43 protein-coding genes, 1 tRNA gene, 1 pseudogene and 2 riboswitches (1 of these 47 only partly in view) are annotated in these 49,529 nt (G+C 68.3%); of the genes and pseudogenes, 11 read left to right on the top strand and 34 right to left on the bottom strand.

Annotated elements, in window-relative coordinates:
- Together AC3FMM_RS29425 and aptA are read right to left on the bottom strand one after the other, a co-directional pair.
- The coding region (locus AC3FMM_RS29425; protein ID WP_488687907.1) for a CoA-acylating methylmalonate-semialdehyde dehydrogenase at positions 1–1,451 on the bottom strand (1,451 nt) is incomplete at its 3' end.
- 120 nt (positions 1,452–1,571) lie between these two features.
- Positions 1,572–2,903 (bottom strand): omega-aminotransferase AptA, encoded by a 1,332-nt coding sequence (gene aptA, locus AC3FMM_RS29420; RefSeq protein WP_115707911.1) that lies wholly within the window; start codon positions 2,901–2,903, stop codon positions 1,572–1,574.
- A gap of 324 nt (positions 2,904–3,227) precedes the next feature.
- Between aptA and AC3FMM_RS29415 the strand changes: the two genes are divergently transcribed.
- Entirely contained in the window at positions 3,228–4,688 is a 1,461-nt protein-coding gene (locus tag AC3FMM_RS29415) for an aminotransferase-like domain-containing protein (RefSeq protein WP_116313217.1), read from the top strand.
- Positions 4,689–4,715: 27 nt separating this feature from the next.
- On the opposite strand, the gene AC3FMM_RS29410 is transcribed toward AC3FMM_RS29415, so the two are convergent.
- Entirely contained in the window at positions 4,716–4,928 is a 213-nt protein-coding gene (locus tag AC3FMM_RS29410; RefSeq protein ID WP_488687904.1) for a hypothetical protein, read from the bottom strand.
- 167 nt (positions 4,929–5,095) lie between these two features.
- Here AC3FMM_RS29410 and dmeF point away from each other — a divergent pair, with 167 nt between their 5' ends.
- The gene (gene dmeF / locus AC3FMM_RS29405) at positions 5,096–6,055 is read left to right on the top strand and encodes a CDF family Co(II)/Ni(II) efflux transporter DmeF (RefSeq protein WP_488687902.1); all 960 of its coding nucleotides are present in this window, start codon (positions 5,096–5,098) and stop codon (positions 6,053–6,055) included.
- Positions 6,056–6,103: 48 nt separating this feature from the next.
- On the opposite strand, the gene AC3FMM_RS29400 is transcribed toward dmeF, so the two are convergent.
- The 4 genes from AC3FMM_RS29400 to AC3FMM_RS29385 form a co-directional block, all read right to left on the bottom strand.
- Positions 6,104–6,547, bottom strand: a complete 444-nt coding sequence (locus AC3FMM_RS29400) for a GNAT family N-acetyltransferase (RefSeq protein WP_115707905.1) — start codon at positions 6,545–6,547, stop codon at positions 6,104–6,106.
- A gap of 316 nt (positions 6,548–6,863) precedes the next feature.
- A tRNA-Cys gene (locus tag AC3FMM_RS29395) sits at positions 6,864–6,938 on the bottom strand.
- A 96-nt stretch (positions 6,939–7,034) separates the two neighbouring features.
- Positions 7,035–7,514, bottom strand: a complete 480-nt coding sequence (gene bfr, locus AC3FMM_RS29390; protein WP_115707903.1) for a bacterioferritin — start codon at positions 7,512–7,514, stop codon at positions 7,035–7,037.
- 305 nt (positions 7,515–7,819) lie between these two features.
- A complete protein-coding gene (locus tag AC3FMM_RS29385) occupies positions 7,820–8,812 on the bottom strand; it encodes a Bug family tripartite tricarboxylate transporter substrate binding protein (protein WP_115707901.1) in 993 nt (330 codons plus the stop codon).
- Between the two features lie 104 nt (positions 8,813–8,916).
- Here AC3FMM_RS29385 and AC3FMM_RS29380 point away from each other — a divergent pair, with 104 nt between their 5' ends.
- The gene (locus AC3FMM_RS29380) at positions 8,917–9,864 is read left to right on the top strand and encodes a LysR family transcriptional regulator (RefSeq protein ID WP_115707899.1); all 948 of its coding nucleotides are present in this window, start codon (positions 8,917–8,919) and stop codon (positions 9,862–9,864) included.
- Positions 9,865–9,885: 21 nt separating this feature from the next.
- Here AC3FMM_RS29380 and AC3FMM_RS29375 read toward each other — a convergent pair whose 3' ends face one another.
- The 4 genes from AC3FMM_RS29375 to AC3FMM_RS29360 are packed head-to-tail and all read right to left on the bottom strand — an operon-like array spanning position 9,886 to position 13,991.
- Positions 9,886–11,196: an MFS transporter gene (locus AC3FMM_RS29375; RefSeq protein WP_116312071.1), complete on the bottom strand. Its 1,311-nt coding sequence runs from the start codon at positions 11,194–11,196 to the stop codon at positions 9,886–9,888.
- A 52-nt stretch (positions 11,197–11,248) separates the two neighbouring features.
- Positions 11,249–12,541 (bottom strand): acyl-CoA dehydrogenase family protein, encoded by a 1,293-nt coding sequence (locus AC3FMM_RS29370; protein ID WP_115707895.1) that lies wholly within the window; start codon positions 12,539–12,541, stop codon positions 11,249–11,251.
- Entirely contained in the window at positions 12,538–12,924 is a 387-nt protein-coding gene (locus AC3FMM_RS29365; RefSeq protein ID WP_488687898.1) for a DUF6285 domain-containing protein, read from the bottom strand. Before AC3FMM_RS29365 ends, AC3FMM_RS29370 begins: the two co-directional genes overlap by 4 nt.
- A 2-nt stretch (positions 12,925–12,926) precedes the next feature.
- Positions 12,927–13,991, bottom strand: coding sequence for a phosphotransferase family protein (locus tag AC3FMM_RS29360; protein WP_488687896.1), 1,065 nt, complete (start codon positions 13,989–13,991; stop codon positions 12,927–12,929).
- Between the two features lie 158 nt (positions 13,992–14,149).
- Here AC3FMM_RS29360 and AC3FMM_RS29355 point away from each other — a divergent pair, with 158 nt between their 5' ends.
- Positions 14,150–14,785 carry a TetR/AcrR family transcriptional regulator gene (locus AC3FMM_RS29355; RefSeq protein WP_115679206.1) on the top strand — a complete coding sequence of 212 codons (636 nt, stop codon included), beginning with the start codon at positions 14,150–14,152 and terminating at the stop codon, positions 14,783–14,785.
- An 85-nt stretch (positions 14,786–14,870) separates the two neighbouring features.
- Here AC3FMM_RS29355 and glmS read toward each other — a convergent pair whose 3' ends face one another.
- Entirely contained in the window at positions 14,871–16,709 is a 1,839-nt protein-coding gene (gene glmS / locus AC3FMM_RS29350; protein ID WP_115705562.1) for a glutamine--fructose-6-phosphate transaminase (isomerizing), read from the bottom strand.
- 89 nt (positions 16,710–16,798) lie between these two features.
- Complete coding sequence (gene glmU / locus AC3FMM_RS29345) at positions 16,799–18,163, bottom strand: bifunctional UDP-N-acetylglucosamine diphosphorylase/glucosamine-1-phosphate N-acetyltransferase GlmU (RefSeq protein ID WP_488687893.1); 1,365 nt, start codon at positions 18,161–18,163, stop codon at positions 16,799–16,801.
- 302 nt (positions 18,164–18,465) lie between these two features.
- Here glmU and AC3FMM_RS29340 point away from each other — a divergent pair, with 302 nt between their 5' ends.
- Positions 18,466–19,293, top strand: a complete 828-nt coding sequence (locus AC3FMM_RS29340) for a DUF6279 family lipoprotein (protein ID WP_172581711.1) — start codon at positions 18,466–18,468, stop codon at positions 19,291–19,293.
- A 69-nt stretch (positions 19,294–19,362) separates the two neighbouring features.
- Here the strand turns inward: AC3FMM_RS29340 and ttcA are convergent, their stop codons facing one another.
- The 3 genes from ttcA to AC3FMM_RS29325 form a co-directional block, all read right to left on the bottom strand.
- On the bottom strand, positions 19,363–20,301 hold the full coding sequence (ttcA, locus tag AC3FMM_RS29335) for a tRNA 2-thiocytidine(32) synthetase TtcA (protein ID WP_116312066.1): 939 nt from the start codon (positions 20,299–20,301) through the stop codon (positions 19,363–19,365).
- Between the two features lie 109 nt (positions 20,302–20,410).
- Positions 20,411–20,812, bottom strand: a complete 402-nt coding sequence (locus AC3FMM_RS29330; RefSeq protein WP_115707883.1) for a dihydroneopterin aldolase — start codon at positions 20,810–20,812, stop codon at positions 20,411–20,413.
- A 69-nt stretch (positions 20,813–20,881) separates the two neighbouring features.
- Positions 20,882–21,727: an SDR family oxidoreductase gene (locus tag AC3FMM_RS29325; protein WP_116312065.1), complete on the bottom strand. Its 846-nt coding sequence runs from the start codon at positions 21,725–21,727 to the stop codon at positions 20,882–20,884.
- Positions 21,728–21,742: 15 nt separating this feature from the next.
- On the opposite strand from AC3FMM_RS29325, the gene AC3FMM_RS29320 reads away from it, so the two are divergent.
- Positions 21,743–22,954 (top strand): class I SAM-dependent methyltransferase, encoded by a 1,212-nt coding sequence (locus tag AC3FMM_RS29320; protein ID WP_116312064.1) that lies wholly within the window; start codon positions 21,743–21,745, stop codon positions 22,952–22,954.
- Between the two features lie 16 nt (positions 22,955–22,970).
- Positions 22,971–23,165, top strand: coding sequence for a DUF2905 domain-containing protein (locus AC3FMM_RS29315; RefSeq protein ID WP_012351539.1), 195 nt, complete (start codon positions 22,971–22,973; stop codon positions 23,163–23,165).
- 27 nt (positions 23,166–23,192) lie between these two features.
- Here the strand turns inward: AC3FMM_RS29315 and AC3FMM_RS29310 are convergent, their stop codons facing one another.
- The 4 genes from AC3FMM_RS29310 to AC3FMM_RS29295 form a co-directional block, all read right to left on the bottom strand.
- Entirely contained in the window at positions 23,193–24,443 is a 1,251-nt protein-coding gene (locus tag AC3FMM_RS29310) for a multifunctional CCA addition/repair protein (protein ID WP_488687889.1), read from the bottom strand.
- Between the two features lie 62 nt (positions 24,444–24,505).
- Positions 24,506–25,204: a glutathione S-transferase family protein gene (locus tag AC3FMM_RS29305; protein ID WP_115707876.1), complete on the bottom strand. Its 699-nt coding sequence runs from the start codon at positions 25,202–25,204 to the stop codon at positions 24,506–24,508.
- A gap of 186 nt (positions 25,205–25,390) precedes the next feature.
- Entirely contained in the window at positions 25,391–26,413 is a 1,023-nt protein-coding gene (locus AC3FMM_RS29300) for a complex I NDUFA9 subunit family protein (RefSeq protein WP_115707874.1), read from the bottom strand.
- A gap of 133 nt (positions 26,414–26,546) precedes the next feature.
- On the bottom strand, positions 26,547–28,499 hold the full coding sequence (locus AC3FMM_RS29295) for a lytic transglycosylase domain-containing protein (RefSeq protein WP_115707872.1): 1,953 nt from the start codon (positions 28,497–28,499) through the stop codon (positions 26,547–26,549).
- 103 nt (positions 28,500–28,602) lie between these two features.
- Between AC3FMM_RS29295 and AC3FMM_RS29290 the strand changes: the two genes are divergently transcribed.
- The gene (locus AC3FMM_RS29290; protein WP_115707870.1) at positions 28,603–29,181 is read left to right on the top strand and encodes a 5-formyltetrahydrofolate cyclo-ligase; all 579 of its coding nucleotides are present in this window, start codon (positions 28,603–28,605) and stop codon (positions 29,179–29,181) included.
- On the opposite strand, the gene AC3FMM_RS29285 is transcribed toward AC3FMM_RS29290, so the two are convergent.
- The 5 genes from AC3FMM_RS29285 to ltrA form a co-directional block, all read right to left on the bottom strand.
- Entirely contained in the window at positions 29,178–29,936 is a 759-nt protein-coding gene (locus AC3FMM_RS29285; RefSeq protein ID WP_115707868.1) for a Mut7-C RNAse domain-containing protein, read from the bottom strand. The two genes, AC3FMM_RS29290 and AC3FMM_RS29285, sit on opposite strands and share 4 nt — an antisense overlap.
- Before the next feature lie 251 nt (positions 29,937–30,187).
- The gene (gene metF / locus AC3FMM_RS29280) at positions 30,188–31,018 is read right to left on the bottom strand and encodes a methylenetetrahydrofolate reductase [NAD(P)H] (RefSeq protein WP_115711511.1); all 831 of its coding nucleotides are present in this window, start codon (positions 31,016–31,018) and stop codon (positions 30,188–30,190) included.
- 39 nt (positions 31,019–31,057) lie between these two features.
- The gene (locus AC3FMM_RS29275; RefSeq protein WP_012351530.1) at positions 31,058–31,408 is read right to left on the bottom strand and encodes a phage holin family protein; all 351 of its coding nucleotides are present in this window, start codon (positions 31,406–31,408) and stop codon (positions 31,058–31,060) included.
- Positions 31,409–31,488: 80 nt separating this feature from the next.
- Positions 31,489–32,907, bottom strand: coding sequence for an adenosylhomocysteinase (gene ahcY, locus AC3FMM_RS29270; protein ID WP_018004682.1), 1,419 nt, complete (start codon positions 32,905–32,907; stop codon positions 31,489–31,491).
- Positions 32,908–33,027: 120 nt separating this feature from the next.
- Positions 33,028–33,142: riboswitch (S-adenosyl-L-homocysteine riboswitch) on the bottom strand.
- 76 nt (positions 33,143–33,218) lie between these two features.
- Complete coding sequence (gene ltrA, locus AC3FMM_RS29265; RefSeq protein WP_488687884.1) at positions 33,219–34,937, bottom strand: group II intron reverse transcriptase/maturase; 1,719 nt, start codon at positions 34,935–34,937, stop codon at positions 33,219–33,221.
- Positions 34,938–36,127: 1,190 nt separating this feature from the next.
- Between ltrA and thiD the strand changes: the two genes are divergently transcribed.
- The gene (gene thiD / locus AC3FMM_RS29260; protein ID WP_172581710.1) at positions 36,128–36,964 is read left to right on the top strand and encodes a bifunctional hydroxymethylpyrimidine kinase/phosphomethylpyrimidine kinase; all 837 of its coding nucleotides are present in this window, start codon (positions 36,128–36,130) and stop codon (positions 36,962–36,964) included.
- 19 nt (positions 36,965–36,983) lie between these two features.
- Here thiD and AC3FMM_RS29255 read toward each other — a convergent pair whose 3' ends face one another.
- The 7 genes and pseudogenes from AC3FMM_RS29255 to thiC all read right to left on the bottom strand — a co-directional run bounded on the left by AC3FMM_RS29255 (position 36,984) and on the right by thiC (position 43,525).
- The gene (locus AC3FMM_RS29255; RefSeq protein ID WP_115707864.1) at positions 36,984–37,433 is read right to left on the bottom strand and encodes a PaaI family thioesterase; all 450 of its coding nucleotides are present in this window, start codon (positions 37,431–37,433) and stop codon (positions 36,984–36,986) included.
- A gap of 174 nt (positions 37,434–37,607) precedes the next feature.
- Positions 37,608–38,114, bottom strand: coding sequence for a GNAT family N-acetyltransferase (locus tag AC3FMM_RS29250; protein WP_115707863.1), 507 nt, complete (start codon positions 38,112–38,114; stop codon positions 37,608–37,610).
- A 7-nt stretch (positions 38,115–38,121) separates the two neighbouring features.
- Positions 38,122–39,255, bottom strand: coding sequence for a thiamine phosphate synthase (locus AC3FMM_RS29245; RefSeq protein WP_488687881.1), 1,134 nt, complete (start codon positions 39,253–39,255; stop codon positions 38,122–38,124).
- On the bottom strand, positions 39,252–40,085 hold the full coding sequence (locus tag AC3FMM_RS29240) for a thiazole synthase (RefSeq protein WP_115679184.1): 834 nt from the start codon (positions 40,083–40,085) through the stop codon (positions 39,252–39,254). The genes AC3FMM_RS29245 and AC3FMM_RS29240 overlap by 4 nt, the downstream gene beginning before the upstream one ends.
- 3 nt (positions 40,086–40,088) lie before the next feature.
- Positions 40,089–40,286: a sulfur carrier protein ThiS gene (gene thiS / locus AC3FMM_RS29235; protein ID WP_012351522.1), complete on the bottom strand. Its 198-nt coding sequence runs from the start codon at positions 40,284–40,286 to the stop codon at positions 40,089–40,091.
- 12 nt (positions 40,287–40,298) lie between these two features.
- Positions 40,299–41,489 (bottom strand): annotated as a pseudogene (locus tag AC3FMM_RS29230) (FAD-dependent oxidoreductase).
- 155 nt (positions 41,490–41,644) lie between these two features.
- The gene (gene thiC, locus AC3FMM_RS29225; RefSeq protein WP_116312059.1) at positions 41,645–43,525 is read right to left on the bottom strand and encodes a phosphomethylpyrimidine synthase ThiC; all 1,881 of its coding nucleotides are present in this window, start codon (positions 43,523–43,525) and stop codon (positions 41,645–41,647) included.
- Between the two features lie 104 nt (positions 43,526–43,629).
- A riboswitch (TPP riboswitch) is annotated at positions 43,630–43,731 on the bottom strand.
- A gap of 211 nt (positions 43,732–43,942) precedes the next feature.
- Here thiC and AC3FMM_RS29220 point away from each other — a divergent pair.
- A complete protein-coding gene (locus tag AC3FMM_RS29220; RefSeq protein WP_326348675.1) occupies positions 43,943–45,613 on the top strand; it encodes an acyl-CoA dehydrogenase family protein in 1,671 nt (556 codons plus the stop codon).
- Here the strand turns inward: AC3FMM_RS29220 and AC3FMM_RS29215 are convergent.
- Positions 45,610–47,289, bottom strand: coding sequence for a GMC family oxidoreductase (locus tag AC3FMM_RS29215; protein ID WP_488687877.1), 1,680 nt, complete (start codon positions 47,287–47,289; stop codon positions 45,610–45,612). The genes AC3FMM_RS29220 and AC3FMM_RS29215 overlap by 4 nt on opposite strands.
- A 278-nt stretch (positions 47,290–47,567) precedes the next feature.
- Between AC3FMM_RS29215 and AC3FMM_RS29210 the strand changes: the two genes are divergently transcribed.
- Entirely contained in the window at positions 47,568–48,971 is a 1,404-nt protein-coding gene (locus AC3FMM_RS29210; RefSeq protein ID WP_115707851.1) for a coniferyl aldehyde dehydrogenase, read from the top strand.
- 19 nt (positions 48,972–48,990) lie between these two features.
- Here AC3FMM_RS29210 and kdoO read toward each other — a convergent pair whose 3' ends face one another.
- Positions 48,991–49,529, bottom strand: the 3' portion of a protein-coding gene (gene kdoO / locus AC3FMM_RS29205; protein WP_473703578.1) for a Kdo hydroxylase KdoO. 403 nt of this gene lie beyond the right edge of the window; the window shows 539 of its 942 coding nt (coding positions 404–942); the start codon falls outside the window, past its right edge; the stop codon is at positions 48,991–48,993.

The following is a 49,529-nucleotide window of genomic DNA, read 5'->3' as shown; positions in this document are numbered from 1 at the left end:
CTCTTGTAGCGCGTGTAGAAGCGCACGCCCTCTTCGCCATAGGCATGGTGGTCGCCGAACAGCGAGCGCTTCCAGCCGCCGAACGAATGCCACGCCATCGGCACCGGGATCGGCACGTTGATGCCGACCATGCCCACCTGGATCTGCCGCGCGAACGCGCGCGCGATGCCGCCGTCGCTGGTGTAGCACGACACGCCGTTGCCGTACTCGTGCGCGTTGATCAGCGCCACCGCCTCGGCAAAGTCATGCACCCGCACCACCGACAGCACCGGGCCGAAGATCTCTTCCTTGTAGATCGTCATCTCCGGCGTCACATGGTCGAACAGCGTGCCGCCGACATAGAAGCCGTTCTCGTGCCCGTCGACGCGGTGGCCGCGGCCATCGGTCACCAGGGTTGCGCCTTCCGCCACACCCTTGGCGATATAGCCTTCGACCTTGGCCTTGTGCGCGCCGGTCACCAGCGGTCCCATCTCGGCATCGGCCTCCATGCCGTTGCGGATCTTCAGCGCACGCGCGCGTTCGGCCAGGCGCGGCACCAGCTGGTCGGCCACCTCGCCGACCGCCACCGCCACCGAGATCGCCATGCAGCGCTCGCCGGCCGAGCCATAGGCCGCGCCGATCAGCGCGTCGACGGCCTGGTCCAGGTCCGCGTCGGGCATCACCACCAGGTGGTTCTTGGCGCCGCCCAGGGCCTGCACGCGCTTGCCGTGCCGGGTCCCTTCCGTATAGATGTACTCGGCGATCGGGGTCGAGCCGACGAACGACAGCGCCTGCACGTCCGGATGCGCAAGCAGCGCGTCGACCGCCTCCTTGTCGCCCTGCACCACGTTGAACACGCCGTCGGGCAGGCCGGCCTGGCGCAGCAAATCCGCAATCAGCAGGCTCGGCGACGGGTCGCGCTCGGACGGCTTGAGCACGAAGGTATTGCCGCACGCCAGCGCCACCGGGAACATCCACATCGGCACCATCACCGGGAAGTTGAACGGCGTGATGCCGGCCACCACGCCCAGCGGCTGGCGCAGGTTCCAGTTGTCGATGCCGCCGCCGATGTTGTCGGTGAAATCGGTCTTGAGCAGGTTGGGGATGCCGCAGGCGAACTCCACCACCTCGATGCCGCGCGTGACCTCGCCCTTGGCGTCCGAGAACACCTTGCCGTGCTCGCGCGTGATCAGCGCGGCGAGGTCGTCGTGGTGCTGGTCCAGCAGTTCCTTGAACTTGAACAGGATGCGCGCGCGGCGCAGCGGCGGAGTGTCGGCCCACGCCGGGAAGGCGGCCTGGGCGGCGGCGACGGCATCGGCCACGTCCTGGGCGGTGCCCAGCGCGACGCGTGCGGACACTTCGCCGGTGGCGGGGTTGAATACATCCGCCTGGCGCTGACCGCCGGCGCGGCGCACGGTGCCGCCGATGAAATGATGGACTTCGGCCAGTTGCCGGTTTTCTGCGATGCTCACTTGGGATTTCCTTCGAGGGCCGCGGCGCGCGCATGGCGCGCCCCGGCGTGCAATCGGGGAGGCCGGGCCCGCGGGCCCGGCGGCAATGGGAGGCGGCGCGGGCCGCTTGCTCGATGTCCCTTACTTGATGTCCTGCAGCGCCTGCTTCACGGTATCGAACATCTCGCCGATCTGCGCTTCCGAGATGATCAGCGGCGGCGAGAACGCCAGGATGTCGCCGGTGTAGCGCACCAGCACGCCCAGCTCCAGGCACTTGAGGAAGGCCTCGTAGGCACGCGCACCCGGCTGGCCCGGACGCGACTCCAGCTCGATGCCGGCTACCAGCCCGTAGTTGCGGATGTCCTTCACGTGCGGCGCGCCGCGCACGCCGTGCGCCGCGGCCTCGAATACCGGCGCCAGCTCGGCGGCGCGGCCGAACAGGTTTTCGCGCTGGTACAGGTCCAGCGTGGCGATCGCCGCCGCCGCGGCCACCGGGTGGCCGGAATAGGTATAGCCGTGCAGCAGTTCGATCGTGCCCGGCGCGGCCGAGTTGACCACCGCGTCATGCACCTCGCGGCGCACGGCGACGGCGCCCATCGGCACCGCGGCGTTGTTGATCGCCTTGGCCATGGTGATCAGGTCCGGCGTCACGTTGAAGCGCTCGGCCGCGGTGGCCGCGCCGAGGCGGCCGAAGGCGGTGATGACCTCGTCGAAGATCAGCAGGATGCCGTGGCGGCTGGTGATCTCGCGCAGCTTTTCCAGGTAGCCGACCGGCGGCACCAGCACGCCGGCGGAGCCCGCCAGCGGTTCGACGATCACCGCGGCGACGTTGGCCGGGTCATGCAGCGCGAGGATGCGCTCGAGGTCGTCGGCCAGATGCGCGCCCCATTGCGGCTGGCCCTTGGAAAAGGCGGCCTCGGCCAGGTTGAAGGTGGCCGGCAGGTGGTCGGTGCCCGGCATCAGGTTGGCCGAGAAGGCCTTGCGGTTCGGCCCGATGCCGCCCACTGCCATGCCGCCGAAGCCGACGCCGTGGTAGCCGCGCTCGCGGCCGATAAAGCGCGTGCGCTGGCCTTCGCCGCGCGCGCGGTGATACGCCAGGGCGATCTTCAGCGCGGTGTCGACCGCCTCCGAGCCCGAGTTGGTGAAGAAGATGCGGTCCAGCCCCTGCGGCATGATCGCCGCCAACTTGGTGGCGGCCTCGAACGACAGCGGATGGCCCATCTGGAACGGCGGCGCATAGTCCAGCGTGGCAGCCTGGCGTGCCACCGCCTCGGCGATTTCCTTGCGGCAGTGGCCGGCCGCGACGCACCACAGGCCGGCGCAACCGTCCAGGATCTGGCGGCCGTCGTGGGTGGTGTAGTACATGCCGCTGGCCGACGCCAGCAGGCGCGGCGCCGCCTTGTACTGGCGGTTGGCGGTGAAGGGCATCCACAGCGCATCGAGATCGGGAATCACGGTCTTGGCGGCGTCCATACGTCCTCCTAGGGGGAAATCGGGTCGGTTGGGGGCGGCGCGCCGGCTGGCGGCGCGGCAATGAGGGCCACTCTACCGGCGGCGACTGGCCGACAAAATATACAGTCCGGACAACCACGCCTTACCGTACAGTTTGATCACGCCCGACCGTACAGGCAAGTAGCACGCCGGCACCGCACCCGGACGATCTCGCCGCGCGCCGCCCATGCCGCGGCACGGCATCGCACGCTGCAGCGCGGCAATTTTCGCGTGACGGAATGCCTGGGTCCGCGCGTCGGCCGGCAGCCGCTAAACTGTACAGGTCCACGCCTGCCCGAGTGCCTGATGCTGACCCTGAACCTGACCCGCAGCCGCCGCGACGGCGACACCCTGACCGAGCAGATCGTCGCCGGCATCGCCGCGCTGGTGGAGCAGCGCGCGCTGCGTCCCGGCACGGCGCTGCCGTCGGTGCGGCGCTTTGCCCAGCACCACCACGTCAGCACCTTTACCGTGGCCGAGGCCTACGGACGGCTGACCGCGCTCGGCTACCTCGCCGCGCGCCCTGGCTCCGGCTACACCGTGGCGCACCGCCATGCGCCGGCCGGCCATGCGCGCGCGCCGCATTGGGAAGCGCCGGGGCTGAATGCCGCATGGCTGCTGTCGGACGTGTTTGCCGACCATTCGGTCCCGATCAAGGCCGGCGCGGGCTGGCTGCCAGGCGACTGGCTCAACGAGGAAGGCCTGCACCAGGCCATGCGCGCGTCGGCCCGCGTGCCGGCGGCGCAGCTGTCGGGCTACGGTCATCCGTACGGCTTTGCGCCGCTGCGCGAGCACATTGCCGCGGGGCTGGGCCAGTACGGCATCCCCCTGCAGGCGCAGCAGGTGGTGCTGACCCAGGGCGCGACGCAGGCGCTGGACCTGGTGGTGCGCACGCTGCTGCGTGCCGGCGATACCGTGCTGGTGGAATCGCCCTGCTACTGCAACCTGCTGCAGATCCTGCGGCTGGCCGGGCTGCGCGTGGTCGGCGTGCCGCGCACGGCGGCGGGGCTGGACACCGACGCGCTGGAGGACGCGCTGCGCGCCCACGCCCCGCGCGCGCTGTTCATCAACACCGTGCTGCAGAACCCGACCGGCGCCAGCCTCACCAGCATGAACGCCTTCCGCGTGCTGCAACTGGCCGAGCAGCACCGGCTGCTGGTGGTCGAGGACGACATCTACCGCGAACTGGCGCCGGCGGGCTCGCCGATGCTGGCGGCCATGGACGGTCTGTCGCAGGTGGTCTATGTCAACGGTTTTTCCAAGACCATCACACCGTCGCTGCGGGTCGGCTACCTGGCCGCCAGCCCGGACCTGGCCAAGGCCTTTGCGCGCACCAAGATGGCCGTCGGCCTGACCTCATCGGAGGTGACGGAGCGGCTGGTGTATTCGGTGCTGACCAGCGGCCACTATGGCCGCCATGTGGCGGCATTGTCCGAACGGCTGCGTGCGCAGCAGGACCGCGTCACGGAAAAGATGGAGGCCCACGGGCTGGAGGTGCTGCTGCGCCCGGAAGGCGGGATGTTCGCGTGGGCGCGCCTGAACGAGGCGGTGCAGGCGCGGTGGCTGGCCAGTCGCCGCGGCGGTCCGCTGCTCGGCAACCGCCTTGCCACGCTGGCACTGGAGCATGGCATCTGGCTGGCGCCCGGATCGTATTTCGAGCCGGACGAAACCGACTCGCCGTGGATCCGCTTCAACGTGGCCACCGGCGACGCGCCGCAGTTGTGGCAGTTCTTTGACAGCCTGGCGCAGACGCGGCAGGCGGCTTGAGGCCGAGGCAGGCGGCCTGGCCGGCGCTCAGCTCCAGAGACGCTCGACCAGCCAGCCGGCGGTGGCGCAAACGCCTACCCAGGCGGCAAGACAGGTGGCAATAAAGCGATAGCTCATCTCGGTACGGTCAACAAAGATATGACGGGGACGTGAATTTTTCGCTGGATCATACATCCATTCATGAATGTATGTAAGCGAAAGAAAAGATTCCTTACGTCTCTCGCGGGAATCTTGTTGCATATAAGGCACACGCAGCGATACCGCCCCCCGTTTCCTGACGCAACCCAAACCCACCCCTGATGCCGTCGGGGATGCCACGGCACGCGCACTGGTCTCTGCTACCCTTGGGCCTGCCTGGCCCTGCGCCAGACAATTCGCCGAGTTTTCAAGCGCAAAGCACGTTCCCCATGCATACCCAAGACCTGTCCGCCTGGACCCACAGCCACGCCTTCGACGCGGGCAACCGCGCCGCCGAACGCGGCACGCGCCTGGTGATGGTGATCACCGCCATCACCATGGTGGCGGAAATCGCCGCCGGGCTCTGGTTCAACTCGATGGCGCTGCTGGCCGATGGCTGGCACATGAGCTCGCACGCGCTGGCCATCGGGCTGTCAGCTTTCGCCTACGCCGCCGCGCGCCGCTACGCCGGCGACTGGCGCTTTGCCTTCGGCACCTGGAAGATAGAAGTGCTGGCGGGCTTCGCCAGCGCGGTGTTTTTGCTGGGCATTGCCGCGCTGATGGCGGCGGGCTCGGTCGAGCGCCTGTTCGTGCCGCAGGCGATCCACTATCGCGAAGCGATGGCCGTGACCGCGCTCGGGCTGCTGGTCAACCTCGGCTGCGCGCTGATCCTCGGCGGCCATGCGCATGGCCACGACCACGGCCATGACCACGGTCACCATCACAGCCACGACCATCACCATCATGACCTCAACCTGCGCGCTGCCTATGTGCACGTGCTGGCCGATGCCGCGACCTCAGTGCTGGCGATCGTCGCGCTCGCCGGCGGCTGGAGGCTGGGCTGGAACTGGCTCGATCCGGTGATGGGGCTGGTGGGCGCGGTACTGGTCGGCCGCTGGGCCATCGGCCTGATGCGCCAGAGCGGCACGGTGCTGCTGGACCGCGAGATGGACCACCCGGTGGTGGACGAGGTGCGCGAGGTGCTGGCCGGCCTCGATCACGGCGACGACAGTACCCGCGTGTCCGACCTGCATGTGTGGCGCGTGGGCCGTCAGCACTTTGCCTGCATCGTCTGCCTGGTCACGCATGATGCCGCGCTGACGCCGCAGCGCGTGCGCGAGGCGCTGTCGGTGCACGAGGAACTGGTGCACGTAACGGTGGAGATCAGCCGCTGCGACGGCGATCACTGATAGGACCACTGAGGCGAGCGCAGCGGCTCGCCATCGGCTTGCGGAGGATCAGCTCAGCTCGCACCACATGCACAACGGCGGCGTGTCCGCCGCGCGGTGGAATTCGCTCGACGACATGACCTCGGGCGGCAGCTTCGCGGCCGGCACCAGCGTAAAGCCGTAGCGCGCGAAATAGCTGGGGCAGCTGGACGCCAGCAGCACGGCGCGCCGTGCGCCGTTGGCGCGGGCGCGCATCAGCGCGGCACGCACCACGTGGGTGGCCACGCCCTGGTCGCGGTGTTCGGGCAGCACGCCCACGGAACGGATCACCACGGTCTCGCCGCAGCGCTCGCCGGCGGCGCAGCCGATGATCTGCGTGCCAAGGACGGCAACGTGGAAATGCTCGAGCAAGCGCGGTACACCGTCCACCGGCAGCCCGCATCGATCCAGCACCTCGCCCACGGCGGGAGCATCCGTCGGCACGGCTACGCGGATGCGCAGGTCTTTCATCATCTGGAGCCTCTCTTTTTCACACTGCCTCGCGAGGGGAAACGCCATGGAAGCCCGGACATGGCGGTGCCGCCGACTGGCGGCACGGGTTGCACGCAGGCCAGCGGCCTGTCGGGCAACATTACCCGATTCGCTGCGGTTGATCCATTGGGGATAAACGCGTGTCCGGAACCGTTGCGGCATACCGGTCAGGGCGCGTGCGGCACAGCCCGCCGCATTCATGGCGCAGGCCGATGACAGGCGCGTGAAAAAAAGGAAAGCGGAGCGATCGCGCGCGACTGCGCAGGTGCGCCGGGCGCAATGCGCCCGGGCAGGAAGATGGAGGCGGGGATCCGGAATCGAACCGTCGTACACGGCTTTGCAGGCCGTTGCATAACCACTCTGCCACCCCGCCGCTGACATCGCGCCGGAGCGGCGCGACGTGCTGCGGGCCGCAGTGTAGCGGGAAATGGAAATCTTTGCAGGAGAGCGCGCGGCGCGCCGCGCCGGCTCAGTCCTCGATTCCGCCCATGGCGGACTGGATGTAGTTCTGCAAGCCGACCTTGCGCACCAGCTCCAGCTGCGCTTCGAGCCAGTCGATATGTTCCTCGGTGTCCTCGAGGATATCGACCACCAGCTGGCGCGAGACATAATCGCCGACCGACTCGAAATACTTGATCGCATCCTTGCAGCTGGCCTGCGACACCAGTTCGAGCTTCAGGTCGCAGCCGAGCATTTCTTCGGTGTTCTCGCCCACCAGCAACTTGTCGAGGTCCTGCAGGTTGGGCAAGCCATCGAGCAGCAGGATGCGCTCGATCAGCTTGTCGGCGTGCTTCATTTCCTCGATCGATTCGTCATACTCGTGCTTGCCCAGCGCGCGCAGTCCCCAGTGCCGATACATGCGGGCATGCAGGAAATACTGGTTGATGGCAGTGAGCTCATGCCGCAGCTGCCCGTTCAGCAACTGGATCACCTTCTTGTCAGTCTTCATGGCAGCCCCCAATGCCCCTGTGACAGGGACATGCGATGTCGCGATGGCACGACCACAGCGACGCCACGGCGAATGCGCCGCGTGACTTCATGGTAGTCCCGCATAAGCGGACATCAAGCAATCCGGGCCCGCGCCGCGGCGTTCTTGCCGCATGGATTCTCTATTTTCTGACTTGCTTGCGGATGCGAATGCCAATGGTTTCTATTCGGTTTTCGTAAGCGCCCTGCACGGCATCATGAAAACAAAAAAGCGGGCGTCGCGGTATTTGCCGCGGCGCCCGCCATGGGCGTTGCCATCGTTGCAGTTCAGTCCAGCTTCGCGCCCGAATCCGCCACCAGCGTCTTCAGCACCGGCCAGTCGCGCGCGTAGAGCGCCTGCGCCTCGGCCGGCGAACTGCCCACCGTGCGCAGCCCCAGCGCGACCATGCGCTCCTGCATCTCGGGGCTCTGCAGGATGGCGCGCACCTCGCTCTCGAGCCGGGCCAGGATCGGTGCGGGCACGCCCACGGGCGCCACCAGGCCGATCCAACCGACGGTCTTGAAGGCGCTGTCCTGCATGCCGGCCTCGGCAAAGGTGGGCATGTCGGGAAGCGCGCTGCTGCGCTGCGTGCCGGTCACCGCCAGCGCCTTGAGCTTGCCGCTCTGGATGTAGGGCCTGGCGGTGAGGATGCTGGCGAAGCCAAACTGCACCTGGCCGCCGAGCAGGTCCTGCAGCATCGGCGCCTCGCCCTTGTACGGCACGTGCGTGGCCTGGCCGTGCACCAGCTTGCTGTAGTAGGCGCCGCTCAGGTGCGACAGCGACCCCACGCCCCACGAGGCATAGCTCAGCTTGCCCGGCCGGCCGCGTGCGTAATCGCCCAGTTCGCGCACCGTGCGCGCCGGCACCGACGGGTGGGTCACCAGCACCAGCTGCGCGTCGGCCAGCACGCTGATCATGCTCAGGTCCTTGCGCGGGTCGTAAGGCAGCTTCTGGAACAGGAACTGGTTGGTCAGCACCGACTGCGTCAGCGTCATCAGCAGCGTGTAGCCATCCGGCGCGGCCTTGGCCACGGCATCGGTGCCGATGATGCCGGAGGCGCCGGCCTTGTTGTCGACCACCACCGGCTGGCCCAGCCGCTTGCTCAGCTTTTCGCCCATGGCGCGGGCGATGGTGTCGGTGCCGCCGCCGGCCACATAGGGCACGACGATGCGGATGGGCTTGGCGGGGTAGGCCTGGGCCGCGGCCGGCAGGGCCGCGCCGAGCGAAAGCCCGGCGACCAGGCCGCCAGTGGCCAGCGTCAGCCATGCGCGTCGGTTCATGTTGTCTCCAGATCGGTTTTGGTTTTGGAGGACAACCTTAGTGGGCTTGAGAACTTACGTCCAATGCAATATTTTTCAGTTTTTGATGCATAAATGGTTATTTCATGGGCTTGAGGCAGCTGCATCACTTCGTCACGCTGGTGGAACAAGGCAGCTTCGCGCGCGCCGCGGCCGCGCTGCACCTGTCGCAGCCGGCACTGACACGCAGCATCCAGGCGCTGGAAGCCGAGCTGGGCATGCTGGTCGACCGCAGCTACGGCAAGGTGCGCCCCACCGCCGCCGGCATGCTGGCCCTGGCGCGCGCGCGCCGCATGCTGCGCGAGCAGCGCGAGCTGCGGCGCGACCTGCAACTGCTGGAAGAGGTGGAAATCGGCACGATCCGCGCCGGCTTCGGACCGTTCGCGGCCTCGTTCCTGCTGGACCCGGTGCTGGAGGCGCTGGTGCGCCGCTATCCGCGGCTGCGCATCGACCTCGAGACCGCCGACACTGCCGCGATGCGGCGTTCGCTCGAAGCCGAGCAGCTCGACATCTTTGTCGGCGAAAGCCGCAGCCTGGCGGAACTGGCGCACTTGCAGATCGACCGGCTGCCGGCACTGGAAACGGCTTTCTTCGTGCGCAGCGGCCATCCGCTGACCCGGCAGCGCCAGGTCACCCTGGCCGACCTGCGCGCCTACCCGGTGGCCGGGACCCGGCTGCCGCCGCATATCGTGCGCTTCTTCCGCCAGGCCCTGCACGAGGCCAGCGGCGGCAGCGGCCCGCTGCCCGAGGACGAGCCCGGGCTGATGACCGTCACCTGCAACGACATGCATGCGCTGCGCGCGCTGCTGCTGGCGGTCGATGCCGTGGCGCTGGTGCCGGTGGCGATGATGGCCGAGGCGTGCGCACAGCGCCTGGCCGTGGCCCTGCCGATGCACCCGCCCACCGCGCTGAAGGCGCAGTACGGCATCGTCACGCTGGCCGGGCGCACCCCGTCGCCGGCCATGCGTGTGTTCGCGGCGCTGGTGCATGAAGCGGTGGCGCAGACCGGCGCCGGCTCCGGGCCGGCGCCATAGGCGTGGCGTGATGCGAGGCGGTCAGCCCGCAGCCACTGCGGGTTGTCCGGCCTGGCCGCCCGCCGGCAGCCGCGCGGCCATGCGCTGGCGCGAGCGCTCGGGGTTGACCACGCACAGCCCGGCCAGCGCCGCCACCACCATCAGCGCGCCGCACAGCGCCAGCCCCAGTTCAAAGCCGCGCGCGCCGGGCGCGTTCTGCACCAGCACGCCCGTCACCAGCGGCGCCAGCACGCCGGCCACCGACGATACCGAGGCATCGATCGCCAGCACCGCGCCGCGCTGCCCGGCCGGCACCACCTCGGCCAGCATCGCCGGGCCGAGCGAATAGATCGCCGGCGCGCACACGCAGCCCAGCACCAGCAGCCCCACGCGCATGGCGGGCGTGGTGCCTGGCCACAGCAGCAACAGGAAGAAGCCGCCCGCCAGCAGCAGCATGCCCGCCGAGACCCGGCCGCGCGCCAGCCGCGACGACACCCCGCGTGCCAGCAGCCGTTCCGAGCACCATGCGATAGCGATGGTCAGCGGCAGGTTGGTGCCGACGATCAGCGCGAACAGCTTGCCGCTGACGGCATGGTCGAAGCCCAGCCCGCTTTGCAGGTAGGCCGGGATCCAGGTCAGGCACAGCGCCAGGCCCCAGTACGCCGCCAGCCGCAGGGCAAAGCAGCCCAGCACCGTGGGATCGCTCAGCAGCACGCGATACGGCAGCCGCTGCGGCGCGGCGATGCCAGCGTTGCCGTGCGCGATCGGACGTTCGTCCAGCGAGCCTTCGCGCCCCAGCGCGATCCAGGCCACCGCCCACACCACGCCCAGCACTGCCAGCAGGTAGAAGTTGGTGCGCCAGCCCCAGTGCGCGGCCACCGCCGGAATCAGCAGGCCCGCCAGCACGATGCCGATGCCCGCCCCCTGCGTCAGCACCGCCACCGGCAGGTTGCGCCGGTTGTTCGGAAACCATTTGTAGCAGGCATGGATCGCCACCGGCGCGGCCGGCCCTTCCATGAAACCGAGCAGCACGCGCGAGACGATCAGCACCGCCAGGCTGGACGACAGCGCGATCGGGATCTGGCACAGCGACCACGCCAGCGCCATCAGGATCAGCAGCCGCGACGTCGGCGTGCGATTGGCCAGGAAGCCGCCCAGCACGCCGGACACCGCGAACAGCCAGAAGAAGCTGCTGCCGACCAGGCCGAACTGCGCCGGCGTCAGCCCCAGTTCGGCCATCATCGGCGCGGCCAGCAGGCCCACCACCATCTTGTCCATGGCGTTGACCACCAGGAAGAAGAACAACAGCACTGCGGTCAGCCACGCGCGGCGCGGCTGGTAGGATGGATTCATGCGTGTCTCCCGGAACAATGGGATGCCAGCCGCGGCCGGCATCAGGGGCCCCTTACTGATGCGCCGGCCCGCCGCCGTCGCGGCCGATATAGCCGAACAGGTAGGCGCCGACCTTGCGCATCTGGATCTCGTCCGAGCCCTCGGTGATGCGGTAGCGGCGATGGTGGCGGTAGATGTGCTCGAACGGCTTGTGGCGCGAATAGCCCAGCCCGCCGTGCACCTGCATCGCCGTGTCGGCGGCCTCGCAGCACAGGCGGTTGGCGGTGTAATTACACATCGAGACCTTGTCCGACAGGCGCTTCTCCACCTCGCGCTTGGGCATCCGGTCCATTTCCCAGGCGGTCTGGCGGATAAACGCGCGCAGCATCTCGGCACGCGTGGCCAGGTCCACCAGCGGGAACTGGATGCCCTGGTTGCGCGCCAGCTCCTGCCCGAAGGGCTTGCGCCGGCGCGCGTACTTCACGCTCTCGCGGATGCAGTACTCGGCCGCGCCCAGGCTCGCGGCGGCCTGGCGAATGCGGTTCTCATGCACGAAATGCTGGGCGATGGCGAGGCCCGCGCCCGGTTGCCCGAGCACCGCGTCATCCGGCACCCAGACCCCGCTGAAGCTCACGCGCGGATGGTCGGTGGGCATGTTGAAGGTCCACAGATACTCTTCCACGCGCACGCCTTCGCTGTGCGCCGGGACCAGGAACGCGGTGATGCCGCGGGCATCGCCGTCCTCGCCGCTGGTGCGCGCGAACAGCACCACATGCGTGGCGGTGTGCAGGCCGGTGGTCCACATCTTCTCGCCGTCGATGCGCCAGCCGCCGCGCCCGCCGCGCGGCTCGGGCCGCGCGCGCGTGGCCATGTGGGTGGCGTCGGACCCGTGCTCTGGCTCGGTCAGGCCGAAGCTCAGCTTCACGGTCTCGTCCAGCATGCCCGGGATCAGCGTGGCGCGTTGCGCATCGCTGCCGAAATCGCGCAGCACCAGCACGAACGGCTTGTTGCCGACGATCGAGTGCTCGTTCTGCAGGTCATTGTGCAAACCCAGGCCCTTGGCCGCCAGGTGCTCGCGGATCACGGCCATCCACAGGTTGCCGCCATCCCGGCCGCCGTACTCCGCCGGCAGCGCGAAGCGCAGGTGGCCGGCGCGGTCGGCGCGGCGGCGGGCCTCGGCCAGCAGCGCCTCCCACTCGGGGCGCGGCAGGCCCTGGTTGTCGAAGTCGGTGCGGGCCCATTCGCGGCGGTGGTCGAAGAAGCGCTGGTTGTCGTGCTCGTCCTGCAGCGGTGCGATCTCGGCCTCGATAAAGGCATCGAGCTCGTCCAGGTAGGCCGTCAGCTCGGCCGGCAAATGGAAATTCACGGAAGCGTCTCCTCACGATCGACAATCTGGCGATAGCTGCTGTACCCGGGCTGGTCGACGGCAAGCTTGGCCAGCGTGACTGCCCACAGGTGGCCGGCAAGTCCGGGCGTGGCGGCCTCGAAGCGCCCGCTGGCGATGGCCTCGCACAGGCGCTGGTTCAGTTCGGCAAGCGTGCCGTCGGTGCCCAGCAGCGCACGCAGGCGTTCCTGCTCGGCGGCCAGCGCCGCGGGCACGAGGCGCAGTTCGCGCGCGACGATGTCGAGCACATTGGCGGCCACGCGCGCGTCGAAGGCCGCGCGCCCGCCCAGGTTGGGGATCGCGGTGTCACGCAGGAAGGCGGTCACCGCGTCGATCAGGCCTGCGGCATCGGGGGTGTCTTGCATGGTCAGGTTCGGTAATCCGTGCCGGCCGGCGCATGGTCACGCGGCAGCAGCAGGTTGAGCAGGTCGATCTCGGTTTCGGAACTGCGCCGGCCGATCGCGGCGCGCTCGACGCTGCGCGGCCCGCCGCCCTGCGGCGCGCGCGACATGGTCTGGCAGGCCACGCCCCACTTGAGCACGCCGAAGATTTCCCAGAAGCGCACGCGCCCCGCGTCGACCGTGCCGCCCGCGTCGGCATAGCCGGCAAACAGCTGCGCGCGCGTGCCGAAGCCACCCACCGGCAATCCCGTGCAGCCGAAGCGCCAGGAGTTCACGCACAGCCAGCCCAGGTCCGTCATCGGATCGCCCACATGCGCCAGCTCCCAGTCCAGCACCGCGCGCAGGCCCGCCTCGTCGACCATCAGGTTGCCGTTGCGGAAATCACCATGGACCAGCGTGGCGCGCCCCGTTGCCGGCGCATGGCGCTGCAGCCAGCGGAAGGCCAGCTCGAACACCGGGCGCTGCTCGCCCGCCGCCCGATAGCGCCGCAGGTAGCCCTCGACCTCCTCGGCGGCATTGCTCTCGCGCAGCGGCGGCAGCGCGGCGCGGTCGATGCCATGGATCGCGGCCAGCGCCTGCCCGCACTGGTAGGCCAGCCGTTCGCGCGCCCGCGCCAGCCGCGGCTCGCGCACGATGCGGCCGCCCAGCGTCTCGCCTTCGATACGGTCCATCACGAAGCCGGCGCCGATGCCGTCCTGCGGCGCCAGCATCGCCCGCACCACCGGCACCGGCACCCCGGCCGCGCCGGCCAGCCGCAGCAGCGCGGCCTCGGCCGCCATGCCCGCCTGTAGCGCCGACACCGTTGCCGCGGGGCGCGCCGCTGCGCCGGGATCGCGCCTCAGGATCATCGGCGCCGGCCCGTGCGGCCCGGCCAGCGTGAACGACCAGGTCTCCTGGCTGGCGCCGCCGGACAGGCGGCGCAGGCGGGTGATGCCGGCCTCGGCATCGAAGCCGGGCAACTCGCGGCATACGACGCGGCGCAGGCCGGCCAGCAGGCTGGCTTCCGCGTCGGGGGGCGGGGATGTGTGCATCGGTCTCCGGGCAGTCCCGCATGGTGGCGGCACGGCTGAATTAATAATATGGATTATGTTTTTGGCGAGTATGGTGGCCTGATACAGTTCATGACATCAGTAAAAACACGGACAAGCAGGGGCACGCGGAAGCACTGCCGCAACCGATCGGGGTCGTCATGAAAGAAAAGCTGATTGCGCTGGAAGGCCACGCCGGCTATGCCGCGCCGCGTTATGCGAGCGGGCTGCGCACCACCCACCGGCTGTTCGAGGCCGGCCGGCGGCTGCTGCGCGAGCGCACGCTGGAACAGGTGTCCATCCAGGAGATCTGTGCCCGCGCCGGCGTCACCACCGGCGCGTTCTACAGCCGCTTCGACGGCAAGGACAGCTATTTCAGGGCGCTGCAGGCGCTGGCGCTGGCCACGCTGCGCGAGGCCATGGCGGCGCGCCTGGCACAGCTGGACAATGCGCCGACGACGCTGGAAGACGCGGTGCGTACCATGGCGCGCGACAGCCGCATCTGGGCCTGCCGCAATGAAGGCGTGCTGCGCGCCTCGCTGGTGGTGCGTGCCACCACCGGCGAAGACCCGATCCGGCAGCTCAACCGCCAGTACATCGTCGACCTGGCATCGCGCCTGGCGCGGCTGCATCCGGCCGGCCCGTCGCCCGAGCTGGAGCTGCGCATCCGCTTCGCCCACCAGGCGCTGGCCGGCACGCTGCTGTATGCGCTGATCAACCGCGAAAGCATCTACGCGCTGTCGGACCGGCGGCTGGACCAGGAAATGGCGCGGGCCTTCCTGCTGTCGGTGGCGTAACGGCAGCGCGGGCAGCCCAATGAAAAAGAGGCCCCGCAGGGCCTCTTTGCAGCTTGCGGCCGGCGTCGCGCCGGCATCGCCCGCCTTACTCCACCGTCACCGACTTCGCCAGGTTGCGCGGCTTGTCGACGTCGGTGCCGCGCGCGCAGGCCGTGTGGTACGCCAGCAGCTGCAGCGGCACCACGTGCAGGATCGGCGAGAGGTCGCCGTAGTGCTCGGGCATGCGGATCACCTGGATGCCGTCGGACGACTGGATCTGGGTGTCGCTGTCGGCAAACACGTACAGGCGGCCGCCACGGGCGCGCACCTCCTGGATGTTGGACTTGAGCTTCTCCAGCAGCGCGTCATTGGGGGCGACCGTGACCACCGGCATGGCTTCGGTGACCAGCGCCAGCGGGCCGTGCTTGAGCTCGCCGGCCGGGTAGGCCTCGGCGTGGATATACGAGATTTCCTTGAGCTTCAGCGCCCCCTCCATCGCGATAGGGTAGTGCAGGCCGCGGCCGAGGAACAGTGCGTTCTCGCGGCGGGCGAAGTCTTCGGACCAGGCGATGATCTGCGGCTCCAGCGCCAGCACGCCGTGCAGCGCGGCCGGCAGGTGGCGCAGGTTGGTCAGCGCCTGGGCCTCGGCCTCTTCGGTCAGCAGGCCGCGGGTCTTGGCCAGCGACAGCGTCAGCATGTAGAGCGCCGCCAGCTGCGTGGTGAAGGCCTTGGTCGAGGCCACGCCGATCTCGGTGCCGGCGCGGGTCAGGAAGCGCAGTTCGGTCTCGCGCACCATGGCGCTGGTGGCGACGTTGCAGACCGCCAGCGTATGGACGTGGCCGAGCGCGCGCGCATGGCGCAGCGCGGCCATGGTGTCGGCGGTTTCGCCCGATTGCGAGATCACCACCACCAGCGCGCGCGGGTTGGGCACGGTGTCGCGGTAGCGGTATTCGCTGGCAACCTCGACCTGGGTCGGGATCCTGGCGATGCTTTCGAGCCAGTACTTGGCGGTGCAGCCGGAATAGTAGCTGGTGCCGCAGGCCAGGATCAGCACGCTGTCGATGCCGGCGAAGACCTCGGCGGCGTTGTCGCCGAACAGGTCCGGCGACAGGCCTTCGACGCCCTCGAGCGTGTCGCCCAGCGCGCGCGGCTGCTCGAAGATTTCCTTCTGCATGAAGTGGCGGTACGGGCCCAGGTCCACCGAGGCGGCATGGGCTTCGACCACGCGCGCTTCGCGCTCGACCGCGTGGTCGTTGACGTCATGGATGGTCACGCCGTCCAGCGTGATCTCGACCACATCGCCCTCTTCCAGGTAGATGATGCGGTTGGCGGTGCCGGCCACGGCCAGCGCGTCGGACGCCAGGAAGGACTCGTTCTCGCCCAGCGCCACCACCAGCGGCGAGCCGGCGCGCGCGCCGACCACGCGGCCGGGCTGGTCCTTGGCGAACACCGCGATGGCATAGGCGCCGTGCAGGCGCTTGGTGACCGCGCGCACCGAGGCGAACAGGTCGCCACGCGTGGCGCTGCTGGGATAGCTGTAGGCCTGGTGGATCAGGTGGGCGACCACCTCGGTATCGGTCTGCGACTCGAAGCCGTAGCCGACCGCGCGCAGCTCTTCGCGCAGCGGCTCGTAGTTCTCGATGATGCCGTTGTGCACCAGCGCGATGGTCTCGCCCGACAGGTGCGGGTGGGCGTTGACGGTGTCGGGCTTGCCGTGCGTGGCCCAGCGCGTATGCGCCACGCCAGTGAAGCCGGACAGGCCGGACGCCTGCGTCTGCGCGTCGAGGTCGGCGACGCGCGACACGGTGCGCGCGCGCTCGACCGCATCGTCGCGCACGACGGCGACGCCGCACGAGTCATAGCCGCGATACTCCAGGCGGCGCAGCCCTTCGATCAGGACCGGAACGATGTTGCGCGTGGAAACCGCGCCGACGATGCCACACATGCTGAACCCCCGTTTGCTGGCGCCTGCCCTCTGGCCACTGGCGCCGGTATGAATCCTGTGGCGCCGCCTGGTGCCGGCGGCGCTGGTGCTTACTGCTTCGGCTGCTTGACCGGACGCTGCCAGGCGTCGATGGTCAGCTGCTTGGCCCGCGACAGCGTCAGCTTGTCGGCCGGGGCCTCCTTGGTGAGCGTGGTGCCGGCGCCCAGCGTGGCGCCGCGGCGCACCGTCACCGGCGCCACCAGCTGCGTGTCGGAGCCGATGAAGACATCGTCCTCGATCACGGTGCGGTGCTTGTTCACCCCGTCATAGTTGCAGGTGATGGTACCCGCGCCAATATTGACACGCGACCCCACCGTGGCGTCGCCCACATAAGCCAGGTGGTTGGCCTTGCTGTGTGCCGCCACCTGTGCATTCTTGACCTCGACGAAGTTGCCGATATGCACGTCCTCGCCCAGCTCGGTGCCGGGGCGCAGGCGCGCGTACGGCCCGATGCGGCCAGTGGGCCCGATCCGGGCCTCGTCGACATGGCAGAACGGGTGCACCTGCGCGCCGGCGCCGACGGTGCTGTTGCGGACCACGCAATGGGCGCCGATGCGCACGCCGTCTTCCAGGTGCACGCGGCCCTCGAACACGCAGCCGACGTCGATGGTGACATCGCGCCCGCAGGTGAGCTCGCCGCGCACATCGATGCGGGCCGGGTCCAGCAGCGTCACGCCGGCCTCGAGCAGGCGCCGGGCCTGGTTGCCCTGGTGGATGCGCTCGACCTCGGCCAGCTGCAGCTTGCTGTTGACACCCAGCGTCTCCCACACCGCCGCGGGCTGGGCCGAAACCGTCTCGACGCCATCGGCGACGGCGCGCTCGACGGTGTCGGTCAGGTAGTACTCGCCCTGGGCATTGTCGTTGCGCAGCGTCGACAGCCACTTGCGCAGGTGGCCGGTCGGGCACACGATGATGCCGGTGTTGATTTCGCGGATGGCCTTCTCGGCTTCGCTCGCGTCCTTTTGCTCGACGATGCGGACGATGCTGCCCGCCGCGTCGCGCACGATGCGGCCATAGCCGGTCGGATCGGGCATTTCCACGGTGAGCACGCCAAAGCGCCGGGCGCCGGCCTCGGCCACCAGCGCCTGCAGCGTCGCCGCGCTGGTGAGCGGCACGTCACCGTAGAGAACCAACGTAGGCTGGTTGTCGTCCAACAAGGGAAGTGCCTGCATCACCGCATGGCCCGTGCCCAGTTGCTGGGCCTGCTCGGCGAAGGCGACATCGTCGGCGGCCACCGCCTCGCGCACGCGCGCGGCGCCGTGGCCGACCACGACCACCAGCCGCGACGGCGACAGCGCACGGGCCGTATCCAGGACATGCGCGAGCATGGGCCGCCCGGCTACCGGGTGCAGCACCTTGGGCAAATCGGAATACATCCGCTTGCCCATGCCCGCGGCGAGAATGACGATATTCACAAGGAGACCCCTAAGTGAGTGTGTCCGAAAATCTTCTGGAAAACGCCGGACGGGTATTTGGCCCGGTGCTCGGCAAACTGCGCCGCCGGGACTCGCGAAAGCTTGCCGCCAGGCCTGCGCTTGTTCCCGCAAACCCTTGCCAGGACTTGGCTGGCCGGCATCAGGGGAGCCCGGTTTCGATGCGCGCCGATTTTAACATGGCGCTTTCTGCGCAAAGGACCGTGGTTTCCGAATTTCACAATTGTTGGGCGCGGCGTATTTTGGTGATTCTCGGCGCCGCGGCCTTGTGCGCGTGCAGCGCCATGAAGCTCGGTTACCAGCAGGGCGACCGGCTGGCGTACTGGTGGATCGACAATTATGTCGATGTCACCTCGGCCCAGGAGCCGCTGACGCGCGAGGCGATCGCGCGCTTCTTTGCCTGGCACCGCAAGGCGCAGCTGCCGGAAATCGCCAGCCTGCTGCAGGAGGCCAAGGCCGACGTAGGCCAGCCGGTCACGCCGGCGAAGGTCGCACACTTCCAGGACGCCTCGCAGCAACTGGCGCGCCGATCGTTCGAGCAGGCCATGCCCGACATGGCCGACTTCCTGCTGACGCTGACGCCCGAGCAGATCACCCGCATGGAAAAGAAGTTTGCCGAGGGCAACGCCAAGTACCGCAAGAAATTCCTCAACGCGGACCCGGCCGAGCGCGAGGAAGCGCGCTTCGACAAGGTGATGGAGTACGCGCGCCTGGTCTACGGCGGCTTCTCTCCCGAGCAGGAGAAGGCGATCCGCGTCAAGGTCGGGCCGGTGGTGCAGAACGCCGAGGCGCGCTATGCCGAGCGCGTCGCGCGCCAGCAGGAATGGATCAAGATGGTGCGCTTCGTGCAGGCCACGCAGCCGCCCAAGGCACAGGTGATCGACCTGCTGCGGCGCTTCCGCGAGTACTGGCAGAATCCGCCGGCCCGGCACGCCGCCAGCCACGAAGCCGGCAACCACGCCGGCATCGCGCTCACCGTGGCGATCGCCAACCTGACCACGCCCCAGCAGAAGGCGCACGCGCAGGATCGCTTCCAGAAGTGGATCGACGACACGCATGCCCTGATGCGCGAGAAGTCGCAGCCGCCGGTGCAGTCGGCGGCGGCAAACTGAACCCGCATCCCGCCGCGATGAAAAACGCCCGCGCGAGCGGGCGTTCTGTCATTTGGCCGCCGCAACGGCTTACTGCGTGCCGGCCGGCTCCCCCGCCGGGGCCGCCGCCGGGGTGCGCTCGAAGCGCACGAACTCCATGCGGTTTTCGTCGAGGCTGCCGGCAAAGGTCAGCGGCTGCTGCTGGAACGTGGTCTCGCCGAACAGCGAGGCCTCGTCCACCTTGGCCAGGCCCGTCGCCAGCCCGGTGAACGGGAACAGTTCGGTATCCGCCAGGTGCGACGGCACCACGTTGCGCAGCGCCGAAAAGATATTGTCGATGCGGCCCGGGTTCTGCCGCTCCCACTCCTGCAGCATCTCGCTGACCTTCTTGCGCTGCAGGTTTTCCTGCGAGCCGCACAGGTTGCACGGGATGATCGGGAATTCCATCGCGCGTGCGTACGACGCAATGTCCTTCTCCGAGCAGTACGCCAGCGGGCGGATCACGATGTGGGCGCCGTCGTCGGTGGCCAGCTTGGGCGGCATCGCCTTCATCTTGCCGCCGAAGAACATGTTCAGGAAGAAGGTGTTGACGATGTCGTCGCGGTGGTGGCCCAGCGCGATCTTGTTGGCGCCCAGCTCCTTGGCGGTGCGGTAGATCACGCCGCGGCGCAGGCGCGAGCACAGCGAGCAGGTGGTCTTGCCCTCGGGCACCTTTTCCTTGACGATCGAATAGGTGTCCGCCTCGACGATCACATATTCCACGCCGACCGACTTCAGGTATTCCGGCAGGACGTGTTCCGGGAAGCCGGGCTGCTTCTGGTCCAGGTTCATCGCGATCAGCTTGAACTTGATCGGCGCGCGCTTCTGCAGCGCCATCAGGACCGACAGCATGGTGTACGAGTCCTTGCCGCCACTCATGCAGACCAGCACGGTGTCGCCGTCCTCGATCATGCCGAAGTCGCCGATGGCCTTGCCGGTTTGCGATTGCAGCCTCGTCTCGAGGCGATAGAAATTGTTCGAGTGGCTCATGGAGCATCCTGTTGCGTGGCGCCCGCCGGATGGAATGGCCGGCGCGGCGCGAAGGGGCAACATTTTACTTTAGGCGCCCGCGCGCTGCAGCGGGCGCCGGCAGGACCGCTCAGGCCTGCTTGATATGGAAGACCTCGACCCCGACCGAATCGCAATCCGGGTACACGTCGGGCTTTTCGGTCGACACGCGCACCGCGCGCACCTTGGGATGCTTCAGCATGGCGCGCGCGACGTCGTCGCACAGCGTTTCCTGCAGGTGCACATGGCCCTGCGCCATGCGCGCCGCGACGGTGTTGCGCATGAAGTCGTAGTCGACCACTTCGTCGAGCTTGTCGGACTGCGGCGTGCATTCCTCCAGCGGCACGAACAGGTCGATATTGATCAGCACGCGCTGCTCGCCCTTCTTCTCGAATTCGTGCACGCCGATATTGATCTGCACTTCGTAGTTGCGCAGGAACATGCGTCGGCAGTCTTGCAGGCTGGGGTGGGAAAGGGCGGCGAGCATGGTCATGGCGGCAAACGAAAAGGGGAAGTGTAAGGCGGGGGTGCCGCGCCGGTCAGGCGCGGCCGATGATGCAGGTCATTCGGTCAGGAACATCACGTCGCGCGCCAGCGGCATCAGGTGCTGGCCGCCGTCGACGTACAGCGTGGTGCCGGTCACGGCGCGCGCCTGCGCCAGGTAGGCCACCGCCTGGGCGATGTCCTCGGGCGTGGACGACTGGCCCAGCGGCGTCACGCGATGCGCGCGGCGGAAGCTCTGCTCCGACTGCTCGCCCGACACCAGCGTGATGCCGGGGGCCACGCCCACCACGCGCAGGCGCGGCGCCAGCGCCTGCGCCAGCTGCACGGTGGCGGTCTGCAGCGCGGCCTTGGAGAGCGTGTACGAGAGGAAGTCCGGGTTCAGGTTGTCGAGCTTCTGGTCGAGCAGGTTGATCACCACGCCGCGCGGCTCGGCGGCCTTGCCGGCGCCCTCCGGGCCCGCGGCCGCGGCCAGCGCCTTGTGCAGTTCGCGCGCCAGCAGCAGCGGCGCGGCCACGTTGGTGCGCATATGCGTATCGAGCGACGCATACGAAAAACTCGTTGCCACGTCGTACTGGAACAGCGAGGCATTGTTGACCAGGCAGGTCGGCACGCCCAGAGCGGCGGTGCAGTCGGCCACCAACCGGCTGGTGGCGGCCTCGTCGGCGAGGTCGGCGCGCAGCACCGCGGCGCGGCGGCCGAGCGCGCGGATCTGCGTGGCGAGGGCTTCGGCCTCGTCGACCGAGCGATGGCAGTGCACGGCCACGTCCCAGCCCTGGGCCGCCAGTTCCAGCGCGATGGCGCGGCCCAGGCGGCGCGCGCCGCCGGTCACGAGGGCCACGCCGCGGGCGGCGGGCTGGCCAGCCTTGTCGCCAGCCTGGCTGGCGGAAGTATCGGATGCGGGCATTGCTACAATCGCAGGATGCAGAAAGCCGCTAGTTTACCCCTTCCCCCCGCCGACGCGCAGGCCGCCTCCGATACCCTTACGGCCCGTATTGGCGAATCGATCGATGCAGCCGGCGGCTGGATCGGCTTTGACCGCTACATGGCGCTGGCGCTGTACGCGCCCGGCCTGGGCTATTACAGCGGTGGCTCGGCCAAGTTCGGCCGCGATGCCCGCGACGGCAGCGATTTCATCACCGCCCCGGAACTGAGCCCCTTCTTTGCCCGCACGCTGGCACGCCAGTTCGCGCCGTTGCTGGCGCAGGGGCTGCCGCGCCTGCTGGAATTCGGCGCCGGCACCGGCCGGCTGGCGGCGGACCTGCTGCTGGGACTGGAACAGGAAGGGCAATTGCCCGACACCTACGCCATCGTCGAGCTGTCGGGCGAGCTGCGCGCGCGCCAGCAGGACACGCTGGCCCGGCGCGCACCGCACCTGGCCGAACGCGTCACCTGGCTCGATACCTTGCCTGCCGCTTTCGAAGGCGTGATCGTCGGCAATGAAGTGCTGGATGCGATGCCGGTGCAGTTGTATGCGCGCCGCGACGGCAGCTGGCATGAGCGCGGCGTGGTGCGTGCCGCGCTGCAGGCCGAAGGCGGCGCGCCCGCCTTCCGCTTCGAAGACCGCGCGCTGGCCGCCGCCGACGTGCCCGAGGCGCTGCGCGCCATCCCCGGCGACCACGACCTGGTCACCGAGACCCATGCCGAGGCCGAGGGCTTCACGCGCGCGGTCGGCGCCATGCTGGCGCGCGGCGCGGCCTTCTTCATCGACTACGGCTTCCCCGGCGGCGAGTACTACCACCCGCAGCGCGCCGGCGGCACGCTGATGTGCCACTACCGCCATCATGCGCACCCCGACCCGTTCCTGTACCCCGGCTTGCAGGACATCACCGCGCACGTCAACTTCAGCGGCATCGCGCACGCGGCGGTCGAGTCAGGGCTGACCGTGGCTGGCTTTGCCTCGCAGGCGCGCTTCCTGATGAACGCCGGCATCACCGAGCTGCTGATGACGCTGGACCCGTCCGACGCGCGCGCCTTCCTGCCGCAGGCCAATGCGGTGCAGAAGCTGCTGTCCGAGGCCGAGATGGGCGAACTGTTCAAGGTGATCGCGCTCACGCGCGGGCTCGACCGCGGACTGGAACACAGCGAGCCGCTGGCCGGCTTTGCCCGCGGCGACCGCAGCCACGCCCTGTAACGGCACCGGAGCCGCCATGCTGCGCTGGACCCTGACCATCTTCCTGAGCGTGATCATCCTGTCCGCGGCGCTGCCATGGCTGCAGAAGGTGGGGCTGGGCCGGCTGCCCGGCGATGTGCGCTTCCGCGTGTTCGGGCGCGAATTCGTGCTGCCGTTCGCGTCGACGATCCTGATTTCGCTGATTGCGCTGGTGATCGGCAAGCTGCTGTAGGGCCTGCGGCCGCCTGTCCGGACCGGCTCAGGCGCCGTCCGGCTGCACCCCGAGCCGCTGCGCCACCGCCGCCACCCGTGCGGCATGGACCCGGTCCTTGATCTGCGCTACGTTGTCGGCGCAGGCACGCGCGATGGCGCCCGCATCGACGGACGCCGCGGCCTCGCGCGCCGCCAGCAGGCGCGCCGCCTGCGGGTATTCGCTGTGCTCGAAGCCCTTGCGCCCGCGCTTGTCCGCCTCGCAGGCCTGCAGCGCCTGCGCGAAGCGCGCGGGCTTGCGCAGCGCATCGCAGCGTTCCAGCAGCCGCACCACGGCGGCGGCGCCGAACTCCAGCGAGCGGTGGATGTTGCCATGCTCGCGCGCCACCACCAGCGCCAGGTCGCGGCATTCGTTGGGCACGCGCAGGCGCGCGCAGACCTGTTCCAGCAGCTTGACGCTGCGCAGCTCGTGGCCGATATGGCGCGGCAGCACGTCTTCGGGCGTGGTGCCCTTGCCCAGGTCATGCACCAGCGCGGCAAAGCGCACCGGCAGCGGCGCATCGAGCGCGGCGGCGCAGTCGATCACCATCATCACGTGCACGCCGGTATCGACCTCGGGGTGGAAGTCGGCGCGCTGCGGCACGCCCCACAAGCGCTCCAGCTCGGGCAGCAGCCGCGCCAGCGCGCCACAGTCGCGCAGCACCTCGAACATCCGCGACGGCCGTGCCTCCATCAACCCGCGCGCCAGCTCCTGCCACACGCGCTCGGGCACCAGCGCATCGACCTCGCCCGCGGCGACCATCTCGCGCATCAGGCGCATGGTCTCGGCGGCGACGCTGAAGTCGTGGAAGCGCGCGGCGAAGCGCGCCAGCCGCAGGATGCGCACCGGGTCTTCGGCAAAGGCGTCGGAGACATGGCGGAACAGCCGCGCGGCCAGGTCGCGCTGGCCGCCGTGCGGGTCGATCACGGGCCCGGTCAGGTTGCCGTCGGCATCTACCGCGCGCGCCATCGCGTTGATGGTCAGGTCGCGCCGGACCAGGTCGTCCTCGAGCGTGACGTCGGGCTCGCAGTAGAAGGCAAAGCCCTTGTAGCCCATCGCGGTCTTGCGCTCGGTGCGGGCCAGCGCGTACTCCTCCTGGGTGCGCGGATGCAGGAACACCGGAAAATCCTTGCCCACCGGGCGATAGCCGGCGGCTTCCATTTCGGCCGGGGTCGCGCCGACGACCACGTAGTCGCGGTCCTGGCTGGGCTTGCCCAGCAGTTCGTCGCGGATCGCGCCGCCCACCGCATACACCTGCATGTTTTGGCCTTTTCATGCGCCGGCACGGGTCATCCGGTAGTGGCCCGGCGCCGGCGCTATTGCTAGTGGCTGACGATTATCGCATCGGCACGGTCCGGGGCCAGGCGGTACGGTTCGTCGTCGGCCAGGAAGTCGCGTTCCTCGCGCGCGCCGGCAATCCATTGCTGCATCGCCGGCAGCGCCAGCATGAAATCGGCATAGGCCTTGGCGTCTTCGCGATCGTCCGGCAGGTGGATGCCGTAGGTGGCGAAGCGGCTCACCACCGGCGCATAGAACGCGTCGGCCACGGTGAAGGTGCCGAACAGGAACGGCCCGCGCGCGCCATGCTGCTTGCGCAGCCCGTCCCAGATCGCGGCGATCCGCTCCACCTCGCGCTGCACCGCCACGTTCCAGCCGCGTCCGGGCAGCACCGCGGTCACGTTCATCGGCAACTGGTTGCGCACGTTGGTGAAGCCGGAATGCATCTCGGCGCAGATCGCGCGCGCGACCGCGCGCTCGGCCGGGTCGGCCGGCCACAGCTGCTGGTCGGGGAAGCGCTCGGCCACGTATTCGGAGATCGCCAGCGAATCCCACACGGTGACATCGCCATCGACCAGCACCGGCACCTTGCCCGCGGGCGAGTAGCGGGCGATCTCGGCGGCGAAGCTGCCGGTGAACAGGCGCACCTGCACTTCCTCGAATTCAATGCCGGCCTGGCGCAGCAGCAGCCACGGGCGCAGCGACCAGGAGGAATAGTTCTTGTTGCCGATGACGAGCTTCATCGTGAGGTCCTTGGGGGAGGAAACGGAGGGAGAGACGGCACGGAGCGGGCCGCAAGCCACGCCCCGCAGCCCGCGGGACGGCGTGGCAGCCGCGCGCCGGACCAGTCATTTTGCCAGCGCGGCCGCCCGCGTCAAAGTGAATTGCGCTCGCAACCGATATGAAATCCGGTCACATAGGCCACGGCCTCAGCGGTGCACGCTGGCGCGCATGTGGGTCAGCGCGGCATCGCGGTTGCGCCCGGACAGCGCGTCGGTCATCACCGCCTCGAGATGCACGGGGTTCAGGTTCAGCTCCGGCGCCAGCGGGCGCTGCAGCACATTGTCGAGCTGCATCGAATCCAGGTTGTCGCGCGACAGCAGCGGCTCGCCCGGCATATGCTCCATGACCGCGGCCTGCACCCGCGCCAGCGCATCGGGCAGCGCGATCACCGGGCGCGGATGGCCCGAGGCGCGCCCGGCAAAGCGCACCAGTTCCTCCAGCGTATAGACCTGCGGCCCGCCCAGCTCATAACCATGGCCGATGGTGGCCGGATTCACCATGGCGTTCAGGTAGGCCTGCACCACGTCCTGCACGAACACCGGCTGGAAGCGCGCATGCGCGCACGCCAGCGGCACCACCGGCGCCAGCTGCTGCATGTGGGCGAACAGGTTGAGGAAATGGTCGTCGGGGCCGAACACCACCGAGGGCCGGAAGATGGTCCAGTCGAGCCCGCTGGCGCGCACGATGCGCTCGCCGTCGCCTTTGCTGCGCAGGTACATCGACGGTCCATTGCTGTCGGCGCCGAGCGCGCTCATATGCAACAGCCGGCGCACGCCGGTGGACAGGCAGGATGCCACGATCTGCCGCACCAGTTCCACATGCGCGCTGGCAAAGGCGTCGCCGTAGGGATCGGCACGCTCGCCGTGCAGCACGCCCACCAGGTTCACGACAATGCCGTCGACGCCAAGCGAGCCAATCGCATCGTCCAGCGCGGCATTGTCGGCCAGCCCGAGCTCGACCACCTCGACGCGCGGCAGCAGCAGCAGGTGCTGCGCATGCTCGACATTGCGCGTGCCGACCACGATGCGATCCGGGGCAATGGGGGAATCGGGATTGGCGCCGGGCTCCAGCGGCGCGCCCGAGGCCGAGGCGGCGCCGGCCAGGCGCGAGACGAGATGGCTGCCGATGAAGCCGGCGCCACCGATGACGAGGACGTTGCTGGTCTGCATGTTGCCTCCGTGCCAGGAAAGAAGCACGCCGCGGCACCCGCGCCCAGCCCGGGCCTGCGGCGCTACGCCGGCAGGCCCGTCGTGCCAGTCCGACCCGCCCCATGCCGGGGCAGGCGGACCAGAACCAACGACTTCAGGGCAGGCTGGTGGTGGTCACCGCCGACGGCGCGACCGTGCCCAGGCGCGACTTCAGCGACTGCGGCCGGCCACTCATCAATGCAGCATAGTACGTAGCGTTGGAAAGCACATTCTTCACATAGCCGCGCGTTTCATTGAACGGGATGGTCTCTGCAAAGATCGCGCCTTCCACCGGCCGCACCAGCGTGCTGCGCCAGGCCTTGGGGCGGCCCGGGCCGGCGTTGTAAGCGGCCGAGGCCAGCGTCCAGGAGCTGTCCAGGTCGGTCAGCACCATGTTCAGGTAGTTGGTGCCAAGCTGGATGTTGACGGTGGGGTCGGCCATCATCGACGGCGAAAAGTCGCTCATGCCGATCTTGCGCGCCACGTATTTCGCCGTCGCGGGCATCACCTGCATCAGGCCATGCGCCCCCGCCGACGAGCGCGCATTCATGATGAAGCGCGATTCCTGGCGGATCAGGCCGTACACCCATGCCATGTCGAGGCCAACCTCGTCGGTGGCGCGCTGCATGATGTCGCGGTACGGCATCAGGAAGCGCAGCGCGAAATCATGCTCGTTGCGGGTGCGGTCGGCCGAGTTGACGGTGCGGTCGAGCAGCTCCAGGCGGCGCGCATATTCGGCCGCGGCCAGCAGCTCGCGGTCGCTCATGTTGCGCAGTTCCCAGTTCCATTCGCGGTTGCCCTCGAAACGCAGGTTCATGGCGTAGAACTTCTGCGCGCGCTGAAAACCGGGGCGCGAGCGCATCGCCATGGCCTCGGCGTCGCTGACGGTGGTGCGCGGCGGCAGCGTAATGCGGTTGCCCAGTTCCTCGCTGGCCAGCTGGCCGTAGAAGTTGAACTGCCCGGCAATCTGCTGGAAGTTCTGCTGGGCCTCGGTGTCGCGGCCGTCGGCCTTGAGCGCGCGGCCGTACCAGTAGATCCAGGCGGGGTCCTTGGCGCGCAGCTCCGGACGCATCAGCTCGACCGCCTGGCGCACCTGCTTCCAGTCGCCCTGGCGCAGCGCGGCGCGCACGCGCCATTCCTGGGTGTCGTCGGACAGCCACTGGTTGCCGCCCAGGTCCATCTGGCGGCGGTAGTAGCCGGCCGCCTCGGGCAGCAGCTTCTTGGCCGCGAACTGGCCGATCACGCCCCAGGCCGCACCCTGCTCGTCGCGCGACAGCGCGCCCTGGGCCGTGGCCAGGTAGGCCGCCGCCTGCGACGGGTCGGAGCGCGCCATCTTGACGATGGTGGCAAGGGTATCGCCGTCCACGCGTGCGTCGGGCAGCAGCGCTGCGATCTTGCCGGCCAGCGTGAGGTAGTTCTGCTCCAGCGCCAGGCGCGCCTGGAAGGCCACGTCGCTGCGCTGGATCTGCTGGCTCTGGACCAGATAGCCGATCAGGTCGACGCAGCCTTCGCCGTAGTACCTGGGGTCGCTCAGCACGTTGCGCGCATCGGCGGCCACGTTCTGACCCTTGAGCGCACGCGACAGCAGCGCATAGCACTCGACCTGGGTATCGTCCTTGAGCGCGAACTGCGGGTATTCGACATCGAAATTGGCCCAGTCGCGCTTCTTGCCCAGCACCAGCAGCCAGTCATTGCGCATGCGGTCGGCAATCGCGTCGCCCTTGTAGCGCTGCAGGAACACGCGCACCTGGTCGTCAGGCGCATCGATGCGGGCCAGGCCGCTGGCGTCGAACAACTGCGGCTTGATGCGGAAGTACTCGACATAGGACGGCACCGGGTAATCGACCAGCGTGGCCGAGATCGCGTAGGCGCGTTCGACGTCGTTCTTGCGCGCGGCTTCGCGCAGCGCGGCGAAGGCCTCGTCGGGATCGCTGGGGATCACCGTCGAGGGCGCGCGCGTGACCGCCTGCGGGCGCTTTTGCGCGTGGACGGGCGTGACAAGCAATGCACATGCAAGCGCGATCCAGGCGGCCCGCCCTGCACGCTGCAGATATACTCCCTTCAGCATTCTTCTTCCTTGTCGATGACGGCGGCGCCCGCGCCTGCACCGTGTGCCGAAAACCGCGGCGCCGCCATCCGTGTTGGTTCGGACGAGGGCATTATCCCACGCCATGTCTTCCACTCCTGCGACTAGCTCCATCCCTGCCGACGACCGCCGCGCGCTGCGCGCGCAGCTGCTGGCACAGCGCGCGGACCTGCCCGCGCGCACCGTAGCCGATGCACGCATCGCCGCCGCGCTGTCCGAACTGCTGGCGGGCCTGGCGGTGCGCTGCCTGGGCTTCTACTGGCCGATCCAGCAGGAGTTCGACGCGCGCGTCGCGGTGGCGCAGTGGCTCGCCGCCGTGCCCGGCCGCCATGCCGCGCTGCCCTCGGTTAGCCGCCCCGGCACGCCGCTGGACTTCCACCTGTGGACGCCGGATACGCCCATGGCCACCGGCCACTACGGCATCCCGGTGCCCGACGGCACCGAGGCCGCGATGCCGGATGCGCTGCTCATTCCCTGTGTCGGTTTCAGCCCTGACAAGTTCCGCCTGGGCTACGGCGGCGGCTTCTACGACCGCACCCTGGCTGCCATGGCGCAGCGGCCGGTCGCCGTCGGCATCGGCTACGACGCCTGCCGTATTGCGCTGGCGGCGCAGCCGCACGACATCGCCATGGACTGGATCGTGACGGAGTCAGGCGCGTTCTAGCCCGGATCGGTCCCGGCGCCCTGCACCAGCTCGTCGACCAGCGCGCGCATGCAGCGCCAGTGCGAGCCTTCCCAGAACACCCGCAGGCAGCGGTCGCAGGTGACGAAGCTGCGATGGCGCGCCAGCACGCCGTCCGGCACGCGTCCGGCCGCACCGGCCGGATCCAGCGCGCGCAGCGGCGCATTGCAGTCCAGGCACAGCGAAAATGGCCGGGCGCTGCGCGCCAGGTCCAGCCGCGCGAAGATCTCGCGCACCTGCTGGCGCGACTTGAGCGCGCGCACATAGCAGCCGTGCGTGATGCCGCGGCGCTTGAGCAGCTCGCGGTCGCGCGTCAGCACGATGCGGCCCTCGTCGACCGCGATGCGCTCGATCTCGCTGTCTTCGAAATGGTTGTCGTAGAGCGTGTCGAAGCCGGTCATGCGCAGCAGATGGGCCAGCCCGCCCAGGTGGGCATCGGCGACGAAGCGCATCACCCGCAGCGGCTGCTCGCGTACCCGCAGCAGCGGCGACACGTCGATCCGCTCAAACTTGGGATAGACCGAGACCCGGTCGCCATCGCACAGCTGCCGCTCGAACCCGCAAGACTCGCCGTTGACCAGGATCAGCTCGACCTCGGTATGCGGCACGCCCAGCGCCTCGATCATATGCTTGACCGTGGCGGCGCGCGCGCACACGCACGGCAGGTCGCGCCGGCGCTGGTCCGGCGCGAGGAAGTCGTTCAGTTCCTCGTAGAAGCGGAAGGTGGCGGTGACCATGGAGGCGAGTATGGCACCGATCGGCCGTGTTAGTACGCTGGTGGCACCACGGACACACGCAGCAAGCTCCCCTCTCCCGCCTGCGGGAGAGGGGTGGGGGTGAGGGCCGGCGGGTCAAAGGCTGAGGCCGGTGTGTTAACTCCGTTGGCCCCGCTTGATGAGTTCCTGGTTAAACCGCCCCTCACCCCAACCCTCTCCCCGTGAGGGGAGAGGGAGCACCCCAAAACCGCTCACTACTTCGCTGGCGTTCCTTACAGCTTCAGCCGCTGCCAGATCGCCTTGGTCGCGCCGGCCGCGTTGAGCGTGTAGAAATGCAGCCCCGGCACGCCCGCGGCGAGCAGGCGCTCGCACAGCGCGGTGACCACGTCCAGCCCGAAGGCGCGGATCGATTCGCGGTCGTCGCCGAAGCTCTCCAGCCGCTTGGCCACCCAGCGCGGCACTTCGGCGCCGCACATCTCGGAGAAGCGCATCAGCTGCGAGTAGTTGGTGATCGGCATGATGCCCGGCACGATCGGCACCTCCACGCCCTGCGCGCGCACGTCGTCGACGAAGCGGAAGTAGGCGTCGGCGTTGTAGAAGTACTGCGTGATCGCAGAGTCGGCACCGGCCTTGACCTTGCGCACGAAGTTGTCGAGGTCATGGCGCGGCGACTTCGCCTGCGGGTGGTACTCCGGGTACGCCGCGACTTCGATATTGAACCAGTCGCCGGTCTCGGCGCGGATGAACTCCACCAGCTCGTTGGCGTAGCGGAACTCGCCGATCTCGCCCATGCCCGAAGGCATGTCGCCGCGCAGCGCGACGATATGGCGGATGCCGCCTTCGCGGTATTGCTGCAGGATCGCGCGGATGCTCTCGCGCGACGAGCCCACGCACGACAGGTGCGGCGCGGCCTCGATGCCTTCGCGCTGGATTTCCAGCACGGCGTCGAGCGTGCCCTGCTGCGTGGTGCCGCCGGCGCCGAACGTCACCGAGATGTATTTGGGCTTGAGCGGGGCCAGCTGCGCGCGCGTGTTGCGCAGCTTCTCCGTGCCCTCCGCCGTCTTGGGCGGGAAGAATTCAAAGCTGAAGTAGCGGTCTTGCATGATGGTGGCGCGCCGCGTTGGCGCGGCGCGCAAATGGGGTCAGTCGTCGCGGTTGCCCAGCAGCAGGCTGGCCAGCAGCCACGAGATCACGCTGTAAAGGATGGAGCCCAGCAAGGCCGCCCAGAAGCCGCCGACGGTAAAGCCGGACAGCAGGTTGCCGACGAACAGAAACAGCAGCGCGTTGATGACGAAGATAAACAGCCCCAGCGTCAGCAGCGTGACCGGCAGCGTCAGGATCACCAGGATCGGACGGATCAGCGTATTGACCAGGCCCAGCACCAGCGCCGCCAGCATCGCCGAGCCGAAGCTCTTGATGTGGATCGACGGGATGATGTACGGCAACACGAACAGCGCGACGGCGTTGATGATCCAGACGACCAGTAGTCTCATGACGGTTCCTTGGTTGGTGTTTTCTCCCCTCTCCCATTTATGGGAGAGGGGAGCACGGCAAGCGCACAGGGCGAACCGCATCAATAACGGTAGTGATCCGCCTTGTACGGGCCCTCCTTCTTCACGCCGATGTAAGCGGCCTGCTGCTCGGTCAGCTCGGTCAGTTGCGCGTTCAGCTTGCGCAGCTGCAGGCGCGCGACCTTCTCGTCCAGGTGCTTGGGCAGCGTGTAGACGCCGACCGGGTACTTGCCGCTGTCGCGCTCCTGCCAGAGCTCGATCTGGGCGATGGTCTGGTTGGCGAACGAGCTGCTCATCACGTACGACGGGTGGCCGGTGGCGCAACCCAGGTTCACCAGGCGGCCCTTGGCCAGGATGATCAGCTTCTTGCCGTCGGGGAACTTGACATGGTCGACCTGCGGCTTGATCTCGTCCCACTCGTACTTCTCGATCGAGGCGATGTCGATCTCGTTGTCGAAGTGGCCGATATTGCAGACGATGGCCTGGTCCTTCATCTTGGCCATGTGCTCATGGGTGATGACGTGGTAGTTGCCGGTGCAGGTGACGAAGATGTCGCCATGCTCGGCGGCGTAGTCCATGGTGACCACGCGATAGCCTTCCATCGCGGCCTGCAGCGCGCAGATCGGGTCGATCTCGGTGACCCACACCTGCGCCGACAGCGCGCGCAGCGCCTGCGCGCTGCCCTTGCCCACGTCGCCATAACCGGCGACCACGGCGATCTTGCCGGCGATCATCACGTCCGTGGCGCGCTTGATGCCATCCACCAGCGACTCGCGGCAGCCGTACAGGTTGTCGAACTTGCTCTTGGTGACCGAGTCGTTGACGTTGATCGCCGGGAAGCGCAGCTCGCCCTTTTGCGCCATCTGGTACAGGCGGTGCACGCCGGTGGTGGTTTCCTCGGTCACGCCGCGGATGGCTGCCAGGTTGCGGCTGTACCAGCTCGGGTCCCGGGCCAGCTTTTCCTTGATCGCGGCGAACAGGTAGGTTTCTTCCTCGCTGCCCGGGTTGGCGATGACCGCAGCATCCTTCTCGGCGCGCGCGCCCAGGTGCAGCAGCAGCGTGGCGTCGCCGCCGTCGTCGAGGATCATGTTCGGGGTGCCGCCGTCGGCCCAGTCGAAGATGCGGTGGGTGAAGTCCCAGTATTCCTTCAGCGATTCGCCCTTGAAGGCGAACACCGGCGTGCCGCCCGCGGCGATGGCGGCGGCGGCGTGGTCCTGCGTCGAGAAGATGTTGCACGAGGCCCAGCGCACGTCGGCGCCCAGCGCCTTGAGCGTCTCGATCAGCACGGCGGTCTGGATCGTCATGTGCAGCGAGCCGGCGATGCGCGCGCCCTTGAGCGGCTGCGCGGCGGCGAACTCGTCGCGGATCGCCATCAGGCCGGGCATCTCGGTCTCGGCAATGGCGATTTCCTTGCGGCCCCAGCCGGCCAGGTTGATGTCGGCGACGAGGTAGTCTTGCTTCAGGTCGGTCACGGCGTTCATGTTTCACTCCCGGTGAAGAGTGGCACGCAGTTGACGAGTACGGGGATCTGGCGGCCGGGCATGGCGCTCGGGCACATGCGAAGCACGCGGATAGGTCGACTCGCTTCCGTGCGGACCACGGATCAGCGAGCGCCGTTGAAGACAGTCCGAGCCTGGCGGATAGCTGGGGCGGCTGTGCCGCCGGCCGCGCGATGTGCTTCGCGGGCCTCCATCCGTTGCAACGCTCCTCGGGAGGGTAGGAGTATACCATCGCTGGTGACACTCCCCCCTAAGAACCGTACGTGCGGGTTTCCCCGCATACGGCTCAAGCCTCAACAAAGTGAATCGAATAAATCGAACACCGGCTTCACAACGGTTCTGCCGTGGTGATGAACTTGAACATGGCAACCCGGGTGCACCAGCACGCGATTTCCTAGAGCATCGGAACCGCCAAGAACGCGCGGCACGATGTGGTGGTCATCCCACCCCGTCTCTTTGGTCATCTTGCACTGACACAGCGCACATAAACCCCGTTGGGACATATACAGTCTGGTCCACTGCTTGCGGTGCGACATGCTTTGCAGCATGCGCTCCTGTCGCAGTTTTTCGCCATACATTTCCCAGGCCGGATCAAAAGGATTGAATTCCCCTTTGACCTTCGCGTGCCTCCTGATCGGCGTGCCCGCGAGCGGGTATAACTCCAACCAGAAGGGATTGCCCTTCTTATCCACGGTTGTGGTACCGAACACCCAGTTCCGATTGCCGATGGTTACGAAATACCGCTTGCGTACCCAGTCAGCGTTCTTACCTCGATGTCGCCGCTTTGCCCACCTCCACAGAGCCTGAAAAACCATGCGCTCCATTCTGGTGAACATTGCCTTCGCTACCACTGGACTGTGATATTGCGCCCAGCCCCTTAGCATCGGATTCAGCAGTCGGATCAGATCTTCTTGCTTTCTTCCCTTCTTGGCACTGATGACTCCTTTGACCTTGCGGTAGAACGCTTGCGCGTTTTTCTTGCTCGGCTTGATGAGCAGTTTCCCCGAGTACTTCCGGAAATTCCACCCAAGGAAGTCAAAGCCTCCGGCGATATTGACGATCCGCGTTTTCTCCGTCGATAGTGTCAGCCCCCTGACGGCGAGGAACTGCTCCACCCACGGCTTCACTTCGCATTTTAAGACCTCCGATGTGTTACCGGTGATCACGAAGTCGTCCGCATAACGCACAACGTTTACCTTATGCCTTCGCAGGTTGTGGGCCCCTAACTTCGCCTTGAGGGCGGTGGTCAGTTGCTGTTCCAACCCGTTCAGCGCCACATTTGCCAGAGTCGGGGAAATGATGCCCCCCTGTGGTGTTCCGGCGTCGGTCGCCTGAAACTGGCCTTGAAATACCACGCCAGCTTTCAGCCATTTCCTAAGGATGGCTTTGTCCATTGGGACATTGCGCTCCAACCAGTCGTGACTGATATGGTCAAAGCACCCCTTGATATCCGCCTCCAGCACCCATTGGGCCGAAACCTTCTGGGATAGGGAGGCGAAGAGCTGGCTCATTGCATCCGCAGTAGACCGATTGATCCGAAACCCATACGAGTTCGGATCGCTCGTTCCTTCGGACACTGGTTCCAGCGCCAGCAGATATAACGCTTGCATGGCTCGGTCCAACATGGTCGGAATGCCCAGGGGGCGCTTCTTACCGTTGGCTTTGGGAATGTAGACCCTCCTTAATGGCAGTGGCCTGTACCCCCGGCGCTTCAACTGCCCGATGGCTTCCCACCGGACTTCAGGCGTTTCCCACGTTACGCGATCGACTCCCGCCGTCCGCGCACCTTGGTTCATCGTCACTCGCCGTACCGCCGATGCCTTGGCGGAGAACGAGCGGGTCAAGGACCTTTGCAGGGCTTTCACCCGACGCCAGTCCTCTTCCTGTGTTGCCTTCGCAATTCGAATCTGCATTACTCGAACGTTCCGCTCTATGCGGCGCCAATCGATGTCGCCCCACTTCTGCGGTACGCCGGAAGGCGCAGATTCATCCTTGCGGATCAATGCTTCCATGCTGCCCTCCAATCTTGAGGATCTTCCCCAACATCGAGAGACAACATGCCCCTTGAGGGACAAGTTGTCCCACAAGGGAAGAAAAGTTAAACAAGCGAGTTCAGTCAGTCGTCTTGCGACGAGTAGACCAGTTGGAAGTCTGCCCGCTTTCGCGTGGGATGATGTTTCAACCCCTATCCGGATCATTACAACCCGGCATTCGCTTTTTCCAACCTCCCATACCCGCACAGCCGACAGCGTTCCTTGCGGTTCGCCTGCCTGAGTCAAATTGCACTCTGGCAGCCATACGGGCTTACCACGTTCCCCACGCGTTACACGACTGGGTTAGGACCTGCCTCTTCGCCGGTGGCTTAACGACGACGTACTCCGACCACTCAGCGGAGTATCCAGCCACGTACCTTTTGGTGAGTGCCTATCATCAGCTTTGGCACCGTAATACTCACGACGTTTATCAGCAGTTCACATGTGTTGCCCATACCAGCCAGCCTAGCTCCTCAACCGATGCTGCTTCGGTTTGCTGCCTACGGACCTCACGGTCCATTGGCACCCTTACGGGGGCTACATTGTCAGGGAAGCTTCACACCCCACCGTTACCAGTGACGCATGTCCCCCTAGGCTACCGCTAGTCGCATAGCGGGTTCTCTATCAAGGCGCCCTTTCGGACGTGCTCGACCGAACCATAACGCGTAGAGCTTTACGCTCCGGGCCTCAGTCCTTGTTTATGTGCTCCCGTAATGGCGAGCGCTTACCGACGTACGAGCACAGTGGCTGCAGTCGGTCCAAGACGCGATGCCGATCCAATAGATCGGTTTAATTCGTGTGGCAGTTATGCAACAGAGACGTGCGCAGACGCCTTCCCGCTGGGAAGGTATCAAGGCGAATTCGCCCGAAGGCGAGCGTCCCCGCCTTGGGCGATGGCTGGCTGTTGACCAGCAAAAGCAAGCTACAATCCCTACCGAAAAGCCGGCAGGCATTGCACCGATTGACTTACCTCACCTTGCGGCTCGGCTTGTCTAAGCAAGAAATGGTTGGGATTGGACGGTGTCAGCCGAGGCCGCCACCTTGTCCCAACAAAGGTCGATGCTCCTTACGTTGGAGCTACCCGGACACGAGAGTGCGTGTCGCACGAGTGGCGGTATTGTAGCGTGCCCGGCCGCCTTGCGCACCGGCCCTCCTTGATTTCCGCTCAGATGATTCCAACGCCACCCCGCACCCTGACCATCGCCGGCTCCGATTCCGGCGGCGGCGCCGGCATCCAGGCCGACCTGAAGACCTTTTCCGCGCTGGGCTGCTTCGGCATGAGCGCCATCACCGCGATCACCGCGCAGAACACGCTGGGCGTAACCGGCGTGCATGCGATCCCGGCCGACATGGTGGCCGCGCAGATCGACGCGGTGGCCGTCGACATCGGCGTGGACGCGGCCAAGACCGGCATGCTGGGCACCGCCGCCATCGTCGAGGCCGTGGCCGCTGCGGCGGACCGGCATGGCATCCGCAAGCTGGTGGTGGACCCGGTGATGATCTCGACCTCGGGCGCGACGCTGTCCGACGACGCCACCACGCAGGCCATGGTGCGGCTGCTGTTCCCGCGCGCGCTGCTGGTCACGCCCAACCTGCCCGAGGCCTCATACCTGCTGGGCCGCAGGATCGCGCGCCGCGCCGACATGGAACAGGCCGCCGCCGACCTGATCGCAATGGGCTGCCCGGCCGTGCTGCTCAAGGGCGGCCACCTGGAAGACGATGGCGCGGCCGGCATCGCCGGCGGGCTGGACGACATGCTGATGCTGAGGGACGGCACCGTGCGCGTATTTACGCACCCGCGCGTCGAGACCCGCAACCTGCACGGCACCGGCTGCACGCTGGCGGCGGCGATCGCCTCGCAGCTGGCGCGCGGCGATGCGCTGGAAGCGGCCGTCGGCGCCGCGCTGGACTACGTGGCGCAGGCCATCGCGGCCGGCGCAGGCTTGCGGCTGGGCGGCGGCAACGGCCCGCTGAATCACGCCTTTGCGCCGCGCCCACTGGGCTGAGCGGCGGCTCAGGCAGCGCTCAGTTGCCGCCGCTGGACAACGGCACCAGCTTGAATGCGGCGCGCGCCACGCACACGACGTTGCCGTCGGCATCCTTCACTTCCCCTTCGCAGAACGCAATGCGCGCGCCGCGGCGCAGGCAGCGCGCTTCCAGCGTCAGCTCGCCACGTGCGGCGGCCAGGAAATGGGTCGACATGTCGATGGTGATCACGCCGGTTTCCGTCGGCGCATGCGAGCGCGCGGCGCCGCTCAGGGTGAAATCCAGCGTCGCCATCAGCGTGCCGCCGTGCACGTCGCCGCGGCTGTTCACCAGCTGCGGGTGCGCCGGCAGGCGCGTGCGGCAGTAGCCCTCTTCGATCAGCTCCGGCTGCAGGCCGAAATACCGCATCAGCGGCACGTCGATGCCGAAATAGGGCTTTTCAGGCGTGCCGGGGGCGGCGGGAATGATTTCAGGGAGCTGGGTCGACATGGTGCGCGATGCTGGATGGATGGCGGGGAATGCTGCCCATCATCATAGCGGCGGGGTCCGCTTCGATTCCCGCGGCTGGGCGAATGTCGCACAAATCTTGGCGACGCGATGCGCGTCGCCAGGTACGGCTCGCTCCCCTCTCCCGCTTGCGGGATAGGGGAGCAAACCACCGGCTCAGAAGGCCTGCTGCATCGCGATCCGCTGTCGCAATCCCGCGGCCCGCTGTGCCGCCAGCGCCTCCGACAGCAACGGGCACAGCTCACTGTCCTCCAGCCGCCGAAACCCCATCGAGGCATAGAACGGCGCATTCCACGGCAAATGCGCGAACGTGGTCAGGTTCAGCGTTCGCAGGCCGCTCGCGCGCGCCCAACCCTGCACGGTCCCGACCAGCGCCCGGCCGATGCCGCGCCGCCCATGGTCCGGATGCACGTCCATTTCATCGAGATAGCCGCATGCGCCATTGCGGCTGGCCAGTGCAAAGCCGGCGACTTCGCCGCCATGCTCGGCCACCCACAGGCGCCTATCGCGCTGCGCCGCGGCCAGCGCCGAATGCGGCGTGCTGACCAGGCGCAGCAGCGCGGGCAGGTCGTTCTCCGGAAACAGCGCCGCCGCGGCCAATTCGATATCGGGCAGCCGCGGCAGGTCATGCACCGCCGCCAGGCGGATGCGCGGGGCCGCCATGGCGCGCTCAGGCGGGCGGGAACAGGCTGACGAGATGTGCCACCGCAGCCGGCACGTCATCAGCCTCGGTAACGGCACGCACCACGGCGGCGCTGCCTACGCCAACGGCCAGCACTTCGCGCATATTGGTGGCGTTGACGCCGCCAATGCCGACCAGCGACGGGATCACCGGCTGCATCAGCTTCGCATACGCGCGGAAGCGGCCCATGCCTTGCGGCTGGGTCGGCATCACCTTGGTCGTGGTCGGGAAGATCGCGCCCAGCGCCAGGTAGCTCGGGCGGATCGCGGCCACGCGCAGCATCTCGGCGTAACCGTGCGTGGAAACGCCCAGGCGCAGGCCGGACGCCCGGATCGCGTCGAGGTCGGCGTCGTCGAGGTCTTCCTGGCCAAGGTGGATGCCGTAGATGCCGCTTTGCGGGCCATTGGCGGCGTGGTAGTCGAGCGCCGCCTGCCAGTGGTCATTGATGAACAGGCGCGACGATGAACCTTGCATGGCTTTCGCCGCGCGCGCGATCCCCGCGCGCACCGCGGCGGGATCGTCGGACTTGAAGCGCAGTTGCACCGTCGGCACGTTCAGCGGCGCCAGGCGCTCGATCCATTCGGCGTTCGGCACGACCACGTACAGGCCCAGCGCGGGGCACGGCGCGAATGGCTCGACGGCCTGCTCCGGCGCCACCAGCGCGGCATGGCGCACGCGCGGGAAGCGCGCGAAATCGGATGGCCAATCGGCCGAACCCGGCTCCCAGGCTCGCGCCTGGGCCAATGCGTCATGCGCGGGGAAATGCAGCGACAAGCTCGCCAGCAGCACCGCCACAAAGGCGGGCGAATGCGGCTGGTCATTGTCCGCGGCAACCGAGAACACCCAGGTGCCCATTGACGAGCGCACCGTGTCGATCCACTGGCCGCCTTCGCGGTCGGTCTCGATCAGCGTGGCGCCGCTGGCGGCGACGCGCGCGATGACTTCTTCGGTGGCTTCGCCGTCGGACAGCAGCACGTCGTGGGCACCGGGCTGCGCCGGCGCGTCTTGCAGGCGCCAGGCCTGCCACGGCTTGTCGTCGACGCCGAAGGTATCGCCATAGTGTTCCAGCACCGCCTGGCGCAGCGGGCCGTCGCTGGGGGCGTGCACGGGGCGGCGGGTCATGCGCGCTGCTCCGTGTCGGCGTGCCAGAACGGCATGCCGACCACCGGGGTGCTGGCCTGCGCGACTTCGCGCTCGGGCATCGGCCCGGCCAGGTAGGCGGTGCGGCCCGCGGCCACGGCCTGCGCGAAGGCGCGCGCCATGTCGACCGGGTAGGCGGCCTGCGCCACCGCGGTATTGAGCAGCACGCCGTCATAGCCCCACTCCAGCACCTGCGCCGCATGCGACGGCAGGCCCAGGCCGGCATCGACGATCAGCGGCGTATCGGGCAGGCGCTCGCGCAGCACGCGCATCGCGTGCGGATTGACCGCGCCGCGGCCGGTGCCGATCGGCGCGGCCCACGGCATCAGCGCCTGGCAGCCGACGTCGAGCAGGCGGCGGCACAGCACCAGGTCCTCGGTGCAGTACGGCAGCACCTTGAAGCCCTCCTTGATCAGGGTATCCGCCACGGCCGGCAGGTTGAGCGTATCGGGCTGCAGGGTGTAGTCGTCGCCGATCAGCTCGAGCTTGATCCACGGCGTCTCGAACACCTCGCGCGCCATCATCGCGGTGGTGATGACTTCCTGCGCGGTGAAGCAGCCGGCGGTGTTGGGCAGCACCGGCACGTTCAGCGCCTTGAGCATCTGCCAGAACGCCTGGCCGCCCTCGCCATCGCCCACCGCGCCCTGGCGGCGCAGCGCGACCGTGATCATGGCCGGGGTGGACGCCTGCACGGCCGCTTCCAGCGTGGCCGGCGAGGGATAGCGCGCGGTGCCCAGCAGCAGGCGCGAGCCGAACGACTCGCCATACAGCACGAACGGGTCGCGCAGGGTTGCGGAAGGTTCGAAGGTCATGGGTCAGCCTCCCGTCACGGGTTGCACGAGGTCGATGCGGTCGCCGGCCGCAAGAGGGGTGTTGGCGTGCGCGGCGCGCGGCACGAACTGGCCGTTGACCGCCGCGGCAAAGGGGGGCGCGATCTGCGCCGCGCTCACCGCGTCCGCCAGCGTGGCGGATTCGGCAAGGGCGAGCGGTCGGCCGTTGAGCAGGATATCCATGTCAGTCTTGCATTAATGCAGCGTGCCGGAGCGCGCGCCAATGGTGGGCGCGGGCGCTTCGGTCACCGCTTCGATCATACCGGGCCAGCGCAGCGCGGCAGGCACGGCATGCGCGGCGGGATCGCCCTTGAGCAGCGCGCCCACCACCGCGCACGCCGCCTCGGTCACCGCCGGGGCGATCAGGAAGCCGTGGCGGTACAGGCCGTTCACGCGCACCACGCGCGCGCGCTGGTCCACGCGGATCGCCGGCAGGTGGTCAGGCCGCGTAGGGCGGCGCTGCACGTTCAGTTCCAGCACGCGCGCCTCGCCGAAGGCCGGATGCAGCGAATGGGCCGCCGACAGCAGCTCCAGCGCGGAGCGCACGCTCATCGGCGAATCGTCCTCGCTTTCCAGCTCGGTCGCGCCGATCACATACAGGTCGTTGGGCTTGGGCGCGATATAGATCGGATAGCGCGGATGCAGCAGGCGCACCGGGCGGTGCAGCTTGACGTCGGGCGCATGCACGCGCACCACTTCGCCGCGCAGGCCACGCAGGCCGGGCTAACTGCCGCCCGGCTGCGCCGGCCACGCGCTGCGTGCGCCCAGGCCGCGGCAGTCCAGCACCACGTCGGCGTGGATGCCAAGCTGCGACAGCGAGCCGGCATCGACCTCGCCCGCCTCCCAGACGCAATGCACGCCTTCGCTGACCGCGCACGACAGCAGCGCGCGCAACGCGCCGCGGTTGTCGAGCTGGCCTTCGCCGGCCAGCAGCAGTCCTTGCGGAAAGCGGCCCGCCAGCGCCGGCTCGACCTCGCCCACGCCCTTGCCGTCGAGCGCGCGCAGCCGTTGCGCCACCAGCTCCGGCGGCGCCACCGCGCGCATGCGGCTGGTGAACAGCGACATCTCGGCGCGGTCGCGCGCATGCCAGACCACCAGCGTGCCGTCTTCCTGGAAGAAAACCGGCTCCGGCAACTCGGCCAGCCAGGCGCGCCACAGGTCGACACTGGCGATGCCGAGGTCGACGATGCGGCGCTCGGCGATGGCCGACTCGGCCAGCGGCGCCAGCATGGCCGCGGCCACGTAGGCGGCCGAGCCCGCGCCGTCCGGGCCGGCCCGCTCCACCAGCGCCACGCGGGCGCCGCCGCGGACCAGCAACCAGGCGGCCAGGCGACCGGCAAGGCCGGCCCCGAGGATGGCGACGTCAAACGACTGCACTGCTGTCATGAGGGTGTTGTGCCGGGCGCGCCATGCGGCCGCGTCCGGCCTCCTTGTTATCGGTGCCGCCGCGCGGGGCGCTGCGCGGCGGCGGATCTTGCGCGGGCATGGCTTGCGAGGCCATGCCCGTCCTGCCGTGACTTCAGCAGATTTCGGCCACTGCGTTACGAGTAGATCTTGCTGCCCTTCTTCAGGAACTCGATCGACTTTTCTTCCATGCCCTGCTGCGCTTCCTTGGGCAGCGATGCGGCGTAGTCGCGCACTTCCTGCGTGATCTTCATCGAGCAGAACTTCGGCCCGCACATCGAGCAGAAGTGGGCGATCTTGGCGCCTTCGGCCGGCAGCGTGGCATCGTGGTACGAACGCGCGCGCTCCGGGTCCAGGCCGAGGTTGAACTGGTCTTCCCAGCGGAACTCGAAGCGTGCCTTGGACAGCGCGTTGTCGCGCAGCTGCGCGCCCGGCCAGCCCTTGGCAAGATCCGCGGCGTGCGCGGCGATCTTGTAGGTGATGATGCCTTCGCGCACGTCTTCCTTGTCCGGCAGGCCCAGGTGCTCCTTGGGCGTGACGTAGCACAGCATGGCCGTGCCCATCCAGCCGATATTGGCCGCACCGATGCCGCTGGTGATGTGGTCGTAGCCGGGGGCGATGTCGGTCACCAGCGGTCCCAGGGTGTAGAACGGCGCCTCGTAGCAATGCTTGAGTTCTTCGTCCATGTTGGCCTGGATGCGCTGCAGCGGCACATGGCCCGGGCCTTCGATCATCACCTGCACGTCGTGCTTCCACGCCTTGGCGGTGAGCTCGCCCAGCGTGCGCAGCTCGCCGAACTGGGCCTCGTCGTTGGAGTCGGCGATGCAGCCCGGACGCAGGCCGTCGCCGAGGCTGAACGACACGTCGTAGGCCTTCATGATCTCGCAGATCTCGTCGAAGTGCGTGTACAGGAAGTTTTCCTTGTGGTGCGCCAGGCACCACTTGGCCATGATCGAACCGCCGCGCGAGACGATGCCGGTGACGCGGTCGGCGGTCAGCGGCACGTAGCGCAGCAGCACGCCGGCGTGGATGGTGAAGTAGTCCACGCCCTGCTCGGCCTGCTCGATCAGCGTGTCGCGGAACATCTCCCAGGTCAGGTCCTCGGCGATGCCGCCGGTCTTGTCCAGCGCCTGGTAGATCGGCACCGTGCCGATGGGTACCGGCGAGTTGCGCAGGATCCATTCACGGGTTTCATGGATGTGCTTGCCGGTCGACAGGTCCATGATGGTGTCGGCGCCCCAGCGGATCGACCACACCATCTTTTCCACTTCCTCGGCCAGCGACGAGGTCACGGCGGAGTTGCCGAGGTTGCCGTTGATCTTGACGCGGAAATTGCGCCCGATCGCCATCGGCTCCAGTTCGGTGTGGTTGATGTTGGCGGGGATGATTGCGCGGCCCGAGGCGATTTCCTGGCGCACGAATTCCGGCGTGATGTCTTCCGGACGCAGCGGCAGGCCGGCGCCCAGCGCGTTGCCGGGGTGCTGGCGCAGCAGCGCCTTGTATTCGGGCTTGTCGTACAGCGCCTGCAGGTTGAGCGACTCGCGCAGCGCCACGTATTCCATTTCCGGCGTGATGATGCCCTTGCGCGCATAGTGCATCTGCGACACGTTGGCACCGGCCTTGGCACGACGCGGGTTGGTCAGCTGGGCAAAGCGCAGGTGCGCGGTGGCCGGGTCGTTGGCACGGTCGCGGCCGTATTCCGACGACAGACCGGACAGCACTTCGGTGTCGCCGCGCTCGTCGATCCACTTGGCGCGCAGCGCCGGCAGGCCGGCCTTCAGGTCGATATGCACGTCCGGGTCGCTGTACGGGCCCGAGGTGTCGTACACCGGGATCGGCGGGTTGGGCATGTCGCCCTTTTCCGTGCGCGTGGAAGTCTGCAGGATCGTGCGCAGCGGCACGCGGATATCCGGGCGGCTGCCGGTCAGGTAGGTCTTGCTGGAAGCCGGGTAGGCGAATTTCTGGTCGAGATCGCTCTCGAGCGATTCGAAGGAAGCAGCGGGGGCAGTACGGGCCATGGGTGTCGTCCTCTCTCTCTTGCGGGGTGGACGAAACCAGGAGCCCTGTGAGCGCTGCCCGGCGGCGTGGTGGCCTGGGCGGCGAGTCCCGGAGGGACCAGAGGCTTGGTCTTGCTGAAACTTCCCACGCCGGTACTAACCGGATCGGGTTCGAAGGGACTCTCTCAGCCGCACGGCCCATCCGTACGGCACCCCTGTTTCATCCAACGGGGTGAATTTAAGCACAGAGCCCCGGTGGGCGCCAGTGCCAGTTCCCTGTCGTTTGTGGTGCCACACCTGTGCGCAGAGGTATCGAATCGCGCACGGTGCACCGCAAAACCGCCCTTAAGCGGCCAACCATGCACTCAAACGCGTGTCAGGTGCTCTACCATGCAAAGCACAGGACAAGCATCGAACCGATCCAGGAGACCACCCGAAATGACCGACGCCGCCACGCACCGTGTCTTCAACCAGGTGCCGGAGCTTGCGCACTACAACCTCTTCGGCTGCGATCCCATCGTCCGCGCCGCGCTGGAGCGGTTTGGCGGCGGCTGGCATGCCGAGGCGCTGGGGCAGTTCGGCGCGCGGCTGGGCGAGCCTGAAGTGCAGCAATGGGCCGCCGACGCCAACCGCCATACGCCCGAGCTGCATACGCACAGCCGCACCGGCGAGCGCATCGATGCCGTGGAATTCCACCCGAGCTGGCACGCCCTGCTGTCGCTGCTGCGCAGCCAGCAATTGCAGGCCCTGCCCTTCGCGCAGCCGCGCGCGGGCGCGTGGAGCGCGCGCACCGCGGGCTACTTCCTGCAGGCGCAGGTTGAGTCGGGCTCGCTGTGCCCGACCACCATGACCTTCGCCAGCATTCCGGTGCTGCGCAAGGAAGCCGCACTGTTCGCCGAGCTGGAGCCGCGCCTGTATGCGAGCGAGCATGATGCGCGCGACCTGCCCTGGCGCGACAAGACCGCGATCATGATCGGCATGGGCATGACGGAGAAACAGGGCGGCTCCGACGTGCGCGCCAACACCACCGTGGCGCGCGCTGTGCGTGGCGAAGGGCGCGGCGCGGAATATGCGCTGACCGGGCACAAGTGGTTCTTCTCGGCGCCGATGTGCGACGCGCACCTGGTGGTGGCGCGCATGGGGGCAGAAGACGGTCCGCTGTCGTGCTTCTTCGTGCCGCGCTTTCGCGACGATGGCAGCCGCAACGCGGTGCAGATCCAGCGGCTCAAGGACAAGCTCGGCAACCGCTCCAACGCCAGCAGCGAAGTCGAGTTCCGCGACGCCACCGGCATCCTGATCGGCGAGGAAGGCCGCGGCATCCCGACCATCATCGAGATGGCGACCAGCACGCGCCTGGACTGCGTGATCGGCAGCGCCGCGATCCTGCGCGCGGCCTACGTGCAGGCCCAGCATCACACGCGCCACCGCAGCGCCTTCGGCCGCCTGCTGTGCGACCAGCCGCTGATGCGCAACGTGCTGGCGGACCTGGCGCTGGAATCCGAAGCCGCCACGCTGCTAATGATGGAGCTGGGCCACGCCTTCGCGCAGGCCGAGGGCGACAACCCCGACCCGCTCGCCACTGCATGGAAACGCGTGGTCACGCCCGCGGCCAAGTTCTGGGTGTGCAAGCGCACGCTCGAAGCCACCGGCGAAGCGATGGAAGTCTGGGGCGGCAACGGCTATGTCGAAGAGGGGCCGATGGCGCGGCTGTACCGCGAGGCGCCGGTCAATTCGATCTGGGAAGGCTCGGGCAACATCATGTGCCTGGACGTGCTGCGCGCGCTCCAGCGCAATCCCGACGACGGCGCGCGCCTGCTGCAGGAACTGTCGCGCCGCGCCGGCGGCCACCCCGCGGTGCGCGCCGAACTGGCCTCGCTGCAGGCGATGCTGCGCGAGAACCCCGACCAGCTCGAAGCCAATGCGCGCCGCTTTGCCCAGGGCCTGGTGCTGACCGCGCAGGCGGCGCTGATGCTGGCGCATGCCGACCCCGAGAACGCGGAGCTGTTCGTCGCCAGCCGGCTCGGGCGCCAGCACGGGCGCGTGTTCGGCACGCTGGATGCGGATGCCGGCGCGCTCGGGCGGGTGGCGTCGCGCGGCTTCGAGGGCTAGGCCTCCATCGACTCCAGCACCCGCAGCATCACCCGCGGCGCATAGCGGATCAGGTCGTGCGCGCGCTCGCCGATCATGATTGCGGGCGCATTGGTGTTGCCGCCGATCAGCGTGGGCATCACCGAGGCATCGACCACGCGCAGGCCTTCGACGCCGCGCACGCGCAGCTGCGGGTCGACCACCGCCATCGCATCCATGCCCATGCGGCAGGTGCCGACCGGGTGGTAGATGGTGTCGGCACGCTCGCGGATCAGCTCGCGCACGGCGGCATCGTCGCTGCCATCCGCGCGCAGTCCGGCTGTATAGAGCTCGCGCCCGCCGAAGCAAGCCAGCTGCGGCTGCGCCAGGATGCTGCGCACGATGCGCACGCCGGCCACCAGGTCGTCGAGGTCGCGCGCGTCGCTGAGGTAGTTCGGATCGATCAGCGGCGCGCGCCGGATATCGGCCGAGGCCAGGCGGACCTCGCCGCGGCTGCGCGGGCGCAGCAGGCAGACATGGCAGGAATAGCCATGGCCGAGATTCAGCTTGCGCATATGGTCGTCAGCCAGGCCGACCACGAAATGCAGCTGCAGGTCGGGCTCGGGCAGCGCCGGGTGGCTGCGCACGAAGCCGCCGGCCTCGGCGAAGTTGCTCGACATCATGCCGGCGCGCTCGCGCCGGTAGCGCAGCATTTCGGACAGTAGCCTGGCGACGCCACCGAACGACACGCCGAACAGCTCGGGCACCGCGGTGCGCTTGTGCAGCACCACGTCCAGATGGTCTTGCAGGTTGGCGCCCACGCCGGGGAGGTCATGGACCACGCCGATGCCGTGCTCGCGCAGGTGCGCGGCGGGCCCGACCCCCGAAACCATCAGCAGCTGCGGCGAGCCGAACGTGCCCGCGCACACGATCACGTCGCGACGCGCGCGCAGCAGCTGCTGGCGGCCGTCACGCTGTACCAGCACCCCGGCGGCGTGACGGCCTTCGAACACGACGCGCAGGGCCTGCGTGTCGGTCAGCACGTGCAGCCGCGAACGGCCGCCATTGCAGGCGCGGTCGCGCGGGTTGCCGCCATGCAGGTACGCACGCGCGGCATTCCAGCGTTCGCCCGCGTGCTGCGTGACCTGGTACCAGCCGATGCCCTCCTGCTCTTCGCCATTGAAATCGTCGTTGCGCGGATAGCCGGCCTGCTGCGCGGCCTCGATGAAGCGCTCGGCGAACGGGTTGGGCGTGCGCAGGTCGCTGACATGCAGCGGGCCGTTGCCGCCGTGCAGCGGATCGTCGTCGCTGCCCGCCAGACGCTCGTTGCATTCGGCGCGGCGGAAGTATGGCAGCACATCGTCCCAGGACCAGCCATCGCAGCCGGCGTCGGCCCAGGCATCGTAGTCCGCGGGCCGGCCGCGCGTGTAGATCATGGCGTTGACCGACGAGCAGCCGCCCAGCCCGCGCCCGCGCGGCTGGTAGCCGCGGCGGCCGTTCAGGCCCGGCTGCGGCACGGTGTGGAAGCCGTAGTTGCGCGACCCCGCGCGCGGCAGCAGCGCCGCCAGGCCCGCGGGTGTGCGCACCAGCACATGGTGGTCGTGGTGCCCGGCCTCGACCAGCGCGATGGTGTCGTCGCCGCTGTCGGCCAGGCGCCCCGCCAGCGCACAGCCCGCCGAGCCCGCGCCGACGATGACGTAGTCATAGGTGGTTTCCATCTGTCTCCCCGCGAGTCCGCAGGCGGCGCGCATGCATGAGCCGGGCTGCGCCGGCGCGCGCGCCCTGTCCGTCCAGCGGATGGCAAGCCGTGAGATTCAGTGTAGGCGCTGGCTGCGCTGGCTCAAGGCCGGAGCGGGGCTGCGGCAACCAAAGGCACGGGCGCGACGGACGGGCGTTTGAATCGGCATTCTGGTGGCACGCTTCCATTGTCTTGGCCGGCGCGCTGCCTTATCTTGCGCGATGGTGCGCCAATGTGCGCAAATCCAGGAGCGCAGCCATGCGAGAAATCCCCGACCTGTCGTCCGTCTTCGGCGCGATGCATGCCGCCTCGCGGCGCGACCAGCTGCCCGCCTGGACCGTGCGCGCCGATCGCCTGCAGCGCCTGCGGCGCCTGGTGACCGAAAACCAGGCCGAAATTGCCGCGGCAATCCACGCCGACTTCACCAATCGTCCCCGCCAGGAAACCGCGCTGCTGGAGGTTTTCCCCAGCTTGGCCGGCATCGACGATGCCCTGCGCCACGGCAAGCGCTGGATGCGCGTGCGGCGCGCGCCCACCGGGTTCTGGTTCCGTCCCGGACGCTCACGCCTGGTGCCGCAGCCGCTCGGCGTGGTGGGCATCGTGGTGCCCTGGAACTATCCGCTGTACCTGACCGTAGGCCCGCTCGCCGGCGCACTGGCGGCAGGCAATCGCGCCATGGTCAAGCTGTCGGAATACACGCCGCGTTTCGCGGCGCTGTTCGCGCAACTGGTGCCGCAGCACTTCGCACCGGACGAGATCGTGGTGATCAACGGCGATGCCGAAGTGGCCAGCGCCTTCACCGCGCTGCCGTTCGACCATCTGCTGTTCACGGGCTCGACCGCGGTGGGCCACCATGTGATGCGCGCGGCGGCCGCGAACCTGACGCCGGTGACGCTGGAGCTGGGTGGCAAGTCCCCCGCCATCATCGGCGCCGGGGCAGACCTGGAGCGCGCGGTGGAGCGCATCCTGGTGGGCAAGCTGATGAACGCGGGGCAGACCTGCATCGCGCCGGATTACGTGCTGGTGCCGGAAGACCTGCGCGGGCCACTGGTGGAGGCGGCGCGCCGCTGCGTCGGCCGGCTCTATCCCGACCTCGCGCGCAACCCCGACTACACCAGCATCATCAGCCCGCGGCATTTCGCGCGGCTGGCAGGGCTGGTCGACGAGGCCGCGGCCCAGGGCGCAACCGTGGTGCCGCTGTCCGACGCGCAGCCGGATGCGCAGGCGCGGCGCTTGCCGCCGGTGCTGCTGCTGGACGTGCCCGAGGGCGTGACCGCCCTGCGCGAGGAGATCTTCGGGCCGGTGCTGCCGGTGGTCACCTACCGCACCCTCGACGAGGCGGTGGACTATATCAACGCGCGTCCGCGCCCGCTGGCGCTATACGTGTTCGAGCGCGACCGCGGCGCCATCGGCCATGTGATGAAGCAGACCGTCGCCGGCGGCGTTACCGTGAACGACACCCTGTTCCATATCGCCCAGGACGGCCTGCCGTTCGGCGGCGTCGGCGCCAGCGGCATGGGCGCGTATCACGGGCAGGCGGGCTTCGACACCTTCTCGAAGGTGAAGCCGGTGTTCCACCAGGCCAGCCTGAATGGCGCCGGCCTGCTCAAGCCGCCTTACGGCAAGACCTTCGACACCATGCTGCGCTTGCTGCTGCGTTAGGCTTTGGCCGGCGCCGCGCTCACGACACCAGCATCGGCCGTCCGAGCATGCGCGACAGCACTGCCTCCGGCGAATGGGTGTGGTCCGAAATCGCCTGCGGCGCCAGGTAGATGGTCTGCTCCATCATCGCGCGCCCGCGCATGGCGGCGTGCAGCAGCTGGTCGCTGAAGACGATCCAGGTGGCACCCGGCGGGAAGTGGAATTCCTGCTGGGGCACGTTGGCCTGGTAGTCCAGGTCGGCCTTGGCCAGGTCATGCAGCTGCAGCATGCGGTGGTCGTATTCGGAGCGGCGGCGCTTGGTGATATGCAGCAGCTTCATCAGTGCCGCCTGCCCCGGCCACATGCCGTGGGTCCTGGGCACGAACTTCTGCGCAAAGTCGCCGAACGGCTCGCCCACGCGCCACACGCGCGGCGCGGCCGGGTCGATATTGTGGAACACGCGCAACAGGCGCTTGCCCTGCATCGGGTTGGACGGGAACGAATCGACGTGCAGGCGGGTGTCGTCCTTGCGCCAGCTGACCGGGCGCCCGGCGATCTCGCTGGGCCTCAGCGAGGTGC

It is taken from the genome of Cupriavidus sp. 207A1 (assembly GCF_057798955.1).
This window is presented reverse-complemented; position numbering and strand designations above follow the sequence as displayed.

Coding starts and splice junctions, on each gene's coding strand:
- aptA (WP_115707911.1), bottom strand. CDS start 2,903: ATGGACGCCGCCAAGACCGTGATTCCCGATCTCGATGCGCTGTGGATG.
- AC3FMM_RS29415 (WP_116313217.1), top strand. CDS start 3,228: ATGCTGACCCTGAACCTGACCCGCAGCCGCCGCGACGGCGACACCCTG.
- AC3FMM_RS29410 (WP_488687904.1), bottom strand. CDS start 4,928: ATGCAACAAGATTCCCGCGAGAGACGTAAGGAATCTTTTCTTTCGCTT.
- dmeF (WP_488687902.1), top strand. CDS start 5,096: ATGCATACCCAAGACCTGTCCGCCTGGACCCACAGCCACGCCTTCGAC.
- AC3FMM_RS29400 (WP_115707905.1), bottom strand. CDS start 6,547: ATGATGAAAGACCTGCGCATCCGCGTAGCCGTGCCGACGGATGCTCCC.
- bfr (WP_115707903.1), bottom strand. CDS start 7,514: ATGAAGACTGACAAGAAGGTGATCCAGTTGCTGAACGGGCAGCTGCGG.
- AC3FMM_RS29385 (WP_115707901.1), bottom strand. CDS start 8,812: ATGAACCGACGCGCATGGCTGACGCTGGCCACTGGCGGCCTGGTCGCC.
- AC3FMM_RS29380 (WP_115707899.1), top strand. CDS start 8,917: ATGGGCTTGAGGCAGCTGCATCACTTCGTCACGCTGGTGGAACAAGGC.
- AC3FMM_RS29375 (WP_116312071.1), bottom strand. CDS start 11,196: ATGAATCCATCCTACCAGCCGCGCCGCGCGTGGCTGACCGCAGTGCTG.
- AC3FMM_RS29365 (WP_488687898.1), bottom strand. CDS start 12,924: ATGCAAGACACCCCCGATGCCGCAGGCCTGATCGACGCGGTGACCGCC.
- AC3FMM_RS29360 (WP_488687896.1), bottom strand. CDS start 13,991: ATGCACACATCCCCGCCCCCCGACGCGGAAGCCAGCCTGCTGGCCGGC.
- AC3FMM_RS29355 (WP_115679206.1), top strand. CDS start 14,150: ATGAAAGAAAAGCTGATTGCGCTGGAAGGCCACGCCGGCTATGCCGCG.
- glmS (WP_115705562.1), bottom strand. CDS start 16,709: ATGTGTGGCATCGTCGGCGCGGTTTCCACGCGCAACATCGTTCCGGTC.
- AC3FMM_RS29340 (WP_172581711.1), top strand. CDS start 18,466: ATGAAGCTCGGTTACCAGCAGGGCGACCGGCTGGCGTACTGGTGGATC.
- ttcA (WP_116312066.1), bottom strand. CDS start 20,301: ATGAGCCACTCGAACAATTTCTATCGCCTCGAGACGAGGCTGCAATCG.
- AC3FMM_RS29330 (WP_115707883.1), bottom strand. CDS start 20,812: ATGACCATGCTCGCCGCCCTTTCCCACCCCAGCCTGCAAGACTGCCGA.
- AC3FMM_RS29325 (WP_116312065.1), bottom strand. CDS start 21,727: ATGCCCGCATCCGATACTTCCGCCAGCCAGGCTGGCGACAAGGCTGGC.
- AC3FMM_RS29320 (WP_116312064.1), top strand. CDS start 21,743: ATGCAGAAAGCCGCTAGTTTACCCCTTCCCCCCGCCGACGCGCAGGCC.
- AC3FMM_RS29315 (WP_012351539.1), top strand. CDS start 22,971: ATGCTGCGCTGGACCCTGACCATCTTCCTGAGCGTGATCATCCTGTCC.
- AC3FMM_RS29310 (WP_488687889.1), bottom strand. CDS start 24,443: ATGCAGGTGTATGCGGTGGGCGGCGCGATCCGCGACGAACTGCTGGGC.
- AC3FMM_RS29305 (WP_115707876.1), bottom strand. CDS start 25,204: ATGAAGCTCGTCATCGGCAACAAGAACTATTCCTCCTGGTCGCTGCGC.
- AC3FMM_RS29300 (WP_115707874.1), bottom strand. CDS start 26,413: ATGCAGACCAGCAACGTCCTCGTCATCGGTGGCGCCGGCTTCATCGGC.
- AC3FMM_RS29295 (WP_115707872.1), bottom strand. CDS start 28,499: ATGCTGAAGGGAGTATATCTGCAGCGTGCAGGGCGGGCCGCCTGGATC.
- AC3FMM_RS29290 (WP_115707870.1), top strand. CDS start 28,603: ATGTCTTCCACTCCTGCGACTAGCTCCATCCCTGCCGACGACCGCCGC.
- AC3FMM_RS29285 (WP_115707868.1), bottom strand. CDS start 29,936: ATGGTCACCGCCACCTTCCGCTTCTACGAGGAACTGAACGACTTCCTC.
- metF (WP_115711511.1), bottom strand. CDS start 31,018: ATGCAAGACCGCTACTTCAGCTTTGAATTCTTCCCGCCCAAGACGGCG.
- AC3FMM_RS29275 (WP_012351530.1), bottom strand. CDS start 31,408: ATGAGACTACTGGTCGTCTGGATCATCAACGCCGTCGCGCTGTTCGTG.
- ahcY (WP_018004682.1), bottom strand. CDS start 32,907: ATGAACGCCGTGACCGACCTGAAGCAAGACTACCTCGTCGCCGACATC.
- ltrA (WP_488687884.1), bottom strand. CDS start 34,937: ATGGAAGCATTGATCCGCAAGGATGAATCTGCGCCTTCCGGCGTACCG.
- thiD (WP_172581710.1), top strand. CDS start 36,128: ATGATTCCAACGCCACCCCGCACCCTGACCATCGCCGGCTCCGATTCC.
- AC3FMM_RS29255 (WP_115707864.1), bottom strand. CDS start 37,433: ATGTCGACCCAGCTCCCTGAAATCATTCCCGCCGCCCCCGGCACGCCT.
- AC3FMM_RS29250 (WP_115707863.1), bottom strand. CDS start 38,114: ATGGCGGCCCCGCGCATCCGCCTGGCGGCGGTGCATGACCTGCCGCGG.
- AC3FMM_RS29245 (WP_488687881.1), bottom strand. CDS start 39,255: ATGACCCGCCGCCCCGTGCACGCCCCCAGCGACGGCCCGCTGCGCCAG.
- AC3FMM_RS29240 (WP_115679184.1), bottom strand. CDS start 40,085: ATGACCTTCGAACCTTCCGCAACCCTGCGCGACCCGTTCGTGCTGTAT.
- thiS (WP_012351522.1), bottom strand. CDS start 40,286: ATGGATATCCTGCTCAACGGCCGACCGCTCGCCCTTGCCGAATCCGCC.
- thiC (WP_116312059.1), bottom strand. CDS start 43,525: ATGGCCCGTACTGCCCCCGCTGCTTCCTTCGAATCGCTCGAGAGCGAT.
- AC3FMM_RS29220 (WP_326348675.1), top strand. CDS start 43,943: ATGACCGACGCCGCCACGCACCGTGTCTTCAACCAGGTGCCGGAGCTT.
- AC3FMM_RS29215 (WP_488687877.1), bottom strand. CDS start 47,289: ATGGAAACCACCTATGACTACGTCATCGTCGGCGCGGGCTCGGCGGGC.
- AC3FMM_RS29210 (WP_115707851.1), top strand. CDS start 47,568: ATGCGAGAAATCCCCGACCTGTCGTCCGTCTTCGGCGCGATGCATGCC.